Raw genomic sequence first — 57,671 nt, 5'->3', positions numbered from 1 at the left:
TCGCTGATGTCTCGGGGCATGGCGTGGCATCTGCATTTGTTACTGTTTACCTAAAGCGCTTCGTCAGCTCTTATTACGAGCGTTATCAGCGGGGTAGTGCCGAAACGTTACTGGATCCGGCAGCTATGCTCAGCACCCTAAACAGGGAGTTATTGCGGGAAAATATGACCAAATATATCGCGCTGTTTTATGCCGTACTTGATACCCGGAATCACCAGCTTACGTATGCCAATGCGGGCGCTTACCCCTGGCCATTGCTGCTGCAACAGCAGCAAGCCAGTTACCTTGAGCTGAAAAGTACCCCGGTTGGCATGTTCGACTTTGCCAGTTACCAGAACCAGGCGCTAAATATCAGTGATGCCAGCGGTTTGTTGTTGTGCTCGGACGGATTGTTAGATTTACTGCCGCAACAGACAACTGATCTTAAACTACAGTTTTTGAAAGAGCATAGTGTCAATAACACTGATATCGCTGGGTTACTGCACGCTCTGAATGTTAATCCGGATCAGCCATTGCCCGATGACCTGACTATACTTAAGTTAAGTCGGTGCCTTAACAATACATAAAGTAAATGCATAAAGTAACTGCAAGTGAGTAGCGGATGAGTGAGCATGAACAAGTCCTGTTTGCCAGCATTAATAATTGCTGTTATTTCAAATTATGTGGTGAACTGCGGTATACCAATGCAACCGGCATGGATGATTTAATTGAGCGGTTGTTCAGCACTCGGATTAAGTGTGCAGCGGTGGTTATTGATCTAAATCAGGCAACCTTTATCGACAGCACCTATGTGGGTTTGCTGGCTGGTCTGGCGCGATATTGTCAGCAGCAACAACTGCCAAAACCCACAATTTTTTCTACCCAAACCGAAATAAACGAACTGCTGTTTGGCTTGTGTCTGGATCAGGCTTTTCAGATTATTCAGCAGCCAACCGATGAACCTTTGGGTAATGCGGCTGCAGATATGGCAGATATTGGCGTTCAGGCATACAGCACGCAGGAACAGGGCAGGATGATTTTACGGGCACACCAGGCACTGATTGAGCTGAATGATAAAAATAAAGCTGAGTTTCAACCCGTGGTGGATTTGCTCAAACAACAGTTAGAGTAACAGCAGGGTATCATCACCGTTTTTACTGCAGCGTTGTGCTGACTGCTGCAGATAGGGAATTAACTCAGCTACCGGCAGCGCGGGTTGGTAAAGATAGCCCTGGCCGGTATAGCAACCGGCCTCAAGCAGAAAGTTCCGTTGTTTCTCGTGTTCCACACCCTCGGCTATCACATCTAGACCAAGCGCTCTGGCCATCGCGATAATGGCCAGTGCTATTTGGGCATCCTCATCGTTTTCTGGCAGATCATTGACAAAACTACGATCAATTTTCAGGCAGTCAATAGGCAGTCGGCGCAAATACGACAGGGACGAATAACCGGTACCAAAATCGTCAATCGAGATGCGAAAACCTTGCTGCCGCAAGTTCGTTAGCAGAGTCATGGTGGTATCTGCCTGCTCAGGGATCAGGCAACTCTCTGTAAGCTCAAGTTCAATGCACTTTGCTGTGATGCCGCATTGGCACAAATTGCGTTGCAAGCGTTGATTGAACATCGGATCGCTTAACTGCAAAGCCGAAACATTGATCGCGACCGGCATCTGTAGCTGATAATCCCGAATGTCCCGACATACCTGCGCCAGAACCTGATCACTAAGCTGGGTGATCAGACCCAGTTTTTCAGCCAGCGGAATAAAATTTGCCGGTGCAATAAAACCGTGTTGATGATGTTGCCAACGAACGAGCGCTTCCAGCCCTTTAACCTTGCCGCTGGCCAGGTCAACCTTGGGTTGATACCATACTTGCAGGTTATGCTGTTGCAAAGCTTGCCGCAGAGCCTGTTCCAGTTTTAACTCATCCTGCGTTTGCTTGCCAATGTGTTCCTGGTAAAAACAGTACTGGTTACGACCGGCTGATTTTGCCTGATACATTGCAACATCTGCATGTTTGATTAACTGATCAGTGGTTTTCGCATCCACCGGAAATAAACTGATACCAATGCTGGTGGTCAGCACGAATTCTTGTTCCAGTAACCGGAAAGGCTTTTCAAATTGCTGCACCAGACGCCGGGCAATCTTGTCTAACGAGGAGATGTCATCAATTTCTGGTAGTAAAATAGTGAACTCATCGCCCCCCAGACGGGCCACCGACTCGCCCTCGCGCACAGTAGCTGTTAATCTGCGGGCAACCTCTGTTAATACCTCATCTCCAGCCTGATGGCCCAGGGTATCGTTAATCCGTTTAAATAAATCTAAATCAAGAAATAAAACCGCCATTTGATGTTGATGACGCTGGGCATTAGCCAGCGCCAGTTTTAAACGGTCTAAAAACATTCGCCGGTTTGCCAGTCCGGTCAATTCATCCAGATAAGCCAACTGATGAATTTTCTTTTCCTGAGACTTTCGTTCACTGATATCACTGAAAATGGCCGCAAACTGGCATATTTCGCCATTTTCGCCCCGGATAGCGGTAATAGATAACCATTCTGGATAAATTTCACCATTTTTACGCTTGTTCCAGATTTCGCCCTGCCAGTGTCCTTGCTCCATCAACACCTGCCACAGTGAACGATAAAAGTCTTTATTATGTAAACCGGAACTGAGCAACGCTGGGGTTTGGCCAATAGCTTCAGCAGCCGTATAACCAGTTAGTTGAGTAAAACTCGGGTTTACTGATTCGATAACGCCGTGCACGTTCGTGATCATAATGCCGTCAAGCGAGGCATCTATTACTTTGTGTGCCAGCCGTAAGTAATCAGCAGAGGTGCGAAGTGCTAAATCCCGGGCATACAGTGCCTGCTTTAGTTGCTCGACATACGCATACTCGACGTTGATCAAAATGTCGCTAAATGATAACAGGCCACAAATAAGACCTTGCTCATCAGTGACGGCAATATGCCGGAAATTTTTTTCTTTGAGAATATCTACTGCCTGCAGCAGGCTACAACTCTTCGTAACCGTTAGTACGGGCCGCTGAGCGAGTTGCGATAATTTGGCATGGTAGTTACCTTCAGCAATCAGTTTAATTAAATCTCTCTCTGTAATAATGCCGGGCATTTCGTCACCAAAATCAACGATAGCCGCCTCAGCATTGTGCTGTTGCATCGTTTTAACGGCCAGATTAAGCGCCATACTGCTGGATATGTGTAACGGTGGTTTGGAAATACTGGATCCGACGTCTTTTAAACGCAAATAGTGTTCTATGCGTTGCTGACGCACAATGTCACTTTGAGTCAGGATGCCAACGGGCTGTTGCTGATGGTCGATTACCAGCAGCCGGCGGATCCTTTTTTGTAACATCAGGCTGGCAGCCTGATTGAGTGGCGTATTGGCTTCAACGGAAATAACAGGTGAAGTCATCAGCTTCTTTATAGGCTGCTGATAAGCATCTGCCAGTTGCCAGTCGATTCTTTTCGCATCAGCCTCGGTCCAAATCCCCAGTACCTTGTTGTGTTCCATAATCAGAATGCAACTAACCTGATGCTTATGCATCAATTTGGCAGCGTCCTGCACTGTCGTCAGCAAATCACAGAAAATAAGCTGTGTGCTGATAAACTGGGAAACCGTTGGTTCGTGTTCTGCCGCTGTTGCAAATAACTTACCCAAATTGGCGACCACTGTTGCACCTGTGTGTGGCAAAAAAGGGCTGCAGTATAATGCGCCCTGAGCGTCATGATTTTGATCCTGCGCAAACGATACTTTTGTAGTGCAATAATCGTTTGCTTTCAAAATACTGGTTGCTTTTGCATGTTGCCTCGTTGCCATAGCTGCGCTCCAGCCTTCCCAAAGCGTTGCGTTAGTGTCAGCTATTCGTCCTGAGCAAATCTCATTTAACTACCGGTAACTCCCTCCAATTCGTAGTGTAAGCAGGCGAGAGCAGTTCACGTTTCATGCCCCATTGTTGGGTTGTTCCCTGGCTGGCAAACCACAACGTTTTACCATGTTTGCTGTTTAGGGTATCCATCAGTTGCATCAGTTTTTGGTCTGACTCTCTTACAGTTACCGGCTCATCAAACAAGCTGGGTTGATACACCCCGGGGTCGTAAAAGTCGGCTAGCATTACCCCGGCTTTAGCGTAGCGGTAGCCGTTCAGCCACAAGCTATCAAGTAGTTGCATGGCTTTAGCCAAAAAAATGCGGGTGTCACTGCTGGGGCTATCCAACTCACAGCTTTTACTGGCTGAATAGGGCGCGTCGTTGTCACTAAATGGGCTGGTGCGCAAAAATACTGTCAGATATTTTGCCTGTTGCTGCTCCCGGCGCAGCTTTTTGCAGGCCCGGTCAATGTATTCGCTGATCGCCTCACACATTTGCTGCTTGTCAGTAATACGCTCGCCAAAAGCGCGGCTGCTGACAATTTGCTTTTTGGTCGGTGTGACATCTTCTATTGCAATACATGACTCACCGTTAAGTTCGCGCACGGTGCGCTCAACCACAACTGAAAAATGCTGTCGAATGTAATTGGGGGCCGCATCGGCCAATTGCAGCGCGGTGGTAATACCCAGTTGCTCAAGACGTTTAGTGAGCTTGCCGCCAATACCCCAAACTTCGTTTACCGGCAGCAGGGCCAGTAATTTGCGTTGGCGTTCTTTGCAGGTTAAATCGACCACGCCACCGGTTTTAGCCCAGGTTTTTGCTGCATGGTTGGCCAGTTTTGCCAGGGTTTTGCTCGGCGCGATGCCGACACAGACGGTAAGGCCGATATCTTTTTGTACGCTGCGTCTAACGTGCTGGCCAAGTTCGGTTAGCCCCTTGCTGTACACCATGCCGGTTAAATCTAAAAAGGCTTCATCTATTGAATATACCTCAACCCTGGGCACCAGGTTCTCCAGCGTGCTCATCACCCGCTGCGACATATCGGCATACAGCGCATAGTTTGAAGAAAAGGCCACTATCTGATGCTTTTGCAATAAATCGCGCACCTGAAACACCGGCAGGCCCATTTTAATGCCGAGCTTTTTAGCCTCTTTTGAGCGGGCGATAATGCAACCATCGTTGTTCGATAAAACGACAACCGGCTTAGCAGCTAAATCGGGCCGGAACAGCTTTTCACAGCTGGCGTAAAAATTATTGCAGTCTACCAGGGCAAAAACAGAAGTTGTCATTTGCGTTTCATTTGCCGGATAACGTTAGTCACCACACCGAAAACATTCAGCTCTTCATCATTACCAGGGCGTATAGGTTGGTATGCAGCGTTGCGTGGCAATAACATCAGTGAAGGGCGGGTACACAGCTCTTTTACGGTGAATTCACCATTAACTGCTGCCACCACGATATCGCCGTGCTCAGCCTCAATAGAGCGGTCTACCACTAGTACATCGTTATCATAAATACCGGCTTCAATCATCGAGTCGCCTTCTACCCGGACAAAAAACGTCGCGTTAGGATGGCGGATACACAGCTCATTCAAATCCAGTGTCCGCTCGACATAATCCTGCGCGGGCGAGGGGAAGCCCGCTTTAATTTTGCTGGCAAATAATGGGATAGCGAGTCTGGCACTTTGCTGTGCATCACCCGGGAATAAGGCTGTCATACAAAACCTCTTTATATGTATATTTATACAGTATACATGAGATCTATATAATGCCAAGTGGTAATCGCTAACGTTGCGCAAATCCACATCAGAGAAACCGCTCGCGGTAGGCGTTGGGTGGCATAAGAAATTTACGCACAAAAGCGCGCCTGAAGGCGTCGTTACTTTGACTGTATGCTGCTGTGACAAAGCAGCACTATGCGCGTTTAACCTGAACTGTTAGTGTTAAGTCTGACAATGGCCGAAAAGTGAATTCAGTATCTTTTCGGTTATCGCTATAGTTGACAGAGGTTCACATATGACAGATATCTACATGCAGGCGGCCATTGCCCAGGCCAGAAAAAGTTTAGCTGAGGGCGGTATTCCTATTGGCTCGGTGCTGGTTATCGACGGCAAGATTGTTGGCGCCGGCCATAACCAGCGGGTGCAGAAGGGCAGTTGTGTGCTGCATGCTGAAATGGATTGCCTCGAAAATGCCGGTCGCTTAACCGCCGCCGATTACCGCCGTGCTACGCTGTACTCCACCTTGTCGCCTTGTGATATGTGCAGCGGCACGGTACTGTTATATGGCATTCCAAAAGTAGTGATTGGTGAGAACCAGACTTTTCAGGGGCCAGAAGCCTACGTGCAAAGCCGTGGCGTTGTCCTCGAGAACCAGCAGAATGCCGAGTGCATCCAGCTGATGCAGGATTTTATTGTCGCTAAGCCGCAGCTGTGGTTTGAAGATATTGGTAAGTAACTGCCTATGGTTAACCACCAAACCTACCACCGCGGCTAGCTTAGTAAGCTGTTGTACCAATGAGGGCATGATGTTGGTGTTTAATACCAAACAATGCAGTGGCGTATAACCGAAAGTCTGCTTTTTTGAGGCTAAGCACAGTGGCTAGGTAATATGAACAAATTGCGTAGACAAATTACCCTGGGTTTAGCGGTTATTGTTGTGGCTGCGGCATCCAGTAGTACAAATAGCAACCAACCAGCCCCAGACACTGAGCCACAGCTTACTGCGCTGATTTTTCCCGCAGCGCCGCTTCAAGTGTTTTGGTGGCACTGATATCGACCAGGGTAATAACTACGCCATCTATCATATTGTCCAGCGTGCGATAGGGCATTATCCGCACGGAAAACCAGCGTTCATCAGTGGTTGGAATTTCTTTTTCACAGAATTTCAGGGTACGTAGGGTGTCCAATGCATCATCATGCAGGTCCGGGTACTGTAAGCAGCTGGTCAGGTCACTCAGGGGGCGGCCCAGGTCGCTCTCGCGCAGGTTAATTATGTTTGCTGCCCGATCAGTATAGCGTCGCACATTGAGCTGCTGATCTAAAAACAAAATAGCAATTTCAACGCTGTTCAGTGTATTTTGCAGATCGCTCTGGGCCAGGGCTAAATCGTCCAGTTTGGTTTGCAATTCGGCGTTAATGGTTTGCAGTTCTTCGTTCATTGACTGCATTTCTTCTTTTGATGTCGTCAGTTCTTCATTGGTTGATTGCAGCTCTTCGTTGGTTGACTGCAACTCTTCATTGCTCGATTGCAGCTCTTCTTTCGAGGTGCGGGTTTCTTCGCGTAAAGCCTGAATTTCCATAAGGTATTGTTGTTGTATCGCTGCCAACGACATATCGATGCCAGCAGCCGGGCTTTGCAGATCGCTGGCTGCCACGTCGCGAAATACAATCATGGTCATGCCGTTCAGGCTAGCGGGTTGCTGTAACAGCTGTACAGTAACATCTACCTGCTGACTATCATCACCACTTTGTATCGGCAAGCGATGTAATTGTAATGGCTCAGTTTTATTTGCTGTGTTGCTCGTCCGGACTTGTTGCAGTGCCATGGCAAGTGGCGCCCGCAAACCTTCACGCACCATGGCATGAAAGTTCCAGTTGGCTTTACCCGCTGCCGGCTCCAGGTAGTTGCCGGTGCGGCCACTAATATAAACAATATCACCGTCAGCGTTTACTACCACTGCCGCGGGGGCATACACCTGCAACAGCACATGATCGGCGGCCGTTTGCAGGTTGTCGCTTTGCGCAGAAGGTGTTTTTTTTGTGGCCACAGGTTGCTCCTTGGCGAGGTGGGATAAAGGCGGAAACGACGGTACTGCCCGATTGCGGTTGCCGGGGGCAATCGGTTCCAGGCGCTGGTAAAACCGTAGCTTTGCCTGCATTGGCGCAAATAATTCATTAAACCGGCCAATCGTTTCTGAGCTGCCCAATAATAACAGGCCGTTGCGGCAAAGGCTGTAATGCAGCAATGGCATAAGGGTGCGCTGCAGTTTAGCATCAAAGTAAATCAGCAGATTGCGGCAGATAATGATATTTTGCCGGGTGAACGGTGGGTCCAGAATGACATTGTGCTCGGCAAATAACACCATATCGCGGATCTGTTGTTTAATTTGATAATAAGTGTCATGCCGGTTGAAAAACTGACTCAGTGTTGCGTTACTCATCTGTTCGCTGATGGCCAGGGGATATTGGCCTCGCCGCGCCTTGGCAATGGCATCCGGGCTGAGATCAGAGGCAAAAATCTTTAAACTAAACTTTTTAAACTCTGGCTGACGTTGCTGCAACTGACAAAACACTATCGCGAATGAATAGGCCTCTTCGCCGGTGGAACAACCTATACTCCAGGCCCGCAGCGCAGTGCTATCATGTTGTTGCTGCAGCAGTGCCGGCAAGGCCTTACTGGCCAGGTAATCCCAGACATCAGTGTCACGAAAGAACTCTGTCACGCCGATGAGCAGCTCTTTAAACAGCAGATCATTTTCCTGTGGGTTGTCATCAAGAAAATCAGCATAGTGCTGCATGGAATCAAGCGCATGAATGGCAATACGCCGTTCAATTCTGCGTTGCAGGGTGCTGGTTTTATACAGAGAAAAATCGTGCCGGTTATGACGTTGTAAGCGGTTGATAATCCGCTGCAATGCACTGGCCGGGCTGACTGCTGCGCTTACCTGCCGCTGGCTGGCCGTTATATCCGGGCTGGGGGTGTGCGCCCTTACTGAGAGTATGCGGGCAGTAAGCTGCTCGGTAGCGGCAATAATATCGACAGCACCGGTGGCAATAGCGGACTCTGGCATTGAGCTAAAGTGGGCCGATGCAGGTAGTTGGGCAGCGGTGATCCCCCCGGCTGCTTTAATTGCCTGCACCCCAAGGGAACCGTCGTTACCCATTCCGGATAAAATAACACCGATCGCATTTTCGCCAAGCCCCGCAGCCAGTGAGCTAAATAAAATATTTACCGGCAGGCGCATGCCCCTTTGCTCGGTCGGAGTAGCCAGTTTCAGAACGCCATGTTCCACTCTGAGTTCGGTATTTGGTGCGATAACATACACCTGATTGGCGCAGATCCGCATGCCATCTTCGGCTTGTTGCACGTCCATACTGGTTGCCCGGCCTAATAATTCCGGCAACATGGCTTTTTTGGTCGGGTCCAGATGCTGGACAATAATCCAGGCCAGGCCAGTGTCGGGCGGGGTATGCAGCAAAAGCTGGTCCAATGCCTCAAGGCCGCCGGCTGACGCACCAATGCCAACAATAGCAGGACCGGTTTTAGTTGCACTCGCTTTGTTCACGTCAGTACTCACGTCAGCATAATAAGAATAGCGTGGTGATCGGGACTCATGCTTAACGACAAACGCAGGGTGCCTGCACCGGCAACCGCATTGTCTTTTTGTTTATCTGGCACTGTGGTAACAAGCAGGGTAGCACGTTGTTTACTGCGTTGGACTCTGGCCAGAGCAGCAGTGAATAATGGCCGGCAAGTGGCGCTTAACAACGACAAAAATGAACTACCACAAAGTGGCTTGTCAGCGAGTCCGTGCTCAGTGTTGATCAGGTGGGCAAATAAGCGGCTGGCAGCATCATTTGCTGCGGTGATGACACCGTCCTGACTCAGCACTAAACACGCGGCTGGATTCATCGTAAAAAATTGCCGGTAACAGGCAAATTCGTGCTGCAACTCACGTTCGTTGCTTTGCAGTTGCTCCAGTTGTAAATCAAGCTCTACCTGATGAACTTGTAATTCATGCAGTAACTTCAGGCCATCATTGGCGGTGCTGGCATTACTACTAAGCCGGTACAACACACCCAGCGCATCTGCGCCGGCGTTAAAGGCAGTGCTAAGCTGGCCAGCACTGTTGCTAAGTCGTTGTTCTGCTTGCTGGCGCAAAGTAGCCGTTAACAAGGGTGGCGCGGTTGGCTTAGTCATGTAAATCTTCAGTAACGGATAGACGTGCTGTAGTATAGGCTTAATAGTGGACAGTAAACACCTGCTGCGCGCAGTTAAGCGACATTATCAGAGGAGACATTATTATGCTCATAAGCCGTACGGTTGTTAAAGCGGGCATGCTAGGCTTGCTATTTGCGCTGCCAGCCCTGGCTGCCACGCCGCAAATAACGGTATTTGACCAGGTTGATGTGTTGCCAATGCACGCCACTGCCGTCTCGCCTGAGCAGCGGATACAACGTAATCAGCGGGTTGTTGTTAAGGGCGATAGAATTGTCGCTGTCGGACCAGCGACAGACATTGCCATGCCCCAGGGCGCCAGGCGGATTGATGGTAAAGGGCGCTTTTTATTGCCCGGCCTGGCCGAAATGCATGGCCATGTGCCGCCATTGGTCGACTTTAGCGGCATGCCCAAGCGTTATCTGGATGATGTGCTTAGTCTTTATCTGGCAGGAGGTGTTACGACAGTGCGCGGCATGTTGGGTCATGATCAGCAACTGCGATTAAAAGACGATATTGCCAGTGGCAAACGCCTCGGGCCAACCTTGTATCTGGCCGGCCCCAGCTTTAATCAGCATACCGTTACCTCGGCAGAGCAGGCGCGTGAGCGTGTGCAACAGCACAAGGCTGAAGGCTGGGATTTACTGAAAATTCACCCGGGATTAAGCCTGGAACATTATCAGGCCATTGCTGGCGAAGCCAAAAAGCAAAATATTGATTTCGCCGGCCACGTACCCGAGGCTGTTGGTATTGAACAGGCAATAGTGCTTGGCAGTCGTACTATTGATCATCTCGATGGCTATATGGCAGCACTGGGTGGTTTTGAAAAAGCCCTTACCACCGAAGATATGGCGCCGCTGGTAGCGCTGACTAAACAGCATAACGTGGCAGTAGTACCTACCGAAGCATTGTGGCAAACCATTATTGGAGCTGCTGACATAACAAGGTTGCAAACCTACGACGAGCTGAAATATATGCCGGCCCAGGTGATAGCAGGCTGGCAGCGTTATTTGCAACAAGGCGCTGGCCCCTATTACACCGGCGACACCGCTCAGTTGCATGCAGAGAACCGCAGGCTGCTGCTGCAAGAGCTGCATCGGGCTGGGGTCACTGTTTTGTTGGGCACCGATGCGCCACAATTATTCAGCGTTCCCGGTTTGTCGTTACGCCGGGAAATACCCAAAATGGTGGCGGCGGGCATGAGCCCGTATGACATTTTGCGCAGCGGCACAGTCCTGGTGGGGCAGTACTTTGCTGATAAAGACCAGTTTGGTCAGGTGAGAGCCGGTCAGCGCGCGGATTTATTATTAGTGGATGGCAACCCGTTAAAGGACTTATCTGTACTGAATCAGCCCGCTGGAGTAATGGTGCGTGGCCAGTGGTTAAGCCGTGAAATACTTGACGGCATGCTGGCAGAAATCGCCCAGGCACGGCTGGCAGAAAATAAGTAAGCTGAAAAGACAAACAGCGCCTTGCGGGCGCTGTTAATAATTAAGTTGTTAATTAAACAGTAGTCAGGGGCTGGCGTTTTAAATCAGTTAAATAAATTCTTTAACACGGCCATCCGCTCTGCGGCGGGCAATGCCCCCAGCTTTTGCTCCAGCGTCCGGTTTAAACGAATAACTGAGCCGTGTTGAAAGCGAAGTAATTGTTGTCTGGCCATTTCTTCGTCTGTTACCGAAGCATTCGCCCTCACCGGCTGTAGCAGCGCACGGCATTCAGATTGAGTCGGAATAAAACCCAGTTTACGGCTATAGGCAACCAACGTTATTTTCGTTGCATCGCCAGCAGCCAGTTGGCAATACTCAGTATTCGAATAAGTATAGGTATTGACACTCGCTTCGCTGTTCATCGAACCAAAGGCCAGAGCCGTTAAGGCAGTTATCATTGCAAATTTCATATCAAGTCCCATCAGGTTTGTGTTAACTGACGACAATTGTATAAGTCGAAAGTGACAGTTCTGTGTAAGATAGGCGAGATAAATTGCAGCAAATGCATTAGAAATACTAATGGCATTTTCAGGCTATTTAAAATCTGCTGTCTCCAGATACACTTCAGTGGCCTGAATACCCATGGCGTTAAGTTGTTGCAACGCGGTGACATCGGCCGGCGCTTTTAATATTAGTGGCTCAGGTGGGGCCTGATCAGTTCGTAAAATCTGGTCAAAGCCGGGTTTAGCGGCAATCTGGTGAATTAAAAAATAACTCTGATTAATTTTCAGTACGTCGTAACGTGCTTCGTTTACCGCGGCTGCCTGTTTAATTGGCCGGAGATAGAGCTGCCTGGCAAAATTAACCGGTACCTCGTCAAACCAGACACTACCACCGCGTTCAAAATGACCGTGGTATACGGCCGCCTTAATAGTGATGCTCTGGCCTTCAATTAACTGTCGTAAATCAAATTGCTGCGGAAGAATGGTCATTTGCTGCTTGTCTTGTAGTGTTGCCAGCACAGCCTGATGCTCCGTATGTGGCAGCGTTATCTGGTATATCAGCTGATAATTATGCGGCGCCTGATAAAGCGGTAAATGTGAAGCCAGCAAAATATCATCTGCGGCAAATAGCACCATGCCATGATCGCCAACATGACTGTGTTGATGTTCCGCTGCCAGCACCCGCGGCGCCAGTAAAACCGACCCCAAGATCATCAGTAATAAATAACGCATACTCAAACCTTCTAAACAACTAACCAGATAACTGTAGTTTAGTGGCTAACCACAAAAAATCACAGTTGCAGCGTTTTAAGTCGTGGTAAAGAAACTGGCGCTGTCCATGCTGCTAATCCATCAGTACCGCTGACGCAGCAGCAGAAAAATATACAAATTTTTGAATTATTTTCCATTATTTCGTAACGTATCTGGACGCTGGTAATTAACGCCGGGTTGTCATATTTATTAAGTTAATGATAAATATTGGATTAATGGTTTAACTGGCTTAAATACGCGACGCTGAGCTATCTGGCACGCCTTTCGCCTTAGACATCTGTATGAATGGATGATATGGCAGAGGTGTACGATGCAACGCGCGGTGATTAAACCAGATACGATGCGGGTGAATCAGACTGACGGATCGGAGTGGGGAGCGTACTTTGATGAATTTATAACTCAGAAAGGTTATCCCTGCGTTGGCGCGAAAGTAGCCCGGAACAAGCGCCGGATTGAACTTCACAAATTCCGGGATATCAGCAGCAGCAACGATGATGACGCTATTTTACGCTGCATTTATCAGTTTATTTCCAAATTTAGGCAGCAGAATGATATTTTTTTCAGCCTGGTCTGTGTATTTACAGCCTGTGATACCCACAGCGATGCCGGTTTTGAGCGGGCGCTTTGGGCCCGTTTACAAGCCCTGCACAATAAAGACTGTAAACGATTTAACTGGGATACCCGGGTAAGTGAGCAGCCGGCAGACGCGAATTTCAGTTTTAGTCTGGGGGGAGAAGGGTTCTTTATTATTGGCTTAAACCCCTATAGTCAGCGAAAGTCACGGCGATTTTGCTACCCGGCCATTGTGTTCAACCTGCATAGTCAGTTTGAAAAGTTGAAAGAACAGCATAAATTCCACAGTATGCGACAACAGATCCGGAAAAACGATGCCGTATTTTGCGGCGAGCCCAACCCTGTGCTATCTGATCACGGCGAAGCTTCAGAAGCACGGCAATACAGTGGTCGCGCCGTTGCAGCTAACTGGCGTTGTCCATTTTCAGCAAGGAGAAATAATGAGTAAGGTAATTATGCCCAGAAGTGGCACTGCTTTTAGTATGAAAGCAGGCCAGTTGCTAAAGGTCATCGATCCAGAGGGAGAGCAGGTGGCTGATTTGTATTGTTTTAACCAGCACAACTTTCACGAATACCTGTCATCGGGGCGCTCTCTGGATTACAACGAGTCACTGCATTTTGGTCAGGGCAGTAAACTTTACTCAAATTTCAGCAACGAGATGTTTGAAATTATTGAAGATAAAGTGGAAGACCACGACTTTTTGCTAACGCCCTGCAGCAAAGATACGTTTAGCCATTTTTATCCGGATGAAGAGGCCGTGCCCGGCTGTTACGGCAATTTGGTAAGTGCTTTTGCTGACTATGGTATTCCAGAGCATCTGATCAGTACGACCTTTAATACATTTATGAACGTGACCGTAGATGAAAAAGGCCGGATCCGGGTCCTACCCCCGAAAAGTAAAGCCGGTGATTACACTATTTTCAAAGCAAAGATGGATTTGCTGGTTGGCTTAACAGCCTGCTCAGCTGGTCAGTCAAACAATTTTAGCTATAAACCCATTCATTATCAGGTGTTAGACTAAGCCAGGGACCAGAACAGCGGCTGTGTATTTAAGCCGCTAAAGCAGAGAACGCAGCAATGTGGCTACAACGAGAATTGTCTTTAAAAGCAAAAAACCGCGGATTTCATTTAATTACTGAAGAGCTGCTGCGCCAGTTACCCGAACTTAGCAAGCTGTCGGTGGGTATTTGCCATATTTTTATTAAACACAGCTCAGCCTCATTAACTATTAATGAAAATGCAGACCCGACCGTCCGCCAGGATTTTGAGCAGTTTTTTAACAGAGCAGTACCGGAAAATGAACCCTATTACAGCCATACTTATGAGGGAAGTGACGATATGCCCGCTCATCTGAAAAGCAGCTTATTGGGCAGCAGTATTACTATTCCGATTACCGAGGGCAGCCTGAACCTGGGAACCTGGCAGGGCATATATTTATGCGAGCATCGTAACCATGCCAGCAGCAGAACCGTGGTGGTTACGTTGCAGGGGGAATAAGTAGTAGACGACAATACCCGGGTGTTTCGTCAGGTTACTATAAAAAAACGCCGGTAGGCTTCTTCAGCCTCACGACGTCTTCAAGTAGGAACGTTTACTTACTCTTGACAACTACCACAGCACATCTGGCGGTCATGTTCTGACGCTCAATCGCAGCCGCCCCGAGCAACTTATTCAGGATAATGACGATGACAAAACCGACTAATCCGTCAGAGCTTAGCCCCGAGCAGGCGATGCGTTACAGCCGTCAGCTAATGCTGCCGGCACTGGATTTTCGTGGCCAGGAAGCGCTGCTGGCAAGTTCAGTGTTACTGGTCGGCATGGGCGGGCTAGGCTGTGCTGCCGCACCTTATCTGGTAGCAAGTGGTATCGGCAGTATTACGCTGGTCGACGATGACACTATTGACCGCAGTAACCTGCAACGGCAAATCTTGTATCGTGAAGCCGATATCGGGCACAGTAAAGCACAGCAAGCGGCGGCCAGCTTGCGCCAGTTAAATTCCGAAATTGCAATACAGGCGTTGCAGCAGCGGTTAAGTGCAGACGATTTAGCAACGCTGGTACCGCAGTATTCACTGGTGCTGGACTGCACCGATAACCTTGCTACCCGCAATGCCATCAATGCCGCCTGTGTTAAGGCCAAAGTACCACTGGTATCGGGCGCCGCTATCCGCTTTGAAGGCCAGCTTGCCAGCTTTAGTATGCAAGGCGAGGGTTCTTGCTATCACTGTTTAAGCCAGTTGTTTGGCGAGCAGCAACTCAGCTGTATGGAAGCCGGTATTTTAAGCCCGGTAGTGGGTATTATTGGCACTATGCAGGCTTTAGAGGCAGTAAAAATATTGGGCGGAGCAGGCACGCCGCTATACGGTAAGTTACAGTTATTTGATGCTCTTAGCGGCCAACGGCGGCAGTTTAGTTTAATTAAAGATCCGCTCTGTCGTGTCTGTGGCTAAATTTGTGCTGTCAAATTGAACAGAGTGGTCAGACTATGCACTCAGTGTAAAGCCAAGACAAACGGCGCTTGATGTAATCAAAGCTGCAGCACGATTACCTATTCAGGGGTATCAGAAAAAAAGTCTAAAAACAGCAGGAGAGTGCCGCGGCAACACTCTCCTTGCAAGATGCAGCGACCACGCGCGGCGCGAAAACCTGGTGGACAGCATTGGACCCGAGCATTTACCGTCATTGCTACCGGGCTTACTGCGCTGGTTAGCGCAACAGCAATCTGTACAAAAACTGCTAAGCCTGCGATAGATCAAGCTTAGACTTTTCATTCGCTTTTATACTGACGCTGAGCTAGGCCAAGGTGGCACCCGCGCACTAAAAGAGGTAGTAATGCAAAGTATTAAATGGGACCCGAAGTTAATCAGTAAATACAATATTAACGGCCCGCGTTACACCTCTTACCCTACGGCACTGGCACTTAGTAGCAACTTTGATCCGGCGCAAATTCAGGCCGCGATTAAGCAAAGCCTAAGCGATCTTAGCCTGTATTTGCATATCCCGTTTTGCCACAAGCTTTGTTATTACTGCGGCTGCAATAAGTTGGTTACCCGCCATCAGCATAAAGCCGATACTTACCTGGATGCTCTGGCGCAGGAAATGGCACGTTATGCGCCCTTACTTAGTAATAAACGGATTAACCAGCTGCATCTAGGCGGCGGTACCCCTACCTTTTTAACCGAAGTGCAGCTAAGCCGCTTGATGGCCTTGTTGCAGCATAATTTCACGATCAACAGCGATGCGGAAATCAGTATTGAAATAGACCCACGCAGCTGCAGTGATGACAAATTGCGCCATTTACGTACCCTGGGGTTTAACCGGGTCAGTTTCGGGGTGCAGGATTTAGACGAGAAAGTCCAAATTGCCATAAACCGGGTGCAGGATACCGATCTAATTCGCCATCAGGTAAAGCTTAGCCGTGAGCTTGGTTTCAGCTCGATTAATCTGGATTTAATCTACGGCCTGCCATTTCAGCAACCGGCCAGCTTCGCTGAGACGGTCGATGAAATTATCCGCCTGAATCCAGATCGCATTTCATTGTTCAGCTATGCCCATTTACCGGAGCGTTTCGCTGCCCAGCGTAAAATAGCCAACAGCAGCCTGCCGGATGCGCCATTGAAGCTGGAACTGATGCAGTTGGCGATTGAACGATTTGTTGCGGCAGGTTATCAATTTATTGGTATGGACCACTTTGCCCGGCCAGATGATGCCTTGGCCAAAGCGCAGCAGGCCGGTAAGTTGCAGCGTAACTTTCAGGGTTATACTACCGCCGGTCAGGATGCGCTGATTGGCCTGGGGGTATCCAGTATCAGCCAGGTAAGCGGTGTGCTGTGGCAAAATAGCAAAGAGTTGCCAGTCTATTATGCTGCCATTGGTAACGGCCAACTGCCAATTGAGCGCGGTTTTAGCTTAAATAACGACGATAAAATCCGCGCAGCGCTGATCAGCCAGTTAATCTGCCATTTTGAATTAGACATAGAAGCATTTAGCCAGCAATGGCAACTTAATAGTTTCTGGCACTATTTTGCCGAGGCGTTAGAGCGCTTGCAGCCCTTTATGGAAGACGGCTTGGTAGAGGTATATGCCGGGCGAATTAAAGTAACCGCCAGTGGCAGATTATGGGTGCGCAGTATCTGTGCCTGCTTTGACGCTTACCTTGCCCAGGGCCAGCAGCGGTATTCAAAAGTAGTGTAGTGTGGCTCAGTGTTGCGGCAGATCAATGCTATTAACGCTGCAAACGCTAGAATAGCCGCCATTTCGCAACAGCACGAGCAGACACTATGTTAAAACCTGAATTACTCTCACCCGCCGGCAGCTTAAAAGCGATGCGGCTGGCGTTTGCTTACGGCGCCGATGCCGTATATGCCGGTCAACCACGTTACAGCCTGCGGGTGCGCAATAACGAGTTTGATTTAGCGTCGCTTGCCTGCGGCATCAGTGAAGCGCATACGCTGGGTAAAAAATTCTATGTCGTGGTTAATATTGCGCCGCATAACAGTAAGCTGCAAAGCTTTGTCGCTGATATGGCGCCGGTGGTGGCGCTTAAGCCCGATGCGCTTATTGTTTCAGACCCAGGTGTGGTGTATTTACTGCGCCAGCATTTCCCACAGCAGCCACTGCATTTGTCGGTGCAGGCTAATACGGTAAACTGGGCGGCGGTGAAATTCTGGCAGGCCCAGGGCGTTGAGCGGGTTATTTTATCGCGCGAGCTGGCGGTGGAAGAAATAGCAGAAATTCGCCGCGAAGTCCCCGAGATGGAGCTGGAAGTGTTTGTGCATGGGGCACTGTGTATGGCCTATTCCGGCCGTTGTTTGTTATCGGGTTATATTAATAAACGCGACCCGAATCAGGGCGCCTGTACTAACAGTTGCCGCTGGCCTTATCAGGTGCATGCCGCCACAGCGGATGATGCAGGCCAGTTTCAACCTATCAGCACGCCTGCGCTGCTGGAGGAGCAGGGCCGTCCCGGTGAGCTGATGGCGATAGATGAAGATTTGCATGGCACCTATATTTTAAACTCGAAAGACTTACGAGCTATAGAGCATGTACCGGCGCTGACCGCGATGGGGGTGCACTCTTTAAAAATAGAAGGCCGTACTAAGTCACCTTATTATGTGGCCCGCACCGCCCAGGTTTACAGGCAGGCTATCGACGATGCGGTCGCCGGTAAAGCGTTTGACCCACAGTTGCTAACTGAGCTTAACGGTATGGCCAACCGCGGTTTTACCGAAGGCTTTTTGCGCCGGCATAAACCGCAAGACACCCAGAACTACGTCACCAGCCACAGCGTGGGCGAACAGTTGCTGGTTGGCGAGTTTATTGGCGAGCAGGACAGAGACGGCTTTGCGCTGCTGGAGGTGAAAAATCAGTTTGCCGTTGGCGATAGCCTGGTGCTGATGACGCCAGAGGGTAATCAACGCTTTAGCCTTCAGGCGCTGCGCGACAAGCAGGATAACGACATTGTGCTGGCACCAGGCGCCTGTTATCAGCTTAAGGTTAAGTTGCCTGCGCAGCATAATCTTAGCTTTGCCATGCTGTTAAAACAGCTTCCTGTGGCGGTAACAGCTGGCAGTGATTTAGCCATTAATGCGGCAGCTGGGGTAATGTAATAGCATGCCCGCCGTAATTGAAGTCAGCTGCATTAATTGTGATATGTGCGTACCCGAGTGCCCGAACGAAGCCATCAGCATGGGGGCTAAACATTATCAGGTTGACCCAACGCTGTGTACCGAATGCATTGGCTATTATGACAAACCAACCTGCATTGCGGTATGCCCGATAGATTGTATCGAGCTGGTGGAGTAATCCGGTTATTGCTCTGGAACTGTCTGCTGATGATGGCTAGAGCTTGCTTCCTAATAAGTTTTTAAATGTTGATACCAGGGGGATAACTTATTGCGAAAGGCATTTTCTCTTGGTTTTATCTTGCCTTCGTACTGTTGTTTTGACACCTCGGCACGCCGGGTTTCTGCAGCGTGGTCAATGCGGCGCATTTCCAGCAGAGTCTGGTGAATACGGTCAAAGGCTTCACAACCTTGTTTAACGGCGGCCTGCTTTTTTTCGTCCTGCTCAAAAGCCGTTACAAATGCGCCCCAGCAAACATTTCTGTCAACTTTTGTCGAGTAGCGGATGTTGAAATAGCTTTCCATTTCCTGAGTCATATATACATAAGAAAGCATATCAATATCACGGTCAGCAACTTCTTCTAATCTGGCATTAAGTTCGCCGGCTAATTCAAAGTCCTGAATAGAGGTTACAGGTAAATAATAATCAGGTTCGCGCTGGTCTTTAGACCACAAGTTGCGCATATTAATCAGGTCACGTTGCAGTTCACGGTCAATAATAAAAACTTTATTAAGCATCGCTTTAATATTGTGCCGCAAGTGATCTTTTTTCCAGTCACGGACAACATCGGGTTTCAGTGAAACCGCAGGGCCGGCAACGATTAATGCCGCCAGTACCGAGTGGCTATAAAAAGATGCATCAACCGCTTTCGGCTGTTCTGCCGGCTTTTCTTTTGGTTCAAGAACAAAAGCATTGCTGGTGTTACTTAGCAAAAGCAACCAGCATACTGGTATTGTGAGCAGACTTGCTATTTTTTTCATAACGCCTCGATTTCACTAAGTTTAATTAGTGGTAGTGGTTTGGATTAAAACTCCAGATACTATAAAGGTTTTATAAGAGCCTTAAAAACAAAAACGCCGCTCAGCTTGTTCAGCCAGAGCGGCGTTTTCATTAGAATTTTTGGTGCGTCCTAGTGGACTCGAACCACCGACCCCCACCATGTCAAGGTGGTGCTCTAACCAGCTGAGCTAAGGACGCACACTTTTTGTTGCCGCACGTGGCTGACAACGGCGGCTATGTTATTGCGCTGCTGGCTGGTTGGCAAGTGTTTTTCGTGTTTCAGCATACGTTTGGCTGAATTTTAGCCGGTCAGCGGGTAATTAACCGCAATCAGGGCTGTTTTGGTCGTATCTGCACCGGCGTAAAGCGCTCAACTGCACACATTGCGGTTGGCTTATGTTAACTTTGGTGTACCGTAAGATGTGTTGCCTGTCAGAAAAATACTTAACATAAGCAGGCTTTCGAGGAATTTATGCCAACTATCGCCAGCGGGTTTGCCCGTCGTTTTCGCCTTACTTCTGTTATGTTGCTGGTTGCTACCAGTGTTGGTTGTAGTCAGCTGCAAAGCACTGTGCCTGAGCCTGCTGTTACCTCTGCTGCTATAGCTGCCAGTACTGTCGCGACCGAGGGGCTACGGCCGCTTGAGCTGACTGACATTATGAAGTTTCGGGAAATAAGCCAGCGCAAGCTTAGTCAGAACCAACAATATATGGTGTATACCGCAGCACCTGATTTTGGCGATAGCACTGGCTATGTGGTTAATTTGCAAAGTGGCCAGCAAATTAGTGTAGAGCGGGGCGATAAGGGGCAACTGAATGCCAATGGCAGTTTTGCACTGTTTCGGCAACAAGCACCGCTGCTGGCCCGCGAACAAGCAGCTGATAAGAAAGCGCGTGATGCCCTGGCGCAAGACGCGGTGCTTGTTAATACCGCAACGGGTACCAGCCAGCTGCTTGCCAATATCGATCGCTTTGCGTTTACTGGTGATGGCCGCTATGCGTTATTGCTTCAGCGTAAAAGTGATGCCAAAGCCAGCAGTCAGCTGCTGCAGGCTTTGCATTTAGCCAGCGGCCAGTTGCAAACCCTGGCAGAGGTAACTGACTTTAGCGTGGCTGAAAAGGGTGGTTTGGTGGCCTTTATAACTCAGCAGCAAACCGCTGATGAAGATAAGGGCAACGATAAGCCGGTATGGCAGCAATTGCAGGTTTGGGATAGTGTGACTGCCACACACTATACCGCAGTGGAATATGCTGAACATAAACTGCAGCAGCTGCAGTTTAACCCGGATGGTGACCGGTTAGCGGTGATGGCCGGCCCGGACAAAACAAAGCTGGCAGAAACGAATCTGGCTGAAGCTGCGCAGCAACTCTGGTTATGGTCAGTTGCGACCAGGCAGGCGCAGCAGCTGGATACCAACCGGCCCGGCTGGCTGTTAAGCGAGCATGCTGCGCCGCGCTGGAGCGAGGATGGTAAGCGGTTGTTTATTGGCCACCGGCCGGATCCTGGCAGCAAGCCCGCTGAAACCGAACCGCCGAAAACAGAGGCTGAGCTGTATGACGTCGCGCGCCTGCTGGCTGATCGGCGGTTGCAGGTGTGGCACGGTAACGATGAGCGGATTAACAGCCAGCAAAAGGCAGAATATAAGCAGGCAGCAAAGCGCACCGCAGCGGCTGTGATCTGGCTGGATAGCCTGGAAATGGTGGTGTTAAGCGATGATATTGAAGAACAGCTGCTTGAAACTGAGCATAGCGAAGCGCAGCTAATCAGCAGTGGCAAACCGTATTTAACGCAAATGAGCTGGAACGGCCGCTTGCATGATATCTGGCATGTTAATTTGCGTACAGGCAAGCGCCAGCAGGTGTTCAGTGCAAATCGCAGCCACGAGCGGGCCTATTTATCGCCCAGTGGCCGCTATGTCATTTATCTGCAGCAGGATCAATATCAGCTGTTTGACAGTGCCGCTGGAAGCACAGCGCCGTTAGCGGTTGATGCCACCGTTTCCTGGGTGGATGAGCAGAATGACCGACCGGTAGCGGCAGAAAGTTACGGCGTTGCCGGCTGGCTGGCTGATGAGTCAGCGGTACTGGTGTATGACCGGTTTGATATCTGGGCACTGGGCCTTACTGGCAGCATGCAAAAGCTCACCGCCGGCCGTTCAGCTAAACAACAGTACCGCCTGCAAAAAACCGATGAAGCGCTGGCGCTAAACCCGGCTGGGCCACAATTGCTGCGGATGTACAACGAAGCGAATAAGCAATATGGTTTTGCCCGGCTGAATTTAACCAGCGATTTAACCAGCACTGAATTAACTATGCTGCTGCAGGGCGAAAAGCGCTATGACTTTGTTGAAGCGCTGGATGAGTTCAGCCCGGATAAGCCACACTATTTATTTACTGAGCAGAGCTTTCGACAGTTTCCTGATCTGTGGCTGGCCAGTGCCGATTTCAGCGAGCGGCAGCAGCTGACCGAACTTAACCCGCAGCAGAAGGAGTTTATCTGGGGCGACAGCCATTTAGTTGACTGGACCAGCGCGACCGGCGAGCCCTTGCAAGGCGTACTACTAACGCCGGATGGTTACGACGCCAGCAAGCCCTACCCGGTGGTGGTGTATTACTACGAAAAGTTTTCGCAGCGCCTGCACCACTACAACCAGATGAAAGTAAACCACCGGCCTAACTTTCCTTACTATCTCGGCCAGGACTATTTAGTCTTCCTGCCAGATATTCATTTCAGGCCTGCTGCACCCGGGCCCAGTGCTACGGAGTCTTTAGTACCTGGCCTGCAAAAGTTAATTGATATGGGCGTTGCCGATCCGAAAGCCATTGGCCTGCACGGCCACAGCTGGTCAGGCTACCAAACCGCCTTTGTGGTAACCGAAACCGACATGTTTGCTGCGGCAGTATCGGGTGCGCCGGTCGCCAATATGACCAGTGCCTACAGTGGTATTCGCTGGCAAACCGGTCTGGCACGGCAGTTTCAGTATGAAACCGGCCAGAGCCGGTTGGGTATCTCGATGTTTGACGACCTAAAGCCTTATATCGACAACTCACCGGTATTTTTTGCTGACAAAATTAATACGCCGATGCTTATTCAGTTTGGTGATGAAGACGGGGCGGTGCCATGGGAGCAGGGCATAGAGTACTATCTGGCGCTGCGCCGTTTAGGCAAAGAGGTGGTAATGTTGCATTACGAAGGTGAGCCGCATCATTTACAGCGCTTTGCCAATAAACTGGATTACAGTATCAAAATGCGTGAATTCTTTGATCATTACTTAAAAGGTGCGCCGGCACCAAAGTGGTGGACCGAGGGTATGCCGTATCAGCAATATGAAAAGTAATATAAAACGTAATATGCCGTACCAGCAGTCCGACAATTAACAGGCCTTAGCCCGCTGTCAACGCGGGCTCTGAGTAAGATTGGCCGGGCACACTTTATTCAATTGCTGCCACCACTGCACGTGCAGCATTAATTGCTGCTGCAGTTGCTCGGCCGGTTGCTGATAGCGCTGCTGCAGCGCCGGGTAAAGCGGGGTGTCGCGGTATAGCTTGGCAATTAGTGGCCAGCTTTCGTTATAAAAACGACGTAGCTCAGCCAAGTGTGCCTGCACATCACCAATAAAAAATTTACGAAATACCGTGGTTAAAATATTGAGCTGCTCGGTGTTCTGGCCCCGCGGACATAAGCTTACAGGGTCTATGGCCAGTAACTGCGGGTTAAGCTGGCTAAACCAGGCCGCACTGTAGCGCAGGCTGTGTTGCAGTTTCCCCGGAAAATCGTGCTGGTATAGCGCTGCCAGGCTCTGCTCAATATCGACCTCTGTAGCTTGTTGCCACTGCTGCTGATTGATGAGTTTGGTTAAACCAAGCAGGTTGTTGAGCGCGCTGCTGCTTTCTACAAAGCCAGTGCTTTCAGCCGCAATTAACTGCTGCTTGCTGCCCTGCCACTGCTGACCCAGGGTATCATCGGCCAGCAGCATGTTGTTAAGCGCAACGGTGATGCTTTGCTGTTTTTCAGCCAGCCAGCTGGCGACCTGCTGCTGCAGTTCCGGGCTGATGTCCTGCTGCTGGCAACGTTGCAACTGGGCCAGCAGCCGTAGTTCATAATTTAATTGCATACTGGGTTGAAACACCCGGCCCAGGCCACTGTTACGCTCGCCAATTAGCTGATCCAAACCACATTCGCGGCTGGCCCAGGCATCACGTAAGTCAAGCCGGATATCGGGCAGGGGTTGCCTCAGCTTGCTTGGCCGCGGCAACGCAGGCACTGGCTCAATCTGCACGGTTATCGCATCCAGTTCTAATACCCGGGTTAGGCGCTGTTGATAATCGGTTAATTTGGCCTGGCTGTCAGGTTTGCTGCAGCCACTAAGACTGGCCAGCAGCACTATGCTAAGGACTATGCTTAGTACCATGCTCAGCAGCCTGCTGAATTTCATGATCAATTCTCTTTATATGTTTGCGTAATATCAGTGCCAGCATAACGGCAGCGGTACTCAGGCCAATAATAATACCTATCCAGAAACCATGGGCACCCATAGGTTGTACCAGCCAGTCAGTTAAGCCTAATACGGCGCCCAGGCCAAAACCGATTGGCCAATAGGCAAACAAGGTTATATAAAACACCGGCTTGGTAATTTTCATGCCACGCAGGGCACAGGCTGACACCACCTGAATAGCATCGGATAACTGGTAGAAACAGGCCAGAATCAGCAGTGAGCTGGCCATGGCAATAACGGCCGGATTGGTAGAGTAAAGCGATGCCACGTACGTACGCATAAAAAAGGTAAAGCTGGCAATAAAGAATGACATAATTATCGCCATACACAGCGCCGTGATAATGGCTTTTTTCAGTTCTTTATTGTTTTGCTGGCCAACCAAATGGCCAACCCGAATCGTGGTAGCCAGACCAAAACTCAGCGGCAGCATAAATACCAGTGCGCTGTAGTTATTAGCGACCTGATGGCCGGCAACCACTATTGGCCCCAGATGTACTATGGCCAGCGGAATACAGGCAAACAGGGTGACTTCAAAGAAGATAGAAAAGGCAATGGGCGTGCCCAGGCACACGATGTACCAAATATCTTTCAGGTTCGCACTAAGCTGCTTGGGCCACTGGCGATAGGGCCGGGTGGTACGGCTGTACCAGCCATAAACTAACATCGCGCCAAACATGGCTAAAAAGACTAAACTGGTAGCAATGCCACAGCCAGCGCCGCCCAAAGCTGGCATGCCTAATTTACCGTAAATAAAAATATAATTAGCCGGAATATTAACCAGAATTCCGACAAAACTGATCCACATACTGGCTTTGGTATTACCTATGCCTTCAAATAAGTTGCGGATAACAATATAACCGGCAGCCGGAAACAGTCCCCAGCTGACATAGTAAAGATATTGCAGGGTTTTATCGCGCAGTTCATCCTGCATATTCAGCATGCCAATCGGAATGTCGGCGAACAGCATCAGGATAAATAATAAGCCTGCCAGCAGCATTCCCAGGTACAGGCTTTGCAGGGTAAAATGACTGACAGGTTCAGTCTGCTTGCTACCGTAGTACTGGGCCACAATAGGGGTAAGTGCCAGCAGCAGACCCTGTAAGGTTAATACTACGGGTAACCACAGGCCAGAGGCTACCGCTAACGCCGCCATATCGGTGGCACTGAAACGGCCGGCCATTACCGTATCGACAAAATACATCATGGTCTGGGTTAACTGGGCCAGCATAATCGGGCCAGTCAGTTTTAACAGAGTTTTGGCTTCAAAGCGGGAAAAGGGTACCATGCGCCATCGTTCGGGTTGGCCAGTAATGGCGCGCAATTTAGCACAATTGAGGTTTTATGTTTACCGGAATAGTTCAGACAACCGCGCAAGTGCGCGAAATTCGCGACGAAGGGCAGCTGCGCCGCCTGACGTTAAACGTACCGTCCGCTAATTTACAGGCGCTGGAGCGGGGCGCCAGTATAGCGATTAACGGCGTATGCTTAACCGTAACAGCCTTTGACAGTGCTGCTGGCTGGGTAAGTTTTGACATAATTGCAGAAACGCTGGATAAAACCAACCTGGGTAAACTGGAGGTGGGCAGCAAAGTTAATCTGGAACGCTCCCTGACCTTTGGCAGCGAACTGGGCGGCCATATTGTATCTGGCCACATTCAAACCACTGCCACCTTAACCAAATTGTTGCGTGAGCAGCATAACGTCAGCATGGCGCTCAGTCTGGATAAACGCTTTTTGCCTTACATTCTGGCCAAGGGCTTTATTGCGGTAGAGGGTTGCAGTTTAACGGTAGGCGAGGTGACAGATAGCGGCTTTAACCTGTATTTAATTCCGGAAACCCTGGCCATTACCACCCTGGGTGAGAAGCGCGAAGGTGATATCCTGAATATTGAACTGGACCAGCAAACCCTGACCATTATTAAAACAGTAGAGCGGGTAATGGCCCAGCGCTTTGGTACTGAGCAGTAACCAGCACGTATTAATAATCACGCCCTAGTAATATTGCTCGTCGTCGGCATCGACAAAAATTTGCACACTATGATGCTGAATATCTTTATGTACTTTTAAATGAATGGGATTGCAGCAATTGCTGCAATCTTCAATGTAATCCTGATCATCGTCAGTAACTTCGACATCAACATGCACCGGATGACCGCAAAACGGACAACTGATGGTTTTGGTTAAAATGCTCATAAGATCTCCTTTCGCTCAGGCTTTTTGGGCTGCCCCCAGGCTGCGGCCACCATCAACGGCGATGATCTGGCCGCTGATATAGGGCGATTGCAGCAAAAACAGCACCGTATTGGCAATATCTTCCGGTGTGCCGGTTCGCTGTAGTGGTATCTGCTGCAAAATAGCCGCTTTATCCGCCTCTGCCAGTTGCTGGCTGGGCCACAAAATGGCGCCCGGTGCTATACCATTGACTCTTATTGTAGGCGCTAATTCCCGGGCCAGCGATTTTGTCATCATTAATAATGCCGCTTTGGCCATACAGTAAATACTGTGGTCCTGTAATGGCTGCTGAGCATGAATATCGACCATATTGATAATGCAGCCATTATGCTCTGCTAATACCGGCGCCAGTGCCTTGCTCAGAAAATAAGGTGCTTTAACATTACTGCCAAATAAATCATCCCAGTTATCCAGCGTGGCGCTGCCAAGTGGCGTCGGATAAAAGCTTGAGGCATTATTAACCAGTACGTCTAACCGGTTAAAACAAGCCCTGGCCTGATTGGCAAGATGTTCGACTTGTTGATTATCAACAAGGTTTGCTTTAAGGGTTGTTGCACTTGCTGGCCGCTGCCGGTTCAGGCTGTCGGCCAGGTTGCTGGCGTCAGTTTCAGATTGAAAATAATGGATTATGACCCGGTAACCGGCATGGTGCAGTTTGCAGATAATTTGTTTGCCTAAACGTTTGGCACTGCCGGTAACCAGTGCCACCGGGGTGTCGGAGCTGGACTCTGAACTCGCCTCTGAATTGGACTTTGAACTCGACTCTGAATTGGACTCTGAACTCGACATGGGAGCTTCCTAAAAAAATTGTTGTTTAATCATCTCCTGTGCTTGTACCAGAAAACTGCCACGAAACAAATATGCGTGATTAAGTACATGGTACAAATTATAAAGGTCTTTACGTTGTTCAAAACCATCAGGCAATTTATTAAATTGCTGATAGCTTTGATAAAAAGCCTCTGGGAAGCGGCCAAACAGGCTGCTGAAAGCAACATCGGTTTCCTGATCACCATAGTAGCAGGCGGGATCGTAGATAACCGGTGAGCCGGCTATAAAACCCACGTTGCCCCGCCACAAATCGCCGTGTAATAAACTGGGTGCTGGTTGATGATGTGCCAGGCGCTGCCGGCACTGTTCTACCAGATAGTCAATGTTGCCAAAACCAAAGCCTTGCTCTAACAACAACTGCAGTTGCCAGCCCAGGCGTTGTTCAGAGAAAAAACTGCTCCAGTTACTTTGCCATTTGTTTGGCTGCGGGGTGCGGCCGATAGCGTTATCCCAGTCAAAACCAAACATCGCCTGTTCATGTTGCTGATGTAGCAGGGCCAGTTGCTGGCCCAGTTGCTGCCAGCCAGTGCCGCTTTCTTTTACCAGCGGCAGGTATTCCAATACCAAAAAGGCTTTATCAATGGTCTGGCCGTAGCAAATCACGTCGGGTACCCGGATACAATGATGTTGGCGTAAGGTTCTTAAACCCAACGCTTCAGTTTCAAATTGTTCCAGCTGCTCGCGTTGGTTAAGTTTAACGAAAAAGTCACGGCCATTGCCGCTGATTTTAAACGCCAGATTAATATCGCCACCCGTTAGCTGAGTTTTGTCTTCAATTTTGAAGTCAGTATCCAGTTCGCTGTTGATATTATCTGCAATTGCCTGCCACATCGGCTGTCTCCCTTTTCCGCTGTCGATTAAGTATGGCTGATAAACCAGAAAGATCACTGATCGAAAACTGTGGTATATGCCGTAAACCACTTTTTAAAGCTAAAGTGATTGCTAAAGTTGCTAGCAACGTTAATTATCATATTAACGCCCCCCTAATGCTGCCCGGAGTTTACATGGCTATCGTTACCCCCCGTTTTCGTGTGCAAGCTTATAACATTCTGAGTGTAGCTAATCTCGCGCTGTTTTTTTTGGCACTGGTGTTGGCCAGTTGGCACAGCACCTGGCTGCCTGCACTTTTGATAGGCTTGCCCAGTGCGTTGTTACCCATAGTGTTCTACCGGCTGTTGGGTGATCATCGGTTGGCGCGAATGAGTTTTGGCGTTAGTTTCATGTTTTTTGCTGCGCTGCATATCCACCAGGCTGCTGGCATGCTGGAAATGCATTTCGGTATTTTCGTATTACTGGCGTTGTTAATCGCTTTTCGGGACTCATTGGTCATTCTGGCTGCCGCAGTCACGATTGCTGTGCATCACTTGTTATTCATGTGGTTGCAAATGCAGGGAGCCGGCCTATTTTTGGTGCCGCCACAGAGCTTATCGTTAGGCATTATTATGGTGCATGCTGCGTTTGTGGTAGTGGAGGCCGTAGTATTAATTATGATCTCCAGACAAAGTTATCGTGAGGCTAGTGTGGGTCAGAGTTTGTTTGATGTCACCGAGCAGCTGTTAACCAGCGATGGCAAGGTAGAACTGACTCATCGTTGTACTGATTTAAACTCAAGGGTGATTAATAACTTTAATGCAGTGTTTGATACCCTGCACAAAACGCTGACCACTATTGAACAGCAGACTGCAACATTAAATCAGGAGTCAGGTATCTTAAGGGCCGAGGGTGACGCGCTGGCACTGAGTATGCGCAACGAGATGAACGAAGTTGAGCGGATAGCGGCTGCTACTGAGCAAATGTCGCATAGTATTCAGGATGTATTTAATTTGTCGCAGCAGGTACTGCAATATGCCAAAGCGGCAGAGACGGCGGCAGATGACGGCAAAACGTCGGTAAGCAATACGATTAGCTCAGTCCGGGCACTGGCTAGCCAGTTAAGCGACACGGGCCACAAGGTAAATGATGTGGCCAGTGCTACCGTAGATATTCGTAAAGTGCTGGATGTTATTCAGTCTATTGCCGAGCAAACAAACTTGCTGGCACTTAACGCGGCAATAGAAGCTGCCAGAGCGGGAGAGCAAGGCCGCGGGTTTGCCGTAGTTGCTGATGAAGTGCGAACCCTGGCATCGCGCACCCGGGGCTCGACAGATGAAATTAAACAGCTGATTGAACGGTTGGTTGATAACAGTGCTCAATCCGTCACCGAGGTAAAACGTAGCGTGGAACAGCTGGAAGACACCCGTCAGCATGCCGAACAAAGTGGCCAGCTATTGCAAACTATTCTGGAGCAAGCCAGACAAGTTGCTGATTCCTCCGAAACCATGGCCAGTGCCTTACAACAGCAAAGTGGGTCGAGCAACGAGGTTGCGCAAAGTGTTCAGCAACTTAATCTAATGACATCAGAGCAAAATGAGCTAGGCATTAAAGTGTTACAAAGTGCTGATAGTCTCGAGAAAATAACGGTGGCTCTGACCAAAGAGTCTGCAAAATTCCGCGTTTAGGTGCCGGGATGACAAATCAACAGCGTGTGATGTTACTGCTGCCGCTATTTGTTGTTTGGGTAGTGGTCGCCAGTGCAGGATTATTCTATTTTGGTAATCAGCATTATGGCCAGTTTGCGGGCGATACCGACTGGCAGAATTCAATCACTGCTGAATTTAGCTTGTCGGCGCTTAATGTCAACGAGAACCCGGGCATTCAGGTAGTGCATGTGCTGCAGCCAGATTGTATCTGCAATAGCAGAGCAAAGGAGCACATGGCTGTATTTGCCGACGATTATCAGGTGCCTGTATCGGCGCAGCACCAGCGCTCACTGGCTGACGTTGTCGCCACGGGTTTCGTATTACCAGCCAGCCCCGCGGTGCTTATTTTTGACGATGGCCAGTTAATTTATGCCGGCCCTTATGCTACAGGCCCGTTGTGCTCGGGCAGTGATAGTTTAATTGCGCCGATTCTATTAAAAGAGGTACAACTGCCCGGGGTATGGCTAAATGGCGAGGCCAGCGCTTGTCGCTGTGTATTTAACCCGGAGTCCTAAAGCCCGGCACTATAATTAAACATCGTTTCCATGTATCATGGCGCCTGTATTACATTTGTATATCACAAATTAAAAGCAAAAACGTGTACCACGTTGTGTACCAAACAGCCCTTGGTAAGGGGTGTCAACTGCCACGCAAGGCGCACGAAATAAGAACTTATGTGTTTAATCAAGTGACCCTTGGTGTGGGCCACCACTGTAAAAGGATAAATCATGCCAGTTATTACTCTGCCTGATGGCAGCCAGCGCGCCTTTGATTCTGCTGTTTCTGTGATGGATGTTGCCAAAGACATCGGCCCCGGTTTAGCTAAAGCCACCATTGCCGGCAAGGTAAATGGTCAGTTAGTGGATGCCTGTGATCCCATTAGTACTGACGCAACCTTAAGCATTATTACCAGTAAAGATCAGGACGGTTTAGAAATTATCCGCCACTCTTGCGCCCATTTATTAGGCCATGCCATTAAGCAAATGTGGCCCAATGTAAAAATGGCCATTGGCCCGGTCATTGAAAACGGCTTTTATTATGACGTTGATTTAGACCAGCCGATCAGCAGTGACGATTTAGCTGAGCTGGAAGCGCGCATGCTAAAGCTTGCCAAAACCGAATACGATGTAGTTAAGCGTAAAGTCAGCTGGCAAGAAGCCTTTGATACGTTCAAAGCGCGTGGTGAAAGCTACAAGATGGAAATTCTGGAGCAAAACGTCAGTAAAGACGATAAGCCCGGCTTGTATCACCATGAAGAATATATCGATATGTGCCGTGGCCCGCACGTGCCAAATATGCGGTTTTGCCAACACTTTAAAATTATGAAAGTGGCCGGCGCCTACTGGCGTGGTGACTCGAAAAACAAAATGCTGCAGCGGGTGTATGGCACCGCCTGGGCCGATAAAAAACAATTAGCTTCTTATTTATTACAGCTAGAAGAAGCTGAAAAGCGCGATCACCGCAAAATTGGTAAGGCGCTGGGCTTATTTCACTGGCAGGAAGAAGCGCCGGGCATGGTGTTCTGGCACAATGATGGCTGGACTATTTTTCGCGAGCTGGAAAGCTTTGTCCGCGAAAAGCTGGGCGAATACGATTACGATGAAGTAAAAGGTCCGCTGATGATGGATCGGGTGTTATGGGAGAAATCGGGCCACTGGGAAAAATATGCTGAAAACATGTTTACCACCCAGTCTGAGCACCGTGAGTACGCCATTAAACCGATGAACTGCCCGGGCCATGTGCAGATTTTTAACCAGGGCTTAAAATCGTACCGTGATTTACCGCTGAGAATGGCTGAATTTGGCTGTTGTCATCGCAACGAACCTTCGGGTGGCTTGCATGGCTTAATGCGGGTACGTGGCTTTACCCAGGACGATGCCCATATTTTCTGTACTGAAGATCAGGTGCAGGCTGAAGTAACCAAGTGTATCCAGATGGTGTTTGATGTTTACAGCACCTTTGGCTTTAAAGACGTTAAAGTCAAATTGTCTACCCGGCCAGCGCAGCGCATTGGTTCGGATGAAAGCTGGGATAAAGCTGAGCAGGGCTTGATTGAAGCGCTGAAAAGCAACAATATTGACTATGATTTGCAGCCGGGTGAAGGCGCGTTTTATGGTCCGAAAATTGAGTTTACCCTGCACGATTGTTTAAACCGCGCCTGGCAGTGCGGCACCATTCAACTGGATTTTGCCTTACCGGGCCGGTTAGGTGCGACTTTTGTTTCCGAAGGCGGCGAAAAATTGGTACCGGTGATGATTCACCGCGCAATTCTGGGATCGCTAGAGCGTTTTATCGGTATTTTAATTGAAGAATACGCGGGTCTTTTTCCAGCCTGGTTAGCCCCGACTCAGGTGGTGGTAATGAATATTACCGATAATCAGGCCGAATATGTGCAGAATTTAGTAAAAACTTTCAAATCTCACGGTATTAGAGCAATTAGTGACTTGAGAAATGAGAAGATAGGCTTTAAAATCCGCGAGCACACGCTTAAGCGTATTCCTTATCTTGTTGTCGTAGGCGATAAAGAGATGGAAGCGGGTGATATTGCCCTGAGAACGCGTAAAGGTGAAGACCTGGGGAAAATGTCTGTGGCAGCTTTTGTCGAAAAACTGACTACTGAAATTAAAACCCGGGTATAAATCATTAAGCGTATAAGAATAATTTTTCGGAGGAACATACTATTAAAGTAGGAAAGAAAACATTACCTGCAAACCGTCCTAACAGGATTAACGAAGAAATTAATTTGCCAGAAGTGCGGTTAATTGGCGTCGAAGGTGAGCAACTGGGTGTAGTAAGTATTGCTGAAGCCATTAAACTGGCTGAAGACAGTGGCAATGATTTAGTTGAGATCAGCCCAACAGCCGAACCACCAGTTTGTAAGTTGATGGACTACGGTAAGTTCCTGTTTGAAAAGAGCAAGGCTCTGAAAGAGCAGAAGAAGAAGCAAAAACAGATCCAGATTAAGGAAATAAAATTCCGGCCTGGAACTGACGAAGGCGATTACCAGGTAAAACTACGCAACCTGCGTCGCTTCATTGAAGAGGGTGACAAAGCTAAAGTAACGCTGCGCTATCGTGGTCGTGAAATGGCGCATCAGGAAATCGGTATTGAGATGCTTTCTCGAATTAAAGAGGACTTGTCTGATATCGCTATCTGCGAATCTTTCCCTTCACGGGTGGAAGGCAGGCAGATGATCATGATGCTGGCCCCAAATAAGAAGTAATAAGTGCCTTCAAGTTTATTAAGCTGCGGCTCGCCGCAGTTTTTTAACGCCTTATTATTCGTTGTAACTTAACAATGCGAGTTTAAATACTATGCCAAAGATGAAAACCAATAAAGGTGCCGCAAAGCGTTTCAAAAAAACCGCTTCTGGTAGCTTTAAACGTAAGCAATCACACCTTCGCCACATTTTGACGAAGAAGACTTCTAAGCGTAAGCGCCAGTTAGGTCCAAAAACCTTAGTCGCTAAAGTAGACATTGCCGGCTTAGTCCGTTGCATGCCGTACGCATAATTAACAGGAGTCAGAAATGCCAAGAGTAAAACGTGGTGTGACGGCGCGCGCGCGTCATAAGAAGGTGTTAAACCAGGCTAAAGGTTACTACGGTGCCCGCAGTCGTGTTTATCGTGTTGCTTTCCAGGCCGTTATTAAAGCCGGTCAATATGCTTATCGTGACCGTCGTCAGCGTAAGCGTCAGTTCCGTCAACTGTGGATTGCGCGTATCAACGCAGCGTCACGGATGAACGGTTTGTCTTACAGCCGTTTCATCGCAGGCCTGAAAAAAGCCTCTGTTGAAATCGATCGTAAGATCCTGGCCGACATCGCTGTATACGACAAAGCTGCTTTCACTGCTTTAGTATCTAAAGCAAAAGAAGCCTTAGTCTGATATAAGCCGATAGCATCGGAAGCCACCTAGCCGTGGCTGAAATACCCTCATTACCTTTGGTTTGAGGGTATTTTTTTGTCTAAATATCATGAGTAAACGTTAGCAATAAAAAAACGGCTCAATTCAGAGCCGCTTTTTTAGTTTAGTGTTGCCGGGTTTTAATTAAGCGCCGGTTTAAATTCAATTAGCAGATTATTGTCTTTAAACAGCTGCAATTTATCGCCATTTACTTCGGCCCTGTCAGCTGATTGCAGTGAACTGGTAAACTGTTGTTCGAACTCACTGCTGTCGCTGCAATATTTCTGAGTGCTGGCAAGACCGGCCACATTCAGGCGATTGGCCTGCTGTTTGTAGCTGCCGTTAAAGCTGTTGCAACCGGCAAAACCATATAAGCGGTCCTTTGAATCAAAAATCATTCTGACGTTCAGTTGTTGCGGCAGGTAACGACCAGCCAGTTTTTCTGCACGCCAGACAATGCCTTGAATTTGCCCGGGAGCATAGGGATCCGGACATGCTGCGTTCGGCCAGAACTGCTCAAACTTTTCTATCAGCAATTGCATCTCACCCTGGTCGTTAGCTCTTTTACGGCCAACCAGGGTGGCGATTACCGCATTGTTGCGAAATCGTTCATCTTGCTGATAATGCCGCATCATGGGCAGGTGGTGCTGAGTGTTGGCGACTACCAGGCTTTCACCAGACTGACATAAGGTAAACGTAGCCTGATTATCATTTAAAAAATACAAGCCGAGCATTGGCTGGCGCGTATCAAGCTTAACAAAATCATTTTCGCGTTTTAGCTGGTAATTCAGCGCTGAACTAATCGGCTTGCCGGCCAAATCGAGCATGGCCAACTGATTATTATTGGAAAAATAAAATGCCGGCAGCGTGTGTTGCTGGTTAACCAGATGCAGGTTACGTTTTTCCAGTAACCAGATCCCTTTAATAATATTTATATCGCCCCGTTCCAGATATTCCTGACGTACCTCAAAACGACCATCACGATAAAGATTGAGATGGTACTGAATACCCGGACAATCCGCACAGGGCAGGGTGCCGGTAAAACTGATATCACTATCAATAAAAATTTGTTCAAAATTAGTGGCGATTGCTTCAGTAGTATCACTGTCAGGCACGACTTCTTCCTGCACTTGCTGCGCGGCAGGTTCAGGGCCTTTAACGGTATCTGGCGAAACTTGTTCAGGAGCAGGCAGTTGGCTACAACCCGCCAACACCAATGCCACTAATAGTAAGGACTTTCTCATCTGCATACCCTGATTCCATTTTGGCGCATTATAACGTAAAGCTGCGCTATTTATAACGCCAATTTTACCCGGCATTACGCTTTAAATGCTCTAACATCAGCCGTGCAGTGGCTGCCGGGTTTTCCTGCATAAAACAGTGCCCGCCTTCTGTAATGATACTCTGAACAGCTGGGTTGCGACGTTGCCATTTCTCTACCGCACTCTGGATAAAAGGGTAACTGTTTTTGCCGTAAATTATCAGGGTTGGCGGGCAGGGCTGGCTCAGCTGTTGCCAGAGTTTATCCGGGTACGAGCTGAAAATTTCGGCTTCTCTCTCCGGTTTGCATTTCAGGACAATGCCCTGATCAGTGGTCATCAGCGCATGGTCAATATAAGCGGCCAGCGCCTGGGGCTGCCAGTTTTTAAACATACCACGGTTGTTCAGGTAGCTCTGAGCCGTGTCTTTGTCGGGCCAGTGCTGGCGGCGGCGCAATGCCGCTTTGGCCATTGGGTTTCTGCGGTACAGGCCAACGCCATTCAGTGAGCGCATTAGCGCCAGCATCGATGGCGTAAACAGCACAGGGTCTAGCAGAATGGTTTGCTGAAACGGGCTGTTCGGTTTGCTGTGAATTAATGCCGTTAGCACACCACCGAAACTGTGGCCTACGCCAATAACCGGCTGATCATCGAACAGGTGCTTATGCGCCAGTAAAGCAGCTTCGGCCAGATCGGCGCTGATATTCCAGCCTAAAAAAGGCCCGCCATGATCGCTGTCGCCATGGCCCTGGGCGTCAGACAGGAAAAAATCAAAATGTGGTTTTAATTGTTGTAGCAGTGGCAGGTAAGTGCGGCTGCAAAAACCGTTGCCATGCAGCATATGCAATACGGGTTTGCCGCTTGGCTCAGTGTAGTAACCGCGCAAAGTAAAGCCATATTGGGTGGGGTAATGCCAGGGTACTAAATCCAAAACAACTGTCCGCTAACCAAAAATGGCATCAAAGTGCCATGTTTTAGCTGCGTAGGCAAGCGAGTTTAACGGGTGCCAAATAACTTATCTCCGGCATCACCCAGCCCCGGCAAAATATAACCCTGTTCGTTTAAACCTGTATCTATCGCTGCAGTGTAAAGTTCAATTTCTGGATGGGCTGCGCCAAGGGCTTTGATACCTTCCGGGGCAGCTACCAGTACCAGTGCCTTGATGCGCTGACAACCTTGTTTTTTCAACAAGTCAATGGTTGCAATCATCGAGCCTCCGGTCGCCAGCATTGGGTCTACCACTAATGCCAGACGCTGATCCAAGTCTGCCGCCAGTTTGTGAAAGTAAGGCACGGGTTGCAGGGTAGTTTCGTCACGATATATTCCAACAACACTGATCCGGGCACTGGGCAGTAAATCCAGCACGCCATCCAGCATGCCTAAACCAGCCCTTAAAATGGGTACTATAGTGACTTTTTTACCTTGAATTTGCTCTATCTGACATTCGCCATTCCAGGTCTCGATGCTGGTGGTTTCAGTCGGTAAATCTTTGGTGGCTTCATAGGTTAATAAGCTACCCAGTTCACCGGCCAGCTGCCGGAATTGTTTGGTACTGATATCAGCGGCTCTGAGCAGACCGATTTTGTGCTGAACCAGCGGGTGTTTTACTTCGGTTACGTGCATCTGGTGCTCTCCATATTTTTATTATTAGTTTATTGCCGTCCGCTTCACCGTCTGCTTAGCCTGGTTTGCCCTGAACATAATAACTTACCTGTGCTCTGGGGTTCAGGTATTCTCTGACTCGTTCTGGCAAACTTGCTATTGTCAGCACTTTGCTGATGCTCAGCTCATCATTGTCCAGACTGATGACCGGTGCTTCCAGTCGTGGCACTTCCGGCTCGTAAATCATTACATTGGGTTGCAATAAACTATCACTGTTAACCGACATTACCATAGCGATCCGCTGGTCGCTTAACATTACCACGGTACCCGGTGGATAAACGCCCATCATTTTAATCATGACCCGCATGGTTTTGTCATCCAGTTTGCCTTTCATACTGCGGTAAAGGTAGGCCAGAGCATGATGCGGTGAGCGGGCTTTGCTTGGATCGACCGGGTGACACAAATTATCAAATTCGTTCACTACCGCGACAATATGCGCCAGTTTATTAATTTGCTCGTGGCTTAGACCCTTAGGATAGCCTGTGCCGTCCAGGTATTCGTGATGCTGTTCTATTACCGGCCAGGCTTCAAGCGGGAAAGTATCTGCCAGCCCGACTAAATCTGTACCGTATTTGGTATGCATTTTTAACAAGTTCTGTTCGGGGCCGGTTAATGGTGTCGTTTTGCGCAAAATCTGGCTGGGTATTTTTAGCTTACCGATGTCATGAAACAGCGCACCAATACCAATTATTTTAATGGCAGCCGCAGAGAAACCGAGGTTGCGGGCCAGCATCATACTAACAATAGAAACGTTCAGCACATGGTAATACAGAGTTTCCTGGTCTTTATTGCCCGAGGAAATTAAATGCAGGACCAGGCTTTCTGCATTAACGATGGTGTCGACTAGCTGGCTAACAAGCTGGTTTGCCTCGGTAATGGCATTAAGGGGGCGGCCACTTACTTGTCTCATCAGATCCCGTACCTGATTTAACGAGTGGTTAAAGGCTTTTTCGGTTTTCTGAATATCACGTCGGTGGGCTTTCGCCTGCTCAATCCGGCGCATTTTTTCATTAAGCATCGCTGCCTGCGCTTCGGACATTTTACTGTTAAACTCAATTTCCTGTTCTTCAGACAAACTCGTGGAATAGTTGTTAACAGCTATCTGTTTACTTTTTTCAGGATAAAAATACACATAATCCAGCCCCAGATTTTTAACGATGTGAAGTTGCTGTTGGTTTTCAACCAGCATATTGCTGGATAGGAAAGGGTGCTTCATCCAGCCGCTGGGGAGCTTTATCGCATAGCCTAACTTAACTTGATCAGGTTTTATTTTCAGCGCAGACAAAGACGACTCCGTTTTGAGGGACAGCAACAGTATTAATCAGTTTAAGTAAGGAAAAGCAGCTGCGCCAGCATTAACTCATACAAAAGGGGCTTTTCAGCCCCCTTGTTGTGTTGGATCAGTATTTTGCCGGGTCAGCTTAGAAGTTGATGGTGTAACGAACTGTCCATAGACTGCCGGTCCAGTCGTGCACTGAACTGGCATAGCCATTGGTTGGTGATGACGCATACGGTGGTTTTTCATCGGTCAGATTACGCACCGTTAATAGTAGCCGTTGGCTATCTGTCAGCTCGTAACCCACGCTGCCACTGAAAACCAGCCAGGCATCGACAGTTTCATTACCCCCAAATTTAAAGTCACCGTCACCCAGTTCACTGATATAGTGCGCTGATAAACTGGCTGTCCAGTTGTTCAGGCTCCAGTCTGCGCCAACGTCGGCAACAAAGTCTGGCCGGGCAATTTCATTAGCACCACTTAATTTACCCAGTAAGTCGTCTGTGCCACTTTCAGGATTAATCTGGCGCTCATAGGAAAAGGTTTTAGTGCCGGCAGCAAACAGTTTAAAGGTACCGAGACTGTCAGTATTTAGCTGGTAGTTAACTTTCAGGTCAACCCCGTCGGTTTCCTGCCGGCCAACGTTAAAGAAACCGGTTCGTAAGAAGACTAAATCATCACCCGCATCCAGCACACAACCAAACTCACCGTTTAACGCGTCAATACTATTGGTTGTAGGTGCCGTGCCGGCAATACAGGCTTTTAAGGTGGTATTAGCATCAACATCGACGATATCAGTATGTTCATAACGCCAGTAGTCTGCAGTAACTTGCAGGTTATCTGTCAGGTTCCAGGAGAAGCCGACGTTCACTGCTTCTGAGTTCTCAGCATTCAGTCCGCGGTTACCTAACGTTTCCTGATCGAGCTCCAGCTCACCTGCCGAGGCACCGAAATCGCCACACAGTGCGTCAAACGGTTGGCCAACACCACAATTAATATATGCTGAGCTTAGTGATTCGCCCGCGCCAAGTTGTGACAGTGATGGCGCTCTGAAACCAGTGCTCCATGAAGCCCTGACCACTAAGTCATCTGTTGCCCGGTAACGCAGGGATAACTTAGGGTTAGTATCGCCGCCAAAATCGCTGTAATGATCGTAGCGAAGCGCTGCAATCAGATCCAGGTTATCAGTCAGTGGCAGATTAAATTCACCGTAAGCTGCATATTGGGTTCGATCGGCTGCTGCGTCACTGGCGCCCAGTGCGAATACGCCACCATTTTGGGCTACCGGAGCAGGGCGGTCAAAAATGTCTTCGCTTCTGAATTCACCACCGAATACCGCGCTGATATTACCCGCGGGTAATTCAATGGCTAAATCGCCGGCAATATTAAAGTCAACTGACAATACCTCTGATTCACCAACCCGTGGCGCCAGCTCGCGCACGGCGGCAATGGCATTGCTGCTGTTATCCCGACCTAAATTGAACGGGTTGAAGCTGCCGTCAGCGATGGCGTCATTGACTTTATCAATACCCATGTAACCCTGTACATGAGTGATTTCATTATCTGTTTTACCGTAAGTCGCTGCGCCTTCCCATGACCATAAGCCGAGTTCACCGCGCAACCCCGCTAACAGACGATAGCTGGTGGTGTCGTAATCCTGGATCCGGGTTTCCGGAAACCGCGAACGCACCCGGATTTGGTTTACTTCACCATCTTCAGCATCAATGTCACGGGCCCACTGAGGTACCAACGGTGAATCACCTGCTACCCGCACATCAAACGCCGCAGCAGAGTCATAAGCCGAACCGGTATTGTTCTGAAACATTGCTTCAGCAAAGAATTCACTGCCATTGCTTAACTGGTAGTTGTGGTGCAGGGTGGCACCAAGCGTGGTAGTGTCGGGCTGAATGGCCCGTTCTATAACGTAATCATAGCGACAGCGGGTGCCACCGCTACTGACATCATCGCCACACCACGGTTCAGCATAGTCGGCGCCATCGATACTGACCCGGGTGCTGGATGTTAAGGTTACCTCAATTGGCCGGTCACTGTTAAACAGCGCATTGCGATCAAAGTAGTCCACTACCAGCGTGGTATTGCTGTTTTCTGTGTTGAAGCCGCCAACGTAAGTCAGATTGGTGCGGCCAAAATTGCTGCTTTTGGTGTCATCACCATAGGACACTGACACTTCATGGCCTTCTACGTCTTTACGCAGAATAAAATTGATTACCCCGGCGATAGCGTCAGAACCGTACACGGATGAAGCCCCGTCAGTCAGCACTTCTACCCGCTCTAATGCAGACATCGGAATAGCGTTAACGTTAACAAAGGAATCAAAACCATTGGTAAAAGAATCTACCGCGACCCGGCGACCGTTCACCAGTACCAGCGTAGAACTGCTGCCCAGACCCCGCAGACTGACGCCCGATGAACCTGCTGGCGCTCCATCTGCACCGCCGACCCCGCCATTTTCGGTAAAGGTACCGGCGCTGGACGCCTGAGGTAAGTCACGCAGGAAAGAGCCGACACTGTCATAGCCACGTTTTGCCATGTCTTCCCGGCTGAATACCTGTACCGGGTTAGCCCCCTCCATATCCACACCTTTCAAGCGGGAGCCGGTGATCTGAATTTTTTCAATTTTTTGCTCTTCGGCGCGGGTTTCCTCAGCGGCAAGAGCCTGTTGGCCGGTCGCAGCTACTATAACGGCTGCGCTTAGGGTGGAGAGCTTCATTTTTGCTTTAAAGTACATACACATTCCTCTGGATTACAAACGTTGCCTTTAACGGCAATCTGATTAAAAAAGGGAAAAGTGCGTCAAAGCAGAAACGGGTAGTCACACCCCGCAGGCGATTTAAAGGCAGCAAAATACTGGAATTGGTTTAAATGCACTACGGGAAAGCCTCTGCCTGACGCAGAGGGAGAACTAATTATTGAACCATTCAGACAGGTAGAACGGAGAGCAATAGTAACAATGATTGCGGGCGCATTTTTGCATCAGGCTACTCTCCGGTTGATTAATATGACAGCAAAGTTCGCTCAGTGACCAAATAATGTCAAGCGTTTTTTTTCAGCAGTAAGGGGCTGCTGAATTAGTCTTGTCAAAAGAACTATTTAAATAAAATTACAGAATGATGTCAGACCAGTAAGCGCTTTGCCACTTGACATGCCGGATATTCAAACGTACATTTCAAACACCTGTTTAAATATGTGCGGTGAGCATGGTCGCGAAGCAAAATACTCAACAAAAAATTCTGGATGCAGCGCAAAGCCTGTTTGCTGAAACCGGTTTTAATGATACATCACTGCGCCAGATAACCAGTGTGGCTGAGGTCAATTTAGCTGCAGTAAATTATCATTTTGGTTCAAAAAAAGAGTTAATCCAGGCCGTGCTGCAACGTTATTTGCGGGTGCTGATGGCCCGGCTGGACCAGGAATTCAGTCGATTGCTGGCCGTGCAGCAACCCAATAACCTGACGCAGGTATTGGCCGTTTTTGTGAAACCCTTGCTTGAACTTAATTCAGTACATAACAATGGTACCCGGATTTTTCTGCAGCTACTGGGGCGGGGCTATACTGATGTTCAGGGCCATCTGCGTTGGTTTATCAATCATAACTATGGCCGCGTACTGGATAAATTTGTCTTGCTGGTACAGCAGTCCTGTCCTCAGTTGCCGGCCAGCGAGCTATTCTGGCGCTTGCATTTTTCGCTGGGTACAGTGGTTTTTACTATGGCCTCAAACGAGGCGCTTGCCGAAATAGCCGAAGCCGATTTCAGCGAAGAAGTTGATATTGAAGGTGTTATTCAACGTCTGTTGCCTTATCTGGCCGCAGGTATTGCCGCGCCGGTGTCTACTCGTTCACAACCTCAGCAGCAGTTGCGCTCAGGTACTTAAAGGAAACTGTTATGGAAATATTGTTAATTTTGGTTTTGGCTGTGGTCGTGGTACTTGGGGTGACCGATATCCGGCGCAGTTTAATCAGTAAACCGGTATTTGCGGTATTTAAAAAAATCTTACCGCCGCTGTCTGACACCGAGCGCGAAGCGATGGAGGCGGGCGATGTTTGGTGGGATGGCGAGTTATTTAAGGGGAAACCTGACTGGCAGAAGTTGCACAGTATTCCTAAAGCTGAGTTGTCTGAAGAAGAGCAGGCGTTTATGGATAATCAGGTAGAAACCCTGCTTACCATGCTGGACGATTATAAGATTGTGCAGGAAGACCGGGATTTGCCGAAAGACGTCTGGGATTACATAAAAAGCGAAGGCTTTTTTGCGATGATTATTCCCAAAGCTTATGGCGGCCGTGAATTTTCTGCTATTGCCAATTCGACCATTGTCTCAAGGATTGCCAGCCGCAGTTTAACAGCGGCGGTCACAGTGATGGTGCCAAACTCGCTGGGTCCGGGCGAATTGCTGATGCACTATGGCACGCAGCAGCAAAAAGATTTCTGGCTGCCAAGCCTGGCCAATGGCACCGATGTCCCCTGTTTTGCCCTGACCGGCCCGGAAGCGGGCTCTGATGCTGGTGGTATTCCGGATACCGGAGTCATTTGCAAAGGTGAGTTTGAAGGCAAGGAAGTACTGGGGATCAAACTTAACTGGGATAAGCGTTACATTACCCTGGCCCCGGTGGCTACCGTATTAGGGCTGGCATTTAAACTCTATGATCCGGAAAAGTTATTGGGTGATAAAGAAGAGCTGGGTATTACCTGTGCCCTTATTCCTACCAGCCATCAAGGGGTGGAAATCGGCGACCGTCATTTTCCGATGAATATGGCTTTTATGAACGGGACGACTTACGGTAAAGATGTATTTATCCCAATCGATTGGATTATTGGTGGTCCGGACTATGCTGGCCGGGGCTGGCGGATGCTGGTCGAGTGTTTATCAGCCGGGCGTGGTATCTCATTGCCTGCGCTGGCAACAGCTACCGGCCATTTAGCAACCCGGATGACCAGTGCCTATGGTTATGTCCGCCAGCAATTTGGTATGTCTATCGGTAAGTTTGAGGGGGTTCAGGAAGGCATGGCGCGGATTGGCGCTTATACCTACACCCTGGAAGCGATGCGGGTGATGACCGCCGGTGCTATTGACTTAAAATTGAGCCCATCTGTGGTCACCGCCATTGCTAAATACCATATGACAGAAATGTCGCGGACCTTGTTAAATGATGCGTTTGATATTCACGCTGGCCGTGCCATTCAGTGTGGACCGATGAACTATCTGGCACATGGTTATATGGGGATCCCGATTTCAATTACCGTAGAGGGAGCGAACATTCTGACCCGTAACCTGATGATATTCGGTCAGGGCGCCACCCGCTGCCATCCCTATGTGCTGGCAGAGCTGGAAGCTGCGGCCAACCCTGATGCGGACGAAGGCCTGAAGCAGTTTGATAAGTTACTGCTAAGTCATGTTGGCTTTGCTGTGGGTAACACCTTCGCTGCGTTGTGGCAGGGGTTAACTGCAGGTGCCTTTAATAGTGCACCGGTGGCGGGAGAGACGGCCCGTTACTACAAACAGTTAAGCCGGATGAGCCGGGCACTGGCGCTTAGTGCCGATGTGTCGATGCTGATGTTAGGCGGCGATTTAAAACGTAAAGAAATGCTATCTGCCCGGTTGGGTGATGTGTTAAGTCACTTATATATTGCTTCCGCGGTACTGAAATTTTACGAGGACAATGGCCGTCAGCAAGCCGATCTGCCATTTGTGCACTACAGCGTGCAGCGCTCATTGTTTGAAATTGGCAAGGCATTTGATGGTTTCCTGGTAAACTTCCCAAGCCGGGTTGTCGCCCGGGTTATCCGCACCCTGGTATTCCCGTTTGGTATTGGCTACAAAATGCCAGATGATGACATTGCAATTGCAATCTGTACCGCGCTGGCTAAGCCAGGCGTGATCCGTGATCGGTTAACCCATCTGTGTTTTATTGGCCAGGGTGAAGATGATGCCACCGGCCTGATGGAGTCTGCTTTTGTTGCGATGCACAAGGCGCAACCGGTAATGAAGAAAATTTATCAGGCGCAGCGGGATGGCAAACTTGCTCGTAAGCTGCCACTGGCTGAAACCATTGATCTGGCGCTGGCAAAGCAGGTTATCAGTGATGCTGAGGCGGTGCAGTTAACTGAAATGAACCGGTTACGCTTTAAATCAATTTCGGTTGATAGCTTTAAACCGGGAATATTGTCTGCAACGACAATAAATAAGCAAAACGCTGCTTGAGCGCGATGTTCATCTGTAAATAAAAAAACCGGAGTAGGTACTCCGGTTTTTTGTTTGCTAGCCTAAAATCTATTGCTGGCCGCGACTGATAATCTCCTGCGCCATCACATCGGCGATGTCACTGGTTGGTTTACCTTCTTCATCGGCGCGCTGAAAAATGTTCAACAGGGTATGATAAATCTGGTTAACTTTGGCAGTAGAGTCAGCTGCATCGTAGCCTTGCGGGCGCATTTCACAAGCGACGTTAATAATACCGCCGGCGTTAATCACATAATCCGGAGCATATAAGATACCACGCTGGCGCAGCATTTCGCCGTGGCGCGCTTGTTTTAGCTGGTTATTAGCACAGCCGGCTACCACTTTAGCCTTCAGCAGTGCAATAGTTTCATCATTTAGCGTTGCACCCAGGGCGCAGGGAGCATAAATATCAGCATCAACTGCATAAATGCCATGTAAGCCAACGGCAATCGCACCAAATTGAGCCACCGCGCGTTCAACTGAAGCCTGATTAATATCAGTGACAATCAGTTTGGCACCTTCCTGGTGTAAATATTCACACAGCCCATAGCCGACACTCCCCAGGCCTTGCACGGCAACGGTTTTACCAGCTAAATCGGCTGAGCCAAATTTATGCATCGCCGCCGCTTTGATACCCTGATACGTGCCCAGTGCAGTGAAAGGGCCCGGATTACCACTTTTACCTTCTAAACCCGCAACAAAAGGCGTTTCCTTGTGCACCTGCATAATGTCGCCGGTGGTAATGTTGACATCTTCGGCGCTGTAATAACTGCCGCCAAGCCTTTGTAACATCCGGCCAAACGCCCGGAATAAGGCTTCAGATTTAATGGTTTTCGCATCACCGATAATTACCGATTTACCGCCGCCCAACGGCAGACCAGCCATGGCATTTTTGTATGTCATACCGCGGGATAACCTTAATACATCAACTATGGCTTCTTCATCAGAGGCATAGTTCCATAAGCGGCAGCCACCAACGGCGGGGCCTAAGCGGGTGCTGTGAACAGCAATTATTGCCCGCAAACCAGTTTCCTGGTCACTGCAGAACACCACTTGCTCATGGTTATCGAATTCAGGATGATTAAATACTGCCACGTCTGATTCTCCCTCGGGTTTAATCTGGCTGTTAATGAGTGGCACTTCGCCACTTTTTTGCGCCGCGGAATGTAACATTTCACCATCAGTTACGCTATGTTTCGCCAAAAATAATAGCTGGTCAGACAAGTAAATTGTCGACAATTAACACCGCGGCTTGATTGTGATATCAGACTCCCTTAAAGTACCGGGATCAGAACGTTAAATTTAAATTGGAAGCAAATAAAATGAGTGAGCAGTTAACTCAGGCACAGCAACAAGAGCAAGATGCTATCGCAGAGAAACAACGCGCAGAGTGGGTCAGGAATCAGTATCAGGCTGCGAATCAATATCTTGCCGGCAAAGGTATTATTCCCGATAACGTCGCGGTTACTGAAAGCTGTTACTTGCCGCCGTTGGTCGCCATCTGGAAACTTAACACCCGGGATAAAAAGTCGTACTGGGTAATTAGTGGTGATTTACCTACCGATCATATGCCGTTTTCTGCTGCTCCAACGGCCCGTGATGCAATGCGGTCGTTCTCGCTAAATTGGCAATTAAAAGCGGAGAACATTGTTAGTAGTGACTCTGTCGACAAAACCCAGCAGGATTTTGCAAATTTGCTGGTGGCTCGTGCTCAGGGCTTATATGAGTTATTTGAAGATGACAGTTTATGGCAGGGTCAGACTAACCGTTAAACTGTAAAAAAAAGAATACAAATGATAAAAGAACCGCACTAAGTGCGGTTTTTTTATCAGAGTTACAGAGGGGAATGGCGGTGACTACAGCAGAGGTTTACTCAGTAAAATGCCAGTAACCCAAATTAATTAAATGCACTAATAAGCTAAGACGCTCAGGTAATGCCAGAAAATGGCGGCATTGTTGCTCATCAAGGGTTCGCTGCTCGGTCAACAGTTTAGCCGTGGTAAGCTCGTTGCCCGGCAGCAGGTATTGCTCACCATTAATAAATAACGCGATATCTGCCCCAGCCCGCGCCTGATGATAACAACAGCGTAAGCCACCGGTCAGGCTCAGCACAGAGCCTTCTTCCAGATATTCAGCTATTTCATCAGCCTGGTAATGCGGATCAGGTTCCTGCAAATCCAGCTCATGCTTGGCCCGGCTGATGTATTGGCCAAACCACAAAGGCAGGCTCTGTTCATCACTGACCAGTTGTTGCAGCAATTGTTTCACCTGAGCCAGATCGGCGCTACCGAGCTCGCCAATACTCTGACTAACCGGCCGCCCAGGATCGCTAAAGCGCTGACCGCTGATGTCGTTATCAATTAAGTAGTCAGCCAGTCCGGTCAGTAAGTCTTTCTGGGCGGGAGCCCGAAAGCCGACGGAATAATTTAAACTGTTTTCAAGCGAAATACCTTCGTGCGGACAGCCCGGTGGAATATACAATATATCGCCAGGCTCCATTATCACATCGATACAGGCGTTAAACGGGCTAACCTGCAAAAGTCTCGGGTGTGGACAGAACTGTTCCAGGCGACTGTCTGGCATACCGACCCGCCAGTGCCGCTTGCCCTGGCCCTGAATAATAAACACGTCGTACTGATCAAGGTGCGGTCCGACGCCGCCGCCAGGGGTAGAAAAGCTGACCATTAAATCGTCTATTCGCCAGTTTGGTATAAACCTGAAGGGTTCAAGCAGCTGAGCCGCTTCAGCATGCCAGTGATCTACCGCCTGGACTAAAATTGTCCAGTCGCGCTCACCAAAGCGGCTAAAGTCGGTAACAGGGCCGGTTTCAAGTTGCCAGTCACCATTGCTGCATTGTACCACCCGCGATTCGACCTCTTCTTCAAGCGCCAGCCCCGCCAGCTCATCGGGGGACAGCGGATCGGTAAACTGCTTAAATCCCTGTTTTAGCAAGAGTGGCTTTTTTTGCCAGAATTCGGCTAAAAACCGTGCCGGGGTCAGGTCGGCAAAATTTAGTGTATACATAAGGTTATTCCGCCAGTTTATCTACCAAGGCAACGGCATCACCAATATAGTTGGCTGGCGTTAATCGTTTTAACTCGGCTTTTACCGCTTCAGGCAGTTCCAGGGTGTCAATAAAGCGGGCTAAATCAGCCTGATTAATCCGTTTGCCACGGGTTAGCTCTTTCAGTTTTTCGTACGGTTTTTCAATGCCGTACTTACGCATTACCGTTTGCACCGGCTCGGCCAGTAATTCCCAGTTGGCATCAAGCTCGGCCAGCAGGGCAGGAGCATTCACTTCCAGTTTGCTAATGCCCTTTAATGTCGCCTGATAAGCAATCAGGGTATAACCAAAACCCATACCAAGGTTACGTAACACGGTCGAATCTGTTAAATCACGCTGCCAGCGCGAAACCGGTAATTTGGCCGACAAATGGTTAAATAGCGCGTTAGCGATACCGAGGTTACCTTCCGAGTTCTCAAAATCAATCGGGTTGACCTTATGTGGCATGGTAGAGGAGCCAATTTCACCGGCTACGGTTTTTTGTTTAAAGTGACCCAGCGCGATATAACCCCAGATATCCCGGTCAAAATCCAGCAGAATGGTATTAAACCGGGCGACAGCGTCGAACAGTTCGGCGATGTAGTCGTGCGGTTCAATCTGGGTAGTGTAGGGGTTGAAGCTCAAGCCAAGGCTGGTAACAAACTGCTCGGCAAACTGATGCCAGTCAAGTTCAGGGTACGCTGATAAATGGGCGTTATAGTTGCCTACCGCACCATTAATCTTGCCCATAATGTCAACCGCGGCAATTTGGTCGCGCTGGCGTTTTAAACGGGCGTACACGTTGGCCATTTCTTTACCCATGGTAGTAGGTGAAGCAGGCTGGCCATGGGTTCGTGCCATCATGGCCACGGTTTTATGTTCGTTCGCCAGATTTTTTATAGCAGCAAGCAGGGCATCACATTGTGGCAATAATACCTCGTTGCGGGCCTGGCTAAGCATCAAACCATGCGACAGGTTGTTAATGTCTTCTGACGTGCAGGCAAAGTGGATAAACTCACTGATGGCATTCAGTTCACTGTTATCAGCGACTTTTTCTTTCAGTAAGTATTCAACGGCTTTGACATCATGGTTGGTAGTGCGCTCAATGTCTTTTACTCTTTGGGCATCTGCCAGGCTGAAATTGGCAACGATATCATTAAGTAGTTTATTCGCCTGCTCAGATAGCGCCGGTACTTCAGTAATGGCTGCTGTGGCTGCTAATTGCTGTAACCATCGTACTTCAACAGTAACCCGGTATTTGATCAGACCAAATTCACTGAAATACGGGCGTAGCTCAACTGTCTTGCTACCATAGCGGCCGTCAACCGGGGATATGGTGGTAAGGGCATTAAGTTCCATGAAAACTCCTGAAGTTTAAGATGTGGTTTGTGCCAGCATATGCTTAGCAGCAGCAACCAATTTACGACGTTGAAAAATAAAATTCAGCCGGCTGCCACCCGCCTGGCGCCAGAGCACTGCGGCCCGCACTGCTGCCAGTAACAGCGCCCGGACTTTTTGTTGCACTGCGGTTTGTTTCAGTACATCGGGCGTACCATAAACCTGAATACGGCTGCCCAGGCTACTGATACATTCACTGTAAATATCAGCAAGACGACCAACAATAGTCTCATCAGTCACCGCAAAATGTTGCAGCTGACGTTCCAGCTGCCCAAGCTGTTTGCCAAGCTCGGCCATGTTGCCGCGGTTTTTATTCAGTTTGCGCTCCAGCGCCAGCACGCCCACCAGATAACGGGTAAATTCGACATCTCTTGTTGCGTTATCACCTAGCTGGCTGATCATGGTCTGCAAACCACTACGTATGTTATTCAGATCGTTACCATAAACTGCCAATGGTGTGTCGGGATTCAGGTTAGCGATACTGGCCAGGGTGGTCTGGTACAGCTCTGGCTCCAGTTTGTTTTGTCTGGCCAGGCTTTGTAGTAAACGGATAGCCTGGCTTAAACCGGCCAGTGCAATAATTTGGGTGGATAAAGACGATTGCATAATTATTTAATGGCCTTGTCGATAATGCCGCCGCCAAGGCAGACGTCATCAAGATAAAATACTGCAGACTGACCCGGGGTAACGGCTTTTTGTGGCTGGTCGAATACCACATTCACCTGGCCGTCAGCCAGTGGAGTAAGGGTGCAACTGATATCAGTTTGCCGGTAGCGGGTTTTCACCGTACAACGTAACGGTTGCTCTGGCCCTTTGCGGTCAACCCAGTCTAACTGACTGGCAACAAGGCCATTGGCCAGCAAGGCCGGGTGGTCATGGCCCTGGGCAACCAGCAGCCGGTTTTGCTGTAAGTCTTTGCCGACGACATACCAGGGGTCATCACTGCCTTCGCGCAAGCCACCAATTTTTAACCCTTTACGCTGCCCCAGGGTATGGTACATCAGGCCGTCGTGCCGGCCCAGTAACTGGCCATCGTCAATGCTAACGATATCGCCCGGTTGTGCTGGCAGATACTGTTGCAGAAAATCTTTGAATTTACGCTCACCAATAAAGCAGATACCGGTAGAGTCTTTTTTATTGTGGGTCACTAAACCCTGCTGCTCAGCAATAGCCCGTACGGCTGGTTTTTCCAGGTCACCAATCGGAAACAGGGTTTGGCCTACCTGCTGCTCCCCCAGTGTATATAAGAAATAGCTTTGATCTTTGTTGTTATCTAAACCGCGAAGGAGTTGCCAGTGACCATTGTGCAGCCGGCGGCGGACATAGTGGCCGGTGGCAATATAATCTGCACCCAGCGCTTCGGCAGCAAATTCAAGAAACGCTTTGAATTTTATTTCTTTGTTACACATAATGTCCGGGTTTGGGGTGCGGCCTGCCCGGTATTCAGCCAGAAAATACTCAAACACATTATCCCAGTATTCGGCGGCAAAGTTTACTTTGTGCAGCACGATGCCCAGTTTATCGCATACCTGCTGGGCATCCTGCATATCTTCAGCTGCGGCACAGTATTCGTCATTGTCGTCTTCTTCCCAGTTTTTCATAAACAGGCCTTCAACCTGATAACCCTGCTGAATTAATAAGTAGGCTGATACTGAGGAATCTACGCCACCGGACATGCCGACGATGACTTTTTTACTGCTGTTAGCTGACATTGCACCACACTGGTTGTGACAAAAAATGAGGCGCGGAGTATAGCACTAATTTAAGCGGTTAAAAATCGTTATCGCCAGCATGGCTGCCGCTTATGCGTCAGCCAAGGCAATTGATCCAATAGCCTTAAAGCTGAACCACCCGGTATTCACCCGGCTGCAGGTCAGCCAGCTGCCATTGGCCTATCTGACTGCGCACCAGGCGCAGTGTGGCAAAACCTACCGCAGCAGTCATGCGCCTGACCTGGCGGTTGCGGCCTTCGGTGATTGTCAGGCGAAGCCAACTGGTCGGAATATTAGCCCGGTAACGGACTGGCGGTGTACGTGGCCATAATTCTGGTACAGCCATCCGTTCGGCTACAGCCGGTAAGGTAGGGCCGTCTTTTAGTACGACTCCTTGTCGCAACTGCGCCAGCGCCTGTTCAGTAATGTCGCCCTCTACTTGTACCCAATACGTTTTCGGGGCTTTGTGTCTAGGGTCGCTAAGCTGGTGCTGGGTCTGACCACAATTGGTCAGTAGTAGCAGGCCTTCACTATCGCGGTCCAGCCTGCCAGCAGGATATACCTGTTTTAACGAAATATAATCAGCCAGGGTTGCGCGTGCTGGCGAACTGTTGTCGGTAAACTGACTAAGTACATCGTAAGGTTTATTGAACAATACCAATAATGGAATTTCGACCTTGGTCCTATTGTTTTTTTTGCTATTTGGCTTATGTTGCCTGTGGTGAAAAGGCGTTGGCTGTTTCAAAGCTATTTCCTATAAGTCCGTTAGCGTCGCATAACACCTGCGAGCTGCAGGTAATGCGCCGCCTGTTTTAATCAGTTTTATGCTGATATACTAATGACCGTTGTTTTTGCTGCGTTTTAAACAATAATCTCAGTGTTACAGTGTTAGCGCGGCACTTCCCACCGGGACCGCGGGTTTCCGTGGACATTCCGCGATTACAATACAGGAACTAACATGTCGAAAGAAAGTGCAACAATTATATACACCATCACCGATGAAGCGCCTGCGCTGGCAACGCATTCATTGCTGCCTTTTATCCAGGCGTTCTCTTCAGCTGCCGGTATTGCAGTTGAAACCCGGGATATTTCGTTATCAGGTCGCATTATTGCCAGTTTCCCCGACTTTTTAAAACCAGAGCAGCGAATTAACGATGCTCTGGCAGAATTAGGTGAGATGGCCAAAACGCCAGAAGCCAATATTATCAAATTGCCAAACATCAGTGCATCTGTACCACAGTTAAAAGCGGCAATTAAAGAGTTGCAAAGTCAGGGCTATGCATTACCTGAATATCCCGCTGAGCCAAAAACTGAGCAGGAGCGCGATGTAAAGGGCCGTTACGATAAAATTAAAGGCAGTGCGGTGAACCCGGTACTGCGTGAAGGTAACTCTGATCGGCGCGCACCTGCATCGGTTAAGCAATATGCTAAGAAAAATCCACACAGCATGGGGGCCTGGCAGGCTAATTCAGCGTCACACGTTGCCCATATGAGTGGCGGTGATTTTTATGGCTCTGAGCAATCCACCACGTTGCAAACAGCCGATACCCTGCGCATTGAACTGCATCAGGTTGACGGCGCGGTGACGGTATTGAAAGACAAGGTTGCGGTGCTGGCTGATGAGGTTATTGATGCCGCTACCATGAGTGCCAAAGCGCTGCGCGAGTTTTATGCTGCTGAAATTGCCGATGCCAAAGCGAAAGACGTCCTGTTTTCTTTGCATTTAAAAGCCACCATGATGAAAGTCTCTGACCCCATCATGTTTGGTCATGCAGTTCAGGTGTTTTATCAGGAAGTTTTCAGTAAATATGCTGCCGATTTTGCTGCTGCGGGTGTTGATGTCAGCAATGGCCTGGGCGATGTCTATGCCAAAATTACCAGCTTGCCTGACGCGAAACAGCAGGAAATTAAAGACGCGATCGCTGCGCTTTATCCGAATAAACCCGCTATGGCGATGGTCAATTCAGACAAAGGTATCACCAACTTACATGTGCCAAGTGACGTCATCATCGATGCTTCTATGCCAGCGATGATCCGCAGCTCTGGTCAGATGTGGGGCCCGGATGGCAAGTTAAAAGATACCAAAGCGGTTATCCCCGACCGTTGCTATGCTGGTGTGTATCAGGAAACCATTAATTTCTGCAAGGAAAATGGGGCCTTCGACCCGCGTACTATGGGCTCAGTACCAAACGTTGGCCTGATGGCGCAAAAAGCTGAAGAATACGGCTCGCACGATAAAACCTTTGAAATAGCAACAGCCGGCACTGTTAAAGTACTGAACAGCCGGGGCGATGTGGTGTTTAGTCATCAGGTTGAAGAGGGCGATATCTGGCGGATGTGTCAGGTTAAAGACGCACCAATCCGCGACTGGGTTAAACTGGCGGTGAACCGCTCACGTTTAAGTGGCACCCCTGCAGTGTTTTGGCTGGACAGTAAACGGGCGCATGATGCAGAGCTGATCAAAAAAGTTGAGCGTTATTTAAAAGATCACGATACCAGCGGTCTGGATATTCAGATCATGGCGCCGGTTGAAGCAACCCGGCATACGCTGGCCCGGATCAAACAGGGACTGGACACGATCTCGGTAACCGGTAACGTGCTGCGTGATTACCTTACCGATTTGTTCCCGATTTTAGAGTTGGGTACCAGTGCTAAAATGTTGTCTGTGGTACCACTGATGAATGGCGGTGGCTTATTTGAGACCGGTGCTGGTGGTTCAGCACCTAAGCATGTTGAGCAATTTGTTGAAGAAAACCACCTGCGCTGGGATTCCCTGGGTGAGTTTCTGGCATTGGCAGCGTCACTGGAGCATTTGTCTCAGGTTACTGGCAACAGTGCAGCCAAGGTGCTGGCTGACAGTCTGGATAAAGCCACTGCAACATTCCTCGACAATGACAAATCGCCACGGCGTAAAGCAGGCGAATTGGATAACCGTGGCAGCCATTTCTACCTGGCGCTGTATTGGGCGCAGGAGCTGGCAAGTCAAACCACCGACAGTGCACTGGCAGGCCGTTTTAAAACGCTGGCAGAGGCAATGCAAGCTAATGAGCAGCAGATTTTAACTGAACTTAATGGCGTGCAGGGCAAACCGGTTGAGATTGGCGGTTATTACCGGCCTGACGATAAGCTGGTCAGTGACGCAATGCGCCCGAGTGTTACGTTAAATCGCACTTTACAGGCGCTGTAAGCGGGTGAGCGTGGTCTGGTAAACGCAGGCAGCGCAGAAAATAGAAAAAGCAGGCATTATGCCTGCTTTTTTATTAGTAGATGCCGATGCCAGGTCGGTACCAATTTGGTACAACGATGGAAAAGTTATTCTTCGCCGGGGAGCTTAATATTTACAGCATGCAGCCCTTTCGGGCCTTCAGACAAATCGAACACCACATCCTGGCCTGCTTTTAGCGTGCGGTAGCCATCCATGCTAATGGTAGAATAATGCGCGAAGATATCTTCATCACGACCATCTTCACGAATAAACCCAAATCCCTTGGCATTATTGAACCATTTTACTTTACCGGTAGCCATACTACTTACTTCCTTCTCTAAGTTAGCTATATTCTGTATTCTAGACTGTACTTGAAGGGGACTAGTGCAGCCCCAACATCTAATGTAGATAATTTAAGCAAACAGTCAAGCTATTTGCAAAAATAGTGCGAATTTTTTACTAATTTTTAATAAAAGCGCCTTTGCTGGTTGGCGCAGGCATGGCTATAGTTTATGAGCGGTAAGCAAAATTTAGATACAAAACATGATGACCTGGCAGAGCTAACCCGACAAAAGGTTACTCCGCCACCAATGTATAAGGTTATTTTGCACAACGACGACTACACTCCTATGGACTTTGTGATCGATGTGCTCACCCGTTTTTTTAATATGCAGTACGAAAAAGCCAGTGAAGTAATGTTGAAAGTACATTACGAGGGCAGTGCAGTATGTGGCATTTTTACAGCTGAAATTGCTGAAACAAAAGTACAGCAGGTACAGCAATATGCAAAAGAGCATCAGCATCCGCTGCTGTGCACAATGGAGCGCGCTTAGGTATGTCTTGGCATGGTCTGGAAGTGGTTCTCAGGGGTATTGGGAGTAAGCTATGTTAAATAAAGATCTGGAACTAACGTTGAATTTAGCGTTCCGGTTTGCGCGTGAACGCCGGCATGAATACATGACGGTGGAACATCTGCTTCTGGCGCTGCTGGATAACCCGGCAGCGGGTGACGCATTAAAATCATGCGGTGCCAATATTGATAAACTGCGGCTGGAGTTGGCCAGCTTTATTGATTCCACCACACCGGTGTTACCTGATGGCGATGCTGAGCGTGACACCCAACCAACGCTCGGCTTTCAGCGGGTCCTGCAGCGGGCGGTATTTCATGTGCAGTCATCAGGAAAGTCTGAGGTCACCGGTGCCAATGTACTGGTCGCCATTTTTAGTGAGCAGGAATCCCAAGCCGTTTATCTGCTGAAAAAAATCGATATTACCCGGCTGGATGTTGTTAATTTTATCTCGCATGGGGTGACTAAAACCGAGAAGCTCGAACAGCATGAGGACAGCCCGCAGGAAGAGCTGACCGATACTATTACAGAAGAAAGCAAATATCTGGAGAATTTTACCAGTAATTTAAATGTGCAGGCTAAAAATGGCCATATTGATCCACTGATTGGCCGCGACCGTGAAGTGGAGCGGGCTGTACAGGTATTGTGCCGGCGTAAGAAAAATAACCCATTGCTGGTAGGGGAAGCTGGGGTGGGTAAAACCGCCATTGCCGAAGGGCTGGCTTATCGTATTGTGCAGCAGCAGGTACCGGAAGTGATCGCTAATGCTACCATCTATGCGCTTGATATGGGGGCCTTACTGGCGGGTACCAAGTACCGTGGCGATTTTGAAAAACGCCTGAAGTCGTTATTAAAAGAGCTGGAAAAAGAGAAAGACTCCATTTTATTTATCGATGAAATTCATACGGTGATAGGGGCTGGTGCCGCCTCTGGCGGGGTAATGGACGCCTCAAACCTGATTAAACCCCTGTTGTCCAGCGGCCGCTTACGTTGTATGGGTTCGACTACCTACCAGGAATTTAAAAGTATTTTTGAAAAAGACACTGCGTTGGTGCGTCGCTTTCAGAAAATTGATGTCACGGAACCTAGTGTGGAAGATACCACCCGGATATTACTGGGTTTAAAAGAGCGGTACGAGCAGCACCACAATGTGCGTTATACCCAAAAAGCCATCCGGGCGGCGGCTGAATTGTCTGCCAAGTATATTAATGAGCGCCATTTGCCTGACAAGGCAATAGACGTGATTGATGAAGCTGGGGCCAGCCAGCGCTTGTTACCGGCGTCAAAACGGAAAAAAGTAATTAACGTGGCCGAAATAGAGCACGTCATTGCCAAAATGGCCCGTATTCCGGAAAAATCAGTGTCGGCTTCCGATAAAGACGTGCTGGCGAATCTGGATCGCAATCTGAAACTGGTGGTATTCGGACAGGATGAGCCGATTGAAGTGCTGACAGCCGCTATCCGTTTGTCGCGGTCTGGTCTTGGCAATGAAGAAAAGCCGATTGGTAGCTTCCTGTTTGCCGGTCCGACCGGCGTAGGTAAAACCGAAGTAACCAAACAGCTGGCCAAAGTAATGGGTGTCGAGTTGCTGCGTTTTGATATGTCGGAATATATGGAACGCCACGCCGTCAGCCGGCTGATTGGTGCACCACCGGGCTATGTTGGCTTTGAGCAGGGGGGCCTGCTGACGGATGCCGTATCCAAACATCCGTATTCTGTGGTGCTGCTGGATGAGATAGAAAAAGCCCACAGTGACGTTTACAACATTTTACTGCAGGTTATGGACCACGGCACCTTAACTGATAATAACGGCCGCAAAGTGGATTTCAGGAACGTGGTGCTGGTGATGACAACCAATGCTGGTGTGCAGGAAACCGTGCGTAAGTCGATTGGCTTTAAACAGCAGGATCACAGCCACGATGCGTTAAGTGAGATAAACCGCACTTTCAGCCCTGAATTCCGTAACCGGCTGGATGGTATTATCTGGTTCAAACATCTGGCTGAGGATATTATTCTGCAAATTGTCGATAAGTTTGTTTGTGATTTGCAGGTGCAGTTAGATAAGAAACAGGTATCAATGGAATTAACTACCGATGCCAGGCAATGGCTGGCTGACAAGGGGTACGATCAGGCAATGGGAGCGCGACCGATGGCTCGGGTTATTCAGGAACAGCTGAAAAAACCACTGGCCAATGAAATTTTATTTGGCCGTTTACTGCACGGTGGCGATGTTAAAGTCAGCCTGAAAAACGATGCGCTGATTTTCGACTATCAGACCGAGCAGGATTTGGCATTAATGGATTAAATCAGTGTACTTAGCAAACAAACAAAAAACCCGGCATTAACCGGGTTTTTTGTTACCAAAGCTGACTTAACGCTGGCGGAATACGATACGGCCTTTGCTTAAATCATAAGGCGTCAATTCAACGGTAACTTTATCGCCTGTCAGGATGCGGATATAGTTCTTGCGCATCTTACCGGAAATGTGAGCGATAACCACATGACCATTCTCCAGTTCAACTTTGAACATGGTATTTGGCAATGTATCCAGGATGGTACCTTGCATTTCAATTACGTCTTCTTTCGCCATTCAGCGCACTCGCCTCTATAAATTTGGGGTCAACCTTCAAAAAACTGCGCAGATTGTGCCGAAATCACAGCAATAAGTAAAGCAGCAAGCGCTTTTTTAGGCAAAAGAGTGCCATTGTCCCTGAATAAAGCGTTGCTGCGGGGTAAATTCGGCCTTATATGCCATCTTCTGACAGGCTTCGACCCAATATCCTAAATAGACAAACGCTTTATTATCCAGCCTCGCTTGCTGCAGCAAAAAGAGTATTGCCAGTTTACCGGGGGATAGCTGCTGGTATTGTTCAGCAAAAAAGGTGTACACCGCCGAGTAACTGTCCGCCAGTTCATCAATAATACTGACGCTGACCAGTTGCTGATCCTGATATACCTCCAAAAATCGCACCGGTAACCAGCTGCATTCGAGCATACTGCTCAGCTGCTGTTCATTCGCTGGGAACATAATGCCATCGTCGTGTTTAAAAGCAATATAGGCTGCAAACAACGGAAAGTACTGGTTGATATCAGCCTGGTTTACCAAACGGTATTGCAGACCAGCACGCCCGGCTTTGTTGAGCAGCCGGCGCTGGCTACGCGACGCTTGCCACTGCTGCGGTACAATTCTCACTGACTGACAGGCTCTGCAGGTGGGGCAGTGCGGGGTATAGCTTTGCTCGCCACTGCGCCGAAAATTAACTGTCAGCAGCTGGCGGTATAACTCGGCAGTTACTGGTTCATCCGGTAACAGGACCACTAACTGCTCTTGCTCTGCAGGTAAATAACTAC

At 48.9% G+C, this 57,671-nt stretch carries 52 protein-coding genes and 1 tRNA gene (2 of these 53 only partly in view); 25 read left to right on the top strand and 28 right to left on the bottom strand.

Annotated features, from left to right (window positions below; translation table 11 throughout):
* Both KG631_RS00660 and KG631_RS00655 read left to right on the top strand, forming a co-directional pair.
* Positions 1 to 566, top strand: the final stretch of a protein-coding gene (locus tag KG631_RS00660; protein WP_213994737.1) for a SpoIIE family protein phosphatase. Its footprint begins 787 nt before the window's first position; the window shows 566 of its 1,353 coding nt (coding positions 788–1,353); the start codon falls outside the window, past its left edge; its stop codon occupies positions 564 to 566.
* A 35-nt stretch (positions 567 to 601) separates the two neighbouring features.
* On the top strand, positions 602 to 1,111 hold the full coding sequence (locus KG631_RS00655) for an STAS domain-containing protein (RefSeq protein ID WP_213994736.1): 510 nt from the start codon (positions 602 to 604) through the stop codon (positions 1,109 to 1,111).
* Here KG631_RS00655 and KG631_RS00650 read toward each other — a convergent pair.
* From KG631_RS00650 to umuD, 3 genes are all read right to left on the bottom strand, one after another.
* On the bottom strand, positions 1,103 to 3,811 hold the full coding sequence (locus KG631_RS00650) for an EAL domain-containing protein (protein ID WP_213994735.1): 2,709 nt from the start codon (positions 3,809 to 3,811) through the stop codon (positions 1,103 to 1,105). The two genes, KG631_RS00655 and KG631_RS00650, sit on opposite strands and share 9 nt — an antisense overlap.
* Before the next feature lie 61 nt (positions 3,812 to 3,872).
* Entirely contained in the window at positions 3,873 to 5,150 is a 1,278-nt protein-coding gene (umuC, locus tag KG631_RS00645; protein ID WP_213994734.1) for a translesion error-prone DNA polymerase V subunit UmuC, read from the bottom strand.
* Positions 5,147 to 5,578 (bottom strand): translesion error-prone DNA polymerase V autoproteolytic subunit, encoded by a 432-nt coding sequence (gene umuD / locus KG631_RS00640; RefSeq protein WP_213994732.1) that lies wholly within the window; start codon positions 5,576 to 5,578, stop codon positions 5,147 to 5,149. Before umuD ends, umuC begins: the two co-directional genes overlap by 4 nt.
* A 298-nt stretch (positions 5,579 to 5,876) precedes the next feature.
* Here umuD and KG631_RS00635 point away from each other — a divergent pair, with 298 nt between their 5' ends.
* Positions 5,877 to 6,317, top strand: a complete 441-nt coding sequence (locus tag KG631_RS00635) for a nucleoside deaminase (protein WP_213994730.1) — start codon at positions 5,877 to 5,879, stop codon at positions 6,315 to 6,317.
* A gap of 262 nt (positions 6,318 to 6,579) precedes the next feature.
* On the opposite strand, the gene KG631_RS00630 is transcribed toward KG631_RS00635, so the two are convergent.
* Together KG631_RS00630 and KG631_RS00625 are read right to left on the bottom strand one after the other, a co-directional pair.
* On the bottom strand, positions 6,580 to 9,147 hold the full coding sequence (locus KG631_RS00630; RefSeq protein WP_365867967.1) for a chemotaxis protein CheB: 2,568 nt from the start codon (positions 9,145 to 9,147) through the stop codon (positions 6,580 to 6,582).
* Positions 9,148 to 9,155: 8 nt separating this feature from the next.
* On the bottom strand, positions 9,156 to 9,782 hold the full coding sequence (locus tag KG631_RS00625) for a hypothetical protein (RefSeq protein ID WP_213994729.1): 627 nt from the start codon (positions 9,780 to 9,782) through the stop codon (positions 9,156 to 9,158).
* Positions 9,783 to 9,886: 104 nt separating this feature from the next.
* Here KG631_RS00625 and KG631_RS00620 point away from each other — a divergent pair, with 104 nt between their 5' ends.
* Positions 9,887 to 11,251, top strand: a complete 1,365-nt coding sequence (locus tag KG631_RS00620) for an amidohydrolase family protein (protein WP_213994728.1) — start codon at positions 9,887 to 9,889, stop codon at positions 11,249 to 11,251.
* Positions 11,252 to 11,334: 83 nt separating this feature from the next.
* Here the strand turns inward: KG631_RS00620 and KG631_RS00615 are convergent, their stop codons facing one another.
* Together KG631_RS00615 and KG631_RS00610 are read right to left on the bottom strand one after the other, a co-directional pair.
* Positions 11,335 to 11,700 carry a hypothetical protein gene (locus KG631_RS00615; RefSeq protein WP_301003511.1) on the bottom strand — a complete coding sequence of 122 codons (366 nt, stop codon included), beginning with the start codon at positions 11,698 to 11,700 and terminating at the stop codon, positions 11,335 to 11,337.
* Between the two features lie 123 nt (positions 11,701 to 11,823).
* Positions 11,824 to 12,465, bottom strand: a complete 642-nt coding sequence (locus KG631_RS00610) for a hypothetical protein (protein WP_213994726.1) — start codon at positions 12,463 to 12,465, stop codon at positions 11,824 to 11,826.
* Between the two features lie 349 nt (positions 12,466 to 12,814).
* Here KG631_RS00610 and gntA point away from each other — a divergent pair, with 349 nt between their 5' ends.
* The 7 genes from gntA to KG631_RS00575 all read left to right on the top strand — a co-directional run bounded on the left by gntA (position 12,815) and on the right by KG631_RS00575 (position 18,883).
* The gene (gene gntA, locus KG631_RS00605; protein WP_213994725.1) at positions 12,815 to 13,525 is read left to right on the top strand and encodes a guanitoxin biosynthesis heme-dependent pre-guanitoxin N-hydroxylase GntA; all 711 of its coding nucleotides are present in this window, start codon (positions 12,815 to 12,817) and stop codon (positions 13,523 to 13,525) included.
* Positions 13,518 to 14,099, top strand: a complete 582-nt coding sequence (locus KG631_RS00600) for an urea carboxylase-associated family protein (RefSeq protein WP_213994724.1) — start codon at positions 13,518 to 13,520, stop codon at positions 14,097 to 14,099. Before gntA ends, KG631_RS00600 begins: the two co-directional genes overlap by 8 nt.
* 56 nt (positions 14,100 to 14,155) lie before the next feature.
* Positions 14,156 to 14,575 (top strand): secondary thiamine-phosphate synthase enzyme YjbQ, encoded by a 420-nt coding sequence (locus KG631_RS00595; RefSeq protein ID WP_213994723.1) that lies wholly within the window; start codon positions 14,156 to 14,158, stop codon positions 14,573 to 14,575.
* A gap of 188 nt (positions 14,576 to 14,763) precedes the next feature.
* Positions 14,764 to 15,528 carry a molybdopterin-synthase adenylyltransferase MoeB gene (moeB, locus tag KG631_RS00590; RefSeq protein WP_213994722.1) on the top strand — a complete coding sequence of 255 codons (765 nt, stop codon included), beginning with the start codon at positions 14,764 to 14,766 and terminating at the stop codon, positions 15,526 to 15,528.
* 382 nt (positions 15,529 to 15,910) lie between these two features.
* Positions 15,911 to 17,272: an oxygen-independent coproporphyrinogen III oxidase gene (hemN, locus tag KG631_RS00585; protein WP_213994721.1), complete on the top strand. Its 1,362-nt coding sequence runs from the start codon at positions 15,911 to 15,913 to the stop codon at positions 17,270 to 17,272.
* 86 nt (positions 17,273 to 17,358) lie between these two features.
* On the top strand, positions 17,359 to 18,687 hold the full coding sequence (gene yegQ / locus KG631_RS00580; RefSeq protein ID WP_213994720.1) for a tRNA 5-hydroxyuridine modification protein YegQ: 1,329 nt from the start codon (positions 17,359 to 17,361) through the stop codon (positions 18,685 to 18,687).
* A gap of 4 nt (positions 18,688 to 18,691) precedes the next feature.
* Entirely contained in the window at positions 18,692 to 18,883 is a 192-nt protein-coding gene (locus KG631_RS00575; RefSeq protein WP_213994719.1) for a YfhL family 4Fe-4S dicluster ferredoxin, read from the top strand.
* Between the two features lie 50 nt (positions 18,884 to 18,933).
* On the opposite strand, the gene KG631_RS00570 is transcribed toward KG631_RS00575, so the two are convergent.
* Together KG631_RS00570 and KG631_RS00565 are read right to left on the bottom strand one after the other, a co-directional pair.
* Complete coding sequence (locus KG631_RS00570; protein ID WP_213994718.1) at positions 18,934 to 19,683, bottom strand: hypothetical protein; 750 nt, start codon at positions 19,681 to 19,683, stop codon at positions 18,934 to 18,936.
* 140 nt (positions 19,684 to 19,823) lie between these two features.
* A tRNA-Val gene (locus KG631_RS00565) sits at positions 19,824 to 19,900 on the bottom strand.
* Positions 19,901 to 20,174: 274 nt separating this feature from the next.
* Between KG631_RS00565 and KG631_RS00560 the strand changes: the two genes are divergently transcribed.
* Complete coding sequence (locus KG631_RS00560; RefSeq protein WP_213994717.1) at positions 20,175 to 23,039, top strand: prolyl oligopeptidase family serine peptidase; 2,865 nt, start codon at positions 20,175 to 20,177, stop codon at positions 23,037 to 23,039.
* A 57-nt stretch (positions 23,040 to 23,096) separates the two neighbouring features.
* Here KG631_RS00560 and KG631_RS00555 read toward each other — a convergent pair whose 3' ends face one another.
* Both KG631_RS00555 and KG631_RS00550 read right to left on the bottom strand, forming a co-directional pair.
* Entirely contained in the window at positions 23,097 to 24,137 is a 1,041-nt protein-coding gene (locus tag KG631_RS00555) for a DUF3080 family protein (protein WP_301003510.1), read from the bottom strand.
* On the bottom strand, positions 24,091 to 25,482 hold the full coding sequence (locus tag KG631_RS00550) for an MATE family efflux transporter (RefSeq protein ID WP_213994716.1): 1,392 nt from the start codon (positions 25,480 to 25,482) through the stop codon (positions 24,091 to 24,093). Before KG631_RS00550 ends, KG631_RS00555 begins: the two co-directional genes overlap by 47 nt.
* Positions 25,483 to 25,538: 56 nt before the next feature.
* Here KG631_RS00550 and KG631_RS00545 point away from each other — a divergent pair, with 56 nt between their 5' ends.
* A complete protein-coding gene (locus KG631_RS00545; RefSeq protein WP_213994715.1) occupies positions 25,539 to 26,165 on the top strand; it encodes a riboflavin synthase subunit alpha in 627 nt (208 codons plus the stop codon).
* Positions 26,166 to 26,189: 24 nt separating this feature from the next.
* Here the strand turns inward: KG631_RS00545 and KG631_RS00540 are convergent, their stop codons facing one another.
* Genes KG631_RS00540 through KG631_RS00530 form a run of 3 tightly spaced genes read right to left on the bottom strand, consistent with a single transcriptional unit; the run spans position 26,190 to position 28,088 of the window.
* Positions 26,190 to 26,390, bottom strand: coding sequence for a CPXCG motif-containing cysteine-rich protein (locus KG631_RS00540; protein ID WP_213994714.1), 201 nt, complete (start codon positions 26,388 to 26,390; stop codon positions 26,190 to 26,192).
* A 15-nt stretch (positions 26,391 to 26,405) separates the two neighbouring features.
* The gene (locus tag KG631_RS00535; RefSeq protein WP_213994713.1) at positions 26,406 to 27,218 is read right to left on the bottom strand and encodes a pteridine reductase; all 813 of its coding nucleotides are present in this window, start codon (positions 27,216 to 27,218) and stop codon (positions 26,406 to 26,408) included.
* 9 nt (positions 27,219 to 27,227) lie between these two features.
* On the bottom strand, positions 27,228 to 28,088 hold the full coding sequence (locus KG631_RS00530) for a fructosamine kinase family protein (RefSeq protein ID WP_213994712.1): 861 nt from the start codon (positions 28,086 to 28,088) through the stop codon (positions 27,228 to 27,230).
* Positions 28,089 to 28,261: 173 nt separating this feature from the next.
* Here KG631_RS00530 and KG631_RS00525 point away from each other — a divergent pair, with 173 nt between their 5' ends.
* From KG631_RS00525 to rplT, 6 genes are all read left to right on the top strand, one after another.
* On the top strand, positions 28,262 to 29,755 hold the full coding sequence (locus KG631_RS00525; protein WP_301003509.1) for a methyl-accepting chemotaxis protein: 1,494 nt from the start codon (positions 28,262 to 28,264) through the stop codon (positions 29,753 to 29,755).
* Between the two features lie 8 nt (positions 29,756 to 29,763).
* On the top strand, positions 29,764 to 30,291 hold the full coding sequence (locus KG631_RS00520) for a DUF6436 domain-containing protein (RefSeq protein WP_213994711.1): 528 nt from the start codon (positions 29,764 to 29,766) through the stop codon (positions 30,289 to 30,291).
* Positions 30,292 to 30,504: 213 nt separating this feature from the next.
* Positions 30,505 to 32,415: a threonine--tRNA ligase gene (thrS, locus tag KG631_RS00515; protein ID WP_213994710.1), complete on the top strand. Its 1,911-nt coding sequence runs from the start codon at positions 30,505 to 30,507 to the stop codon at positions 32,413 to 32,415.
* A 41-nt stretch (positions 32,416 to 32,456) separates the two neighbouring features.
* Positions 32,457 to 32,999 carry a translation initiation factor IF-3 gene (gene infC, locus KG631_RS00510; protein WP_026349420.1) on the top strand — a complete coding sequence of 181 codons (543 nt, stop codon included), beginning with the start codon at positions 32,457 to 32,459 and terminating at the stop codon, positions 32,997 to 32,999.
* Positions 33,000 to 33,090: 91 nt separating this feature from the next.
* Positions 33,091 to 33,288, top strand: a complete 198-nt coding sequence (gene rpmI, locus KG631_RS00505; protein WP_027672243.1) for a 50S ribosomal protein L35 — start codon at positions 33,091 to 33,093, stop codon at positions 33,286 to 33,288.
* A 16-nt stretch (positions 33,289 to 33,304) separates the two neighbouring features.
* On the top strand, positions 33,305 to 33,661 hold the full coding sequence (gene rplT, locus KG631_RS00500; protein ID WP_019676566.1) for a 50S ribosomal protein L20: 357 nt from the start codon (positions 33,305 to 33,307) through the stop codon (positions 33,659 to 33,661).
* A gap of 158 nt (positions 33,662 to 33,819) precedes the next feature.
* Here the strand turns inward: rplT and KG631_RS00495 are convergent, their stop codons facing one another.
* The 5 genes from KG631_RS00495 to KG631_RS00475 all read right to left on the bottom strand — a co-directional run bounded on the left by KG631_RS00495 (position 33,820) and on the right by KG631_RS00475 (position 40,625).
* On the bottom strand, positions 33,820 to 34,923 hold the full coding sequence (locus KG631_RS00495) for an META domain-containing protein (protein WP_301003508.1): 1,104 nt from the start codon (positions 34,921 to 34,923) through the stop codon (positions 33,820 to 33,822).
* 64 nt (positions 34,924 to 34,987) lie between these two features.
* Complete coding sequence (locus tag KG631_RS00490; protein WP_301003507.1) at positions 34,988 to 35,869, bottom strand: alpha/beta hydrolase; 882 nt, start codon at positions 35,867 to 35,869, stop codon at positions 34,988 to 34,990.
* 65 nt (positions 35,870 to 35,934) lie between these two features.
* Positions 35,935 to 36,561 carry a uracil phosphoribosyltransferase gene (gene upp / locus KG631_RS00485; protein WP_213994708.1) on the bottom strand — a complete coding sequence of 209 codons (627 nt, stop codon included), beginning with the start codon at positions 36,559 to 36,561 and terminating at the stop codon, positions 35,935 to 35,937.
* Between the two features lie 55 nt (positions 36,562 to 36,616).
* On the bottom strand, positions 36,617 to 37,885 hold the full coding sequence (locus KG631_RS00480) for an HD-GYP domain-containing protein (RefSeq protein ID WP_213994707.1): 1,269 nt from the start codon (positions 37,883 to 37,885) through the stop codon (positions 36,617 to 36,619).
* A gap of 136 nt (positions 37,886 to 38,021) precedes the next feature.
* Positions 38,022 to 40,625 (bottom strand): TonB-dependent receptor, encoded by a 2,604-nt coding sequence (locus tag KG631_RS00475; protein WP_213994706.1) that lies wholly within the window; start codon positions 40,623 to 40,625, stop codon positions 38,022 to 38,024.
* Between the two features lie 469 nt (positions 40,626 to 41,094).
* Here KG631_RS00475 and KG631_RS00470 point away from each other — a divergent pair, with 469 nt between their 5' ends.
* Both KG631_RS00470 and KG631_RS00465 read left to right on the top strand, forming a co-directional pair.
* Entirely contained in the window at positions 41,095 to 41,769 is a 675-nt protein-coding gene (locus tag KG631_RS00470; protein WP_213994705.1) for a TetR/AcrR family transcriptional regulator, read from the top strand.
* Positions 41,770 to 41,780: 11 nt separating this feature from the next.
* Positions 41,781 to 44,096 carry an acyl-CoA dehydrogenase gene (locus KG631_RS00465; RefSeq protein ID WP_213994704.1) on the top strand — a complete coding sequence of 772 codons (2,316 nt, stop codon included), beginning with the start codon at positions 41,781 to 41,783 and terminating at the stop codon, positions 44,094 to 44,096.
* Between the two features lie 69 nt (positions 44,097 to 44,165).
* Here KG631_RS00465 and KG631_RS00460 read toward each other — a convergent pair whose 3' ends face one another.
* Positions 44,166 to 45,317: an amino acid dehydrogenase gene (locus tag KG631_RS00460; RefSeq protein WP_301003506.1), complete on the bottom strand. Its 1,152-nt coding sequence runs from the start codon at positions 45,315 to 45,317 to the stop codon at positions 44,166 to 44,168.
* 119 nt (positions 45,318 to 45,436) lie between these two features.
* Here KG631_RS00460 and KG631_RS00455 point away from each other — a divergent pair, with 119 nt between their 5' ends.
* Positions 45,437 to 45,886, top strand: a complete 450-nt coding sequence (locus KG631_RS00455) for a DUF4826 family protein (protein ID WP_213994703.1) — start codon at positions 45,437 to 45,439, stop codon at positions 45,884 to 45,886.
* A gap of 97 nt (positions 45,887 to 45,983) precedes the next feature.
* Here the strand turns inward: KG631_RS00455 and KG631_RS00450 are convergent, their stop codons facing one another.
* The 5 genes from KG631_RS00450 to KG631_RS00430 form a co-directional block, all read right to left on the bottom strand.
* A complete protein-coding gene (locus tag KG631_RS00450; protein WP_213994702.1) occupies positions 45,984 to 47,138 on the bottom strand; it encodes a cupin domain-containing protein in 1,155 nt (384 codons plus the stop codon).
* Positions 47,139 to 47,142: 4 nt separating this feature from the next.
* Entirely contained in the window at positions 47,143 to 48,516 is a 1,374-nt protein-coding gene (purB, locus tag KG631_RS00445; protein ID WP_213994701.1) for an adenylosuccinate lyase, read from the bottom strand.
* Between the two features lie 15 nt (positions 48,517 to 48,531).
* Complete coding sequence (hflD, locus tag KG631_RS00440) at positions 48,532 to 49,161, bottom strand: high frequency lysogenization protein HflD (protein ID WP_213994700.1); 630 nt, start codon at positions 49,159 to 49,161, stop codon at positions 48,532 to 48,534.
* Positions 49,162 to 49,163: 2 nt separating this feature from the next.
* Positions 49,164 to 50,267 carry a tRNA 2-thiouridine(34) synthase MnmA gene (gene mnmA, locus KG631_RS00435; protein ID WP_213994699.1) on the bottom strand — a complete coding sequence of 368 codons (1,104 nt, stop codon included), beginning with the start codon at positions 50,265 to 50,267 and terminating at the stop codon, positions 49,164 to 49,166.
* Between the two features lie 124 nt (positions 50,268 to 50,391).
* Complete coding sequence (locus tag KG631_RS00430; RefSeq protein WP_213994807.1) at positions 50,392 to 50,937, bottom strand: pseudouridine synthase; 546 nt, start codon at positions 50,935 to 50,937, stop codon at positions 50,392 to 50,394.
* Between the two features lie 288 nt (positions 50,938 to 51,225).
* On the opposite strand from KG631_RS00430, the gene KG631_RS00425 reads away from it, so the two are divergent.
* Positions 51,226 to 53,454: an NADP-dependent isocitrate dehydrogenase gene (locus KG631_RS00425; RefSeq protein WP_213994698.1), complete on the top strand. Its 2,229-nt coding sequence runs from the start codon at positions 51,226 to 51,228 to the stop codon at positions 53,452 to 53,454.
* A gap of 125 nt (positions 53,455 to 53,579) precedes the next feature.
* Here the strand turns inward: KG631_RS00425 and cspD are convergent, their stop codons facing one another.
* Positions 53,580 to 53,792: a cold shock domain-containing protein CspD gene (gene cspD / locus KG631_RS00420; protein WP_019676583.1), complete on the bottom strand. Its 213-nt coding sequence runs from the start codon at positions 53,790 to 53,792 to the stop codon at positions 53,580 to 53,582.
* A gap of 192 nt (positions 53,793 to 53,984) precedes the next feature.
* On the opposite strand from cspD, the gene clpS reads away from it, so the two are divergent.
* Both clpS and clpA read left to right on the top strand, forming a co-directional pair.
* Positions 53,985 to 54,305 (top strand): ATP-dependent Clp protease adapter ClpS, encoded by a 321-nt coding sequence (clpS, locus tag KG631_RS00415; protein ID WP_213994697.1) that lies wholly within the window; start codon positions 53,985 to 53,987, stop codon positions 54,303 to 54,305.
* Between the two features lie 52 nt (positions 54,306 to 54,357).
* Positions 54,358 to 56,625 carry an ATP-dependent Clp protease ATP-binding subunit ClpA gene (gene clpA, locus KG631_RS00410; RefSeq protein WP_213994696.1) on the top strand — a complete coding sequence of 756 codons (2,268 nt, stop codon included), beginning with the start codon at positions 54,358 to 54,360 and terminating at the stop codon, positions 56,623 to 56,625.
* Positions 56,626 to 56,691: 66 nt separating this feature from the next.
* On the opposite strand, the gene infA is transcribed toward clpA, so the two are convergent.
* Both infA and KG631_RS00400 read right to left on the bottom strand, forming a co-directional pair.
* Positions 56,692 to 56,910 carry a translation initiation factor IF-1 gene (gene infA, locus KG631_RS00405; protein ID WP_019676586.1) on the bottom strand — a complete coding sequence of 73 codons (219 nt, stop codon included), beginning with the start codon at positions 56,908 to 56,910 and terminating at the stop codon, positions 56,692 to 56,694.
* Between the two features lie 96 nt (positions 56,911 to 57,006).
* On the bottom strand, positions 57,007 to 57,671 hold the 3' portion of the coding sequence (locus tag KG631_RS00400; protein WP_213994695.1) for an arginyltransferase. 64 nt of this gene lie beyond the right edge of the window; the window shows 665 of its 729 coding nt (coding positions 65–729); its start codon lies beyond the right edge, outside the window; its stop codon occupies positions 57,007 to 57,009.

The sequence above is a fragment of the Arsukibacterium sp. genome, from assembly GCF_018402695.1.
Taxonomy (GTDB): Bacteria; Pseudomonadota; Gammaproteobacteria; order Enterobacterales; family Alteromonadaceae; genus Alishewanella.
This window is presented reverse-complemented; position numbering and strand designations above follow the sequence as displayed.

Bases quoted from the DNA above. Each gene is read 5' to 3' on its own strand.
- KG631_RS00495 (WP_301003508.1), bottom strand. From the start codon at position 34,923: ATGAGAAAGTCCTTACTATTAGTGGCATTGGTGTTGGCGGGTTGTAGC.
- moeB (WP_213994722.1), top strand. From the start codon at position 14,764: ATGACAAAACCGACTAATCCGTCAGAGCTTAGCCCCGAGCAGGCGATG.
- KG631_RS00595 (WP_213994723.1), top strand. From the start codon at position 14,156: ATGTGGCTACAACGAGAATTGTCTTTAAAAGCAAAAAACCGCGGATTT.
- umuD (WP_213994732.1), bottom strand. From the start codon at position 5,578: ATGACAGCCTTATTCCCGGGTGATGCACAGCAAAGTGCCAGACTCGCT.
- KG631_RS00455 (WP_213994703.1), top strand. From the start codon at position 45,437: ATGAGTGAGCAGTTAACTCAGGCACAGCAACAAGAGCAAGATGCTATC.
- KG631_RS00470 (WP_213994705.1), top strand. From the start codon at position 41,095: ATGGTCGCGAAGCAAAATACTCAACAAAAAATTCTGGATGCAGCGCAA.
- hemN (WP_213994721.1), top strand. From the start codon at position 15,911: ATGCAAAGTATTAAATGGGACCCGAAGTTAATCAGTAAATACAATATT.
- yegQ (WP_213994720.1), top strand. From the start codon at position 17,359: ATGTTAAAACCTGAATTACTCTCACCCGCCGGCAGCTTAAAAGCGATG.
- KG631_RS00560 (WP_213994717.1), top strand. From the start codon at position 20,175: ATGCCAACTATCGCCAGCGGGTTTGCCCGTCGTTTTCGCCTTACTTCT.
- gntA (WP_213994725.1), top strand. From the start codon at position 12,815: ATGCAACGCGCGGTGATTAAACCAGATACGATGCGGGTGAATCAGACT.
- KG631_RS00575 (WP_213994719.1), top strand. From the start codon at position 18,692: ATGCCCGCCGTAATTGAAGTCAGCTGCATTAATTGTGATATGTGCGTA.
- KG631_RS00520 (WP_213994711.1), top strand. From the start codon at position 29,764: ATGACAAATCAACAGCGTGTGATGTTACTGCTGCCGCTATTTGTTGTT.
- infA (WP_019676586.1), bottom strand. From the start codon at position 56,910: ATGGCGAAAGAAGACGTAATTGAAATGCAAGGTACCATCCTGGATACA.
- rplT (WP_019676566.1), top strand. From the start codon at position 33,305: ATGCCAAGAGTAAAACGTGGTGTGACGGCGCGCGCGCGTCATAAGAAG.
- KG631_RS00425 (WP_213994698.1), top strand. From the start codon at position 51,226: ATGTCGAAAGAAAGTGCAACAATTATATACACCATCACCGATGAAGCG.
- KG631_RS00555 (WP_301003510.1), bottom strand. From the start codon at position 24,137: ATGAAATTCAGCAGGCTGCTGAGCATGGTACTAAGCATAGTCCTTAGC.
- purB (WP_213994701.1), bottom strand. From the start codon at position 48,516: ATGGAACTTAATGCCCTTACCACCATATCCCCGGTTGACGGCCGCTAT.
- KG631_RS00570 (WP_213994718.1), bottom strand. From the start codon at position 19,683: ATGAAAAAAATAGCAAGTCTGCTCACAATACCAGTATGCTGGTTGCTT.
- clpS (WP_213994697.1), top strand. From the start codon at position 53,985: ATGAGCGGTAAGCAAAATTTAGATACAAAACATGATGACCTGGCAGAG.
- KG631_RS00600 (WP_213994724.1), top strand. From the start codon at position 13,518: ATGAGTAAGGTAATTATGCCCAGAAGTGGCACTGCTTTTAGTATGAAA.
- KG631_RS00615 (WP_301003511.1), bottom strand. From the start codon at position 11,700: ATGAAATTTGCAATGATAACTGCCTTAACGGCTCTGGCCTTTGGTTCG.
- KG631_RS00550 (WP_213994716.1), bottom strand. From the start codon at position 25,482: ATGGTACCCTTTTCCCGCTTTGAAGCCAAAACTCTGTTAAAACTGACT.
- KG631_RS00625 (WP_213994729.1), bottom strand. From the start codon at position 9,782: ATGACTAAGCCAACCGCGCCACCCTTGTTAACGGCTACTTTGCGCCAG.
- KG631_RS00545 (WP_213994715.1), top strand. From the start codon at position 25,539: ATGTTTACCGGAATAGTTCAGACAACCGCGCAAGTGCGCGAAATTCGC.
- KG631_RS00650 (WP_213994735.1), bottom strand. From the start codon at position 3,811: ATGGCAACGAGGCAACATGCAAAAGCAACCAGTATTTTGAAAGCAAAC.
- KG631_RS00535 (WP_213994713.1), bottom strand. From the start codon at position 27,218: ATGTCGAGTTCAGAGTCCAATTCAGAGTCGAGTTCAAAGTCCAATTCA.
- upp (WP_213994708.1), bottom strand. From the start codon at position 36,561: ATGCACGTAACCGAAGTAAAACACCCGCTGGTTCAGCACAAAATCGGT.
- KG631_RS00655 (WP_213994736.1), top strand. From the start codon at position 602: ATGAGTGAGCATGAACAAGTCCTGTTTGCCAGCATTAATAATTGCTGT.
- KG631_RS00540 (WP_213994714.1), bottom strand. From the start codon at position 26,390: ATGAGCATTTTAACCAAAACCATCAGTTGTCCGTTTTGCGGTCATCCG.
- clpA (WP_213994696.1), top strand. From the start codon at position 54,358: ATGTTAAATAAAGATCTGGAACTAACGTTGAATTTAGCGTTCCGGTTT.
- KG631_RS00465 (WP_213994704.1), top strand. From the start codon at position 41,781: ATGGAAATATTGTTAATTTTGGTTTTGGCTGTGGTCGTGGTACTTGGG.
- cspD (WP_019676583.1), bottom strand. From the start codon at position 53,792: ATGGCTACCGGTAAAGTAAAATGGTTCAATAATGCCAAGGGATTTGGG.
- KG631_RS00635 (WP_213994730.1), top strand. From the start codon at position 5,877: ATGACAGATATCTACATGCAGGCGGCCATTGCCCAGGCCAGAAAAAGT.
- KG631_RS00475 (WP_213994706.1), bottom strand. From the start codon at position 40,625: ATGTACTTTAAAGCAAAAATGAAGCTCTCCACCCTAAGCGCAGCCGTT.
- umuC (WP_213994734.1), bottom strand. From the start codon at position 5,150: ATGACAACTTCTGTTTTTGCCCTGGTAGACTGCAATAATTTTTACGCC.
- rpmI (WP_027672243.1), top strand. From the start codon at position 33,091: ATGCCAAAGATGAAAACCAATAAAGGTGCCGCAAAGCGTTTCAAAAAA.
- KG631_RS00525 (WP_301003509.1), top strand. From the start codon at position 28,262: ATGGCTATCGTTACCCCCCGTTTTCGTGTGCAAGCTTATAACATTCTG.
- hflD (WP_213994700.1), bottom strand. From the start codon at position 49,161: ATGCAATCGTCTTTATCCACCCAAATTATTGCACTGGCCGGTTTAAGC.
- KG631_RS00620 (WP_213994728.1), top strand. From the start codon at position 9,887: ATGCTCATAAGCCGTACGGTTGTTAAAGCGGGCATGCTAGGCTTGCTA.
- KG631_RS00450 (WP_213994702.1), bottom strand. From the start codon at position 47,138: ATGTATACACTAAATTTTGCCGACCTGACCCCGGCACGGTTTTTAGCC.
- thrS (WP_213994710.1), top strand. From the start codon at position 30,505: ATGCCAGTTATTACTCTGCCTGATGGCAGCCAGCGCGCCTTTGATTCT.
- KG631_RS00530 (WP_213994712.1), bottom strand. From the start codon at position 28,088: ATGTGGCAGGCAATTGCAGATAATATCAACAGCGAACTGGATACTGAC.
- mnmA (WP_213994699.1), bottom strand. From the start codon at position 50,267: ATGTCAGCTAACAGCAGTAAAAAAGTCATCGTCGGCATGTCCGGTGGC.
- KG631_RS00610 (WP_213994726.1), bottom strand. From the start codon at position 12,465: ATGCGTTATTTATTACTGATGATCTTGGGGTCGGTTTTACTGGCGCCG.